Source organism: Streptomyces sp. BK340 (genome assembly GCF_007827595.1).
Lineage (GTDB): Bacteria > Actinomycetota > Actinomycetes > Streptomycetales > Streptomycetaceae > Streptomyces.
On the sequence record NZ_VISR01000012.1, the window covers coordinates 57672 to 114011 of the forward strand.

The 56340-nt window shown below is 72.1% G+C and carries 50 protein-coding genes, 3 pseudogenes and 1 riboswitch (2 of these 54 running past the window's edge); of the genes and pseudogenes, 24 read left to right on the plus strand and 29 right to left on the minus strand.

The window, feature by feature from the left end; translation table 11 throughout:
• Positions 1–583, minus strand: partial view of a class III lanthionine synthetase LanKC gene (gene lanKC / locus FB157_RS21705; RefSeq protein ID WP_145882170.1) — the beginning only. 2051 nt of this gene lie to the left of the window's left edge; the window shows 583 of its 2634 coding nt (coding positions 1–583); the start codon lies at positions 581–583; the stop codon falls past the left edge of the window.
• Positions 584–788: 205 nt separating this feature from the next.
• Between lanKC and FB157_RS21710 the strand changes: the two genes are divergently transcribed.
• The 3 genes from FB157_RS21710 (at position 789) to FB157_RS21720 (ending at position 5079) form a co-directional block, all read left to right on the plus strand.
• Positions 789–3236 (plus strand): SpoIIE family protein phosphatase, encoded by a 2448-nt coding sequence (locus FB157_RS21710; RefSeq protein ID WP_261386424.1) that lies wholly within the window; start codon positions 789–791, stop codon positions 3234–3236.
• 80 nt (positions 3237–3316) lie between these two features.
• Positions 3317–3589, plus strand: coding sequence for a hypothetical protein (locus tag FB157_RS21715; RefSeq protein WP_145882172.1), 273 nt, complete (start codon positions 3317–3319; stop codon positions 3587–3589).
• On the plus strand, positions 3586–5079 hold the full coding sequence (locus tag FB157_RS21720; protein ID WP_145882174.1) for a ubiquinol-cytochrome c reductase cytochrome b subunit: 1494 nt from the start codon (positions 3586–3588) through the stop codon (positions 5077–5079). Before FB157_RS21715 ends, FB157_RS21720 begins: the two co-directional genes overlap by 4 nt.
• Here FB157_RS21720 and FB157_RS21725 read toward each other — a convergent pair.
• Both FB157_RS21725 and ctaD (FB157_RS21730) read right to left on the minus strand, forming a co-directional pair.
• Positions 5015–5398 carry a cytochrome c oxidase subunit 4 gene (locus tag FB157_RS21725; RefSeq protein ID WP_145882176.1) on the minus strand — a complete coding sequence of 128 codons (384 nt, stop codon included), beginning with the start codon at positions 5396–5398 and terminating at the stop codon, positions 5015–5017. The two genes, FB157_RS21720 and FB157_RS21725, sit on opposite strands and share 65 nt — an antisense overlap.
• Entirely contained in the window at positions 5395–7068 is a 1674-nt protein-coding gene (gene ctaD, locus FB157_RS21730) for a cytochrome c oxidase subunit I (RefSeq protein WP_186581628.1), read from the minus strand. Before ctaD (FB157_RS21730) ends, FB157_RS21725 begins: the two co-directional genes overlap by 4 nt.
• 141 nt (positions 7069–7209) lie before the next feature.
• On the opposite strand from ctaD (FB157_RS21730), the pseudogene FB157_RS21735 reads away from it, so the two are divergent.
• Positions 7210–7503, plus strand: a pseudogene (locus FB157_RS21735) (sugar phosphate nucleotidyltransferase); the annotation flags it as partial.
• Here FB157_RS21735 and FB157_RS21740 read toward each other — a convergent pair.
• The 4 genes and pseudogenes from FB157_RS21740 to FB157_RS21755 all read right to left on the minus strand — a co-directional run.
• Positions 7503–7856 (minus strand): annotated as a pseudogene (locus tag FB157_RS21740) (dTDP-4-dehydrorhamnose 3,5-epimerase family protein); the annotation flags it as partial. The pseudogenes FB157_RS21735 and FB157_RS21740 sit on opposite strands and share 1 nt — an antisense overlap.
• 4 nt (positions 7857–7860) lie before the next feature.
• Positions 7861–9816: a glycosyltransferase family A protein gene (locus FB157_RS21745; RefSeq protein ID WP_145882181.1), complete on the minus strand. Its 1956-nt coding sequence runs from the start codon at positions 9814–9816 to the stop codon at positions 7861–7863.
• A 126-nt stretch (positions 9817–9942) separates the two neighbouring features.
• Entirely contained in the window at positions 9943–10527 is a 585-nt protein-coding gene (locus FB157_RS21750; RefSeq protein ID WP_145882183.1) for a hydrolase, read from the minus strand.
• A gap of 36 nt (positions 10528–10563) precedes the next feature.
• Positions 10564–11001, minus strand: a complete 438-nt coding sequence (locus FB157_RS21755; protein ID WP_145882184.1) for a MarR family winged helix-turn-helix transcriptional regulator — start codon at positions 10999–11001, stop codon at positions 10564–10566.
• Positions 11002–11102: 101 nt separating this feature from the next.
• On the opposite strand from FB157_RS21755, the gene FB157_RS21760 reads away from it, so the two are divergent.
• Both FB157_RS21760 and FB157_RS21765 read left to right on the plus strand, forming a co-directional pair.
• On the plus strand, positions 11103–11630 hold the full coding sequence (locus tag FB157_RS21760) for a metallophosphoesterase (RefSeq protein WP_145882186.1): 528 nt from the start codon (positions 11103–11105) through the stop codon (positions 11628–11630).
• On the plus strand, positions 11627–12220 hold the full coding sequence (locus FB157_RS21765) for a GNAT family N-acetyltransferase (protein WP_145882188.1): 594 nt from the start codon (positions 11627–11629) through the stop codon (positions 12218–12220). Before FB157_RS21760 ends, FB157_RS21765 begins: the two co-directional genes overlap by 4 nt.
• Before the next feature lie 26 nt (positions 12221–12246).
• On the opposite strand, the gene FB157_RS21770 is transcribed toward FB157_RS21765, so the two are convergent.
• Genes FB157_RS21770 through FB157_RS21800 form a run of 7 tightly spaced genes read right to left on the minus strand, consistent with a single transcriptional unit; the run spans position 12247 to position 20045 of the window.
• Positions 12247–12882 (minus strand): SRPBCC family protein, encoded by a 636-nt coding sequence (locus FB157_RS21770; protein WP_145882190.1) that lies wholly within the window; start codon positions 12880–12882, stop codon positions 12247–12249.
• A gap of 16 nt (positions 12883–12898) precedes the next feature.
• Positions 12899–14005, minus strand: coding sequence for an XdhC/CoxI family protein (locus tag FB157_RS21775; RefSeq protein WP_145882192.1), 1107 nt, complete (start codon positions 14003–14005; stop codon positions 12899–12901).
• Positions 13998–15323 (minus strand): VWA domain-containing protein, encoded by a 1326-nt coding sequence (locus FB157_RS21780; protein ID WP_186581629.1) that lies wholly within the window; start codon positions 15321–15323, stop codon positions 13998–14000. The genes FB157_RS21775 and FB157_RS21780 overlap by 8 nt, the downstream gene beginning before the upstream one ends.
• Positions 15324–15328: 5 nt before the next feature.
• On the minus strand, positions 15329–16204 hold the full coding sequence (locus tag FB157_RS21785; RefSeq protein WP_261386425.1) for a MoxR family ATPase: 876 nt from the start codon (positions 16202–16204) through the stop codon (positions 15329–15331).
• Between the two features lie 15 nt (positions 16205–16219).
• Positions 16220–17074, minus strand: coding sequence for a xanthine dehydrogenase family protein subunit M (locus FB157_RS21790; RefSeq protein WP_145882194.1), 855 nt, complete (start codon positions 17072–17074; stop codon positions 16220–16222).
• Positions 17071–19566 carry a xanthine dehydrogenase family protein molybdopterin-binding subunit gene (locus FB157_RS21795; protein ID WP_145882196.1) on the minus strand — a complete coding sequence of 832 codons (2496 nt, stop codon included), beginning with the start codon at positions 19564–19566 and terminating at the stop codon, positions 17071–17073. Before FB157_RS21795 ends, FB157_RS21790 begins: the two co-directional genes overlap by 4 nt.
• Positions 19563–20045 carry a (2Fe-2S)-binding protein gene (locus FB157_RS21800; protein ID WP_145882198.1) on the minus strand — a complete coding sequence of 161 codons (483 nt, stop codon included), beginning with the start codon at positions 20043–20045 and terminating at the stop codon, positions 19563–19565. Before FB157_RS21800 ends, FB157_RS21795 begins: the two co-directional genes overlap by 4 nt.
• 250 nt (positions 20046–20295) lie before the next feature.
• Between FB157_RS21800 and FB157_RS21805 the strand changes: the two genes are divergently transcribed.
• Together FB157_RS21805 and FB157_RS21810 are read left to right on the plus strand one after the other, a co-directional pair.
• Entirely contained in the window at positions 20296–22326 is a 2031-nt protein-coding gene (locus FB157_RS21805) for a translation factor GTPase family protein (protein ID WP_145882200.1), read from the plus strand.
• An 82-nt stretch (positions 22327–22408) separates the two neighbouring features.
• A pseudogene (locus FB157_RS21810) lies at positions 22409–24273 on the plus strand (cellulase family glycosylhydrolase).
• Positions 24274–24329: 56 nt separating this feature from the next.
• On the opposite strand, the gene FB157_RS21815 reads toward FB157_RS21810, so the two are convergent.
• Complete coding sequence (locus FB157_RS21815; RefSeq protein ID WP_145882202.1) at positions 24330–25583, minus strand: YncE family protein; 1254 nt, start codon at positions 25581–25583, stop codon at positions 24330–24332.
• Between the two features lie 138 nt (positions 25584–25721).
• Here FB157_RS21815 and FB157_RS21820 point away from each other — a divergent pair, with 138 nt between their 5' ends.
• A complete protein-coding gene (locus FB157_RS21820; RefSeq protein ID WP_145882204.1) occupies positions 25722–26384 on the plus strand; it encodes a TetR/AcrR family transcriptional regulator in 663 nt (220 codons plus the stop codon).
• Between the two features lie 141 nt (positions 26385–26525).
• Positions 26526–27551 (plus strand): alcohol dehydrogenase, encoded by a 1026-nt coding sequence (locus tag FB157_RS21825; RefSeq protein WP_145882206.1) that lies wholly within the window; start codon positions 26526–26528, stop codon positions 27549–27551.
• Positions 27552–27554: 3 nt separating this feature from the next.
• Here the strand turns inward: FB157_RS21825 and FB157_RS21830 are convergent, their stop codons facing one another.
• The gene (locus FB157_RS21830; RefSeq protein ID WP_145882421.1) at positions 27555–28784 is read right to left on the minus strand and encodes a glycosyltransferase; all 1230 of its coding nucleotides are present in this window, start codon (positions 28782–28784) and stop codon (positions 27555–27557) included.
• Between the two features lie 13 nt (positions 28785–28797).
• Between FB157_RS21830 and FB157_RS21835 the strand changes: the two genes are divergently transcribed.
• Positions 28798–29190, plus strand: a complete 393-nt coding sequence (locus FB157_RS21835) for an RICIN domain-containing protein (protein WP_145882208.1) — start codon at positions 28798–28800, stop codon at positions 29188–29190.
• A gap of 30 nt (positions 29191–29220) precedes the next feature.
• On the opposite strand, the gene FB157_RS21840 is transcribed toward FB157_RS21835, so the two are convergent.
• From FB157_RS21840 to ctaD (FB157_RS21850), 3 genes are all read right to left on the minus strand, one after another.
• Entirely contained in the window at positions 29221–31683 is a 2463-nt protein-coding gene (locus FB157_RS21840) for a SpoIIE family protein phosphatase (protein ID WP_145882210.1), read from the minus strand.
• 228 nt (positions 31684–31911) lie between these two features.
• The gene (locus tag FB157_RS21845; protein WP_145882212.1) at positions 31912–32244 is read right to left on the minus strand and encodes a hypothetical protein; all 333 of its coding nucleotides are present in this window, start codon (positions 32242–32244) and stop codon (positions 31912–31914) included.
• Positions 32241–33866, minus strand: coding sequence for a cytochrome c oxidase subunit I (gene ctaD, locus FB157_RS21850; RefSeq protein WP_145882214.1), 1626 nt, complete (start codon positions 33864–33866; stop codon positions 32241–32243). The genes FB157_RS21845 and ctaD (FB157_RS21850) overlap by 4 nt, the downstream gene beginning before the upstream one ends.
• 106 nt (positions 33867–33972) lie before the next feature.
• Between ctaD (FB157_RS21850) and FB157_RS21855 the strand changes: the two genes are divergently transcribed.
• Positions 33973–34536 carry an RNA polymerase sigma factor gene (locus FB157_RS21855; protein WP_145882216.1) on the plus strand — a complete coding sequence of 188 codons (564 nt, stop codon included), beginning with the start codon at positions 33973–33975 and terminating at the stop codon, positions 34534–34536.
• On the plus strand, positions 34529–35551 hold the full coding sequence (locus FB157_RS21860) for a CU044_5270 family protein (RefSeq protein WP_145882218.1): 1023 nt from the start codon (positions 34529–34531) through the stop codon (positions 35549–35551). The genes FB157_RS21855 and FB157_RS21860 overlap by 8 nt, the downstream gene beginning before the upstream one ends.
• Here FB157_RS21860 and FB157_RS21865 read toward each other — a convergent pair whose 3' ends face one another.
• Both FB157_RS21865 and FB157_RS21870 read right to left on the minus strand, forming a co-directional pair.
• Positions 35552–36400 (minus strand): bifunctional 5,10-methylenetetrahydrofolate dehydrogenase/5,10-methenyltetrahydrofolate cyclohydrolase, encoded by an 849-nt coding sequence (locus FB157_RS21865; protein ID WP_145882220.1) that lies wholly within the window; start codon positions 36398–36400, stop codon positions 35552–35554.
• Positions 36401–36423: 23 nt separating this feature from the next.
• Positions 36424–36504, minus strand: a riboswitch (ZMP/ZTP riboswitch).
• Between the two features lie 27 nt (positions 36505–36531).
• Positions 36532–37371, minus strand: coding sequence for a hypothetical protein (locus FB157_RS21870; RefSeq protein WP_145882221.1), 840 nt, complete (start codon positions 37369–37371; stop codon positions 36532–36534).
• 60 nt (positions 37372–37431) lie between these two features.
• On the opposite strand from FB157_RS21870, the gene FB157_RS21875 reads away from it, so the two are divergent.
• Positions 37432–37977: a MarR family winged helix-turn-helix transcriptional regulator gene (locus tag FB157_RS21875; RefSeq protein ID WP_145882223.1), complete on the plus strand. Its 546-nt coding sequence runs from the start codon at positions 37432–37434 to the stop codon at positions 37975–37977.
• A 24-nt stretch (positions 37978–38001) separates the two neighbouring features.
• Here FB157_RS21875 and FB157_RS21880 read toward each other — a convergent pair whose 3' ends face one another.
• The gene (locus FB157_RS21880) at positions 38002–38367 is read right to left on the minus strand and encodes a nuclear transport factor 2 family protein (protein WP_145882225.1); all 366 of its coding nucleotides are present in this window, start codon (positions 38365–38367) and stop codon (positions 38002–38004) included.
• Between the two features lie 171 nt (positions 38368–38538).
• On the opposite strand from FB157_RS21880, the gene FB157_RS21885 reads away from it, so the two are divergent.
• The 4 genes from FB157_RS21885 to FB157_RS21900 all read left to right on the plus strand — a co-directional run bounded on the left by FB157_RS21885 (position 38539) and on the right by FB157_RS21900 (position 41739).
• On the plus strand, positions 38539–38844 hold the full coding sequence (locus FB157_RS21885) for a hypothetical protein (RefSeq protein ID WP_145882227.1): 306 nt from the start codon (positions 38539–38541) through the stop codon (positions 38842–38844).
• A gap of 171 nt (positions 38845–39015) precedes the next feature.
• A complete protein-coding gene (locus FB157_RS21890) occupies positions 39016–40101 on the plus strand; it encodes an S-(hydroxymethyl)mycothiol dehydrogenase (protein ID WP_145882229.1) in 1086 nt (361 codons plus the stop codon).
• Positions 40101–40730, plus strand: a complete 630-nt coding sequence (locus FB157_RS21895) for an MBL fold metallo-hydrolase (RefSeq protein WP_145882231.1) — start codon at positions 40101–40103, stop codon at positions 40728–40730. Before FB157_RS21890 ends, FB157_RS21895 begins: the two co-directional genes overlap by 1 nt.
• 94 nt (positions 40731–40824) lie before the next feature.
• The gene (locus FB157_RS21900) at positions 40825–41739 is read left to right on the plus strand and encodes an SDR family oxidoreductase (RefSeq protein WP_145882233.1); all 915 of its coding nucleotides are present in this window, start codon (positions 40825–40827) and stop codon (positions 41737–41739) included.
• Positions 41740–41858: 119 nt separating this feature from the next.
• Here the strand turns inward: FB157_RS21900 and FB157_RS21910 are convergent, their stop codons facing one another.
• The gene (locus tag FB157_RS21910; protein WP_145882234.1) at positions 41859–43250 is read right to left on the minus strand and encodes an aminotransferase class I/II-fold pyridoxal phosphate-dependent enzyme; all 1392 of its coding nucleotides are present in this window, start codon (positions 43248–43250) and stop codon (positions 41859–41861) included.
• Positions 43251–43312: 62 nt separating this feature from the next.
• Between FB157_RS21910 and FB157_RS21915 the strand changes: the two genes are divergently transcribed.
• Both FB157_RS21915 and FB157_RS21920 read left to right on the plus strand, forming a co-directional pair.
• Positions 43313–44710, plus strand: coding sequence for a PLP-dependent aminotransferase family protein (locus tag FB157_RS21915; RefSeq protein WP_145882236.1), 1398 nt, complete (start codon positions 43313–43315; stop codon positions 44708–44710).
• Positions 44711–44884: 174 nt separating this feature from the next.
• A complete protein-coding gene (locus FB157_RS21920) occupies positions 44885–45580 on the plus strand; it encodes a L,D-transpeptidase (protein WP_145882238.1) in 696 nt (231 codons plus the stop codon).
• Positions 45581–45607: 27 nt separating this feature from the next.
• On the opposite strand, the gene FB157_RS21925 is transcribed toward FB157_RS21920, so the two are convergent.
• Positions 45608–46810, minus strand: a complete 1203-nt coding sequence (locus FB157_RS21925; RefSeq protein ID WP_145882240.1) for a Gfo/Idh/MocA family protein — start codon at positions 46808–46810, stop codon at positions 45608–45610.
• A gap of 127 nt (positions 46811–46937) precedes the next feature.
• Here FB157_RS21925 and FB157_RS21930 point away from each other — a divergent pair, with 127 nt between their 5' ends.
• Together FB157_RS21930 and FB157_RS21935 are read left to right on the plus strand one after the other, a co-directional pair.
• Positions 46938–48086, plus strand: a complete 1149-nt coding sequence (locus tag FB157_RS21930; protein WP_145882242.1) for an ROK family transcriptional regulator — start codon at positions 46938–46940, stop codon at positions 48084–48086.
• Between the two features lie 111 nt (positions 48087–48197).
• On the plus strand, positions 48198–48353 hold the full coding sequence (locus FB157_RS21935; RefSeq protein WP_186581637.1) for a hypothetical protein: 156 nt from the start codon (positions 48198–48200) through the stop codon (positions 48351–48353).
• Between the two features lie 28 nt (positions 48354–48381).
• Here the strand turns inward: FB157_RS21935 and FB157_RS21940 are convergent, their stop codons facing one another.
• Together FB157_RS21940 and FB157_RS21945 are read right to left on the minus strand one after the other, a co-directional pair.
• Positions 48382–49764 carry a S1 family peptidase gene (locus tag FB157_RS21940; RefSeq protein WP_145882246.1) on the minus strand — a complete coding sequence of 461 codons (1383 nt, stop codon included), beginning with the start codon at positions 49762–49764 and terminating at the stop codon, positions 48382–48384.
• 159 nt (positions 49765–49923) lie between these two features.
• Complete coding sequence (locus FB157_RS21945; protein WP_145882248.1) at positions 49924–50754, minus strand: SAM-dependent methyltransferase; 831 nt, start codon at positions 50752–50754, stop codon at positions 49924–49926.
• A 248-nt stretch (positions 50755–51002) separates the two neighbouring features.
• Between FB157_RS21945 and FB157_RS21950 the strand changes: the two genes are divergently transcribed.
• Together FB157_RS21950 and FB157_RS21955 are read left to right on the plus strand one after the other, a co-directional pair.
• Entirely contained in the window at positions 51003–52181 is a 1179-nt protein-coding gene (locus tag FB157_RS21950) for a MalY/PatB family protein (protein WP_145882250.1), read from the plus strand.
• Positions 52182–52213: 32 nt separating this feature from the next.
• Positions 52214–52600, plus strand: a complete 387-nt coding sequence (locus FB157_RS21955) for a PPOX class F420-dependent oxidoreductase (RefSeq protein ID WP_145882251.1) — start codon at positions 52214–52216, stop codon at positions 52598–52600.
• A gap of 54 nt (positions 52601–52654) precedes the next feature.
• On the opposite strand, the gene FB157_RS21960 is transcribed toward FB157_RS21955, so the two are convergent.
• The 3 genes from FB157_RS21960 to FB157_RS21970 form a co-directional block, all read right to left on the minus strand.
• The gene (locus FB157_RS21960; RefSeq protein ID WP_145882253.1) at positions 52655–55420 is read right to left on the minus strand and encodes a S9 family peptidase; all 2766 of its coding nucleotides are present in this window, start codon (positions 55418–55420) and stop codon (positions 52655–52657) included.
• A gap of 212 nt (positions 55421–55632) precedes the next feature.
• A complete protein-coding gene (locus FB157_RS21965; RefSeq protein WP_145882255.1) occupies positions 55633–56043 on the minus strand; it encodes a DUF4440 domain-containing protein in 411 nt (136 codons plus the stop codon).
• A 49-nt stretch (positions 56044–56092) separates the two neighbouring features.
• Positions 56093–56340, minus strand: the 3' portion of a protein-coding gene (locus FB157_RS21970) for a Zn-ribbon domain-containing OB-fold protein (protein WP_145882257.1). Its footprint extends 172 nt past the window's final position; the window shows 248 of its 420 coding nt (coding positions 173–420); the start codon falls outside the window, past its right edge — the gene reads right to left on this strand; it ends in the stop codon at positions 56093–56095.

Sequence of the window (56340 nt, forward strand, 5' to 3'; positions counted from 1 at the left end):
CCTCGCCGTCGGTCACGGCCAGGACCAGCGAACCGCGTTCGTCGACGACGAACCGGCGTGCGAAGGCGCCGTAGCGGACGTAGAGCGGACCGTCGTGCCAGCGCAGGTCGGTCAGGATGTACGGCCCCTCGCAGCCCTCCAGCAGCGCGCCCAGCTCGCGCAGCACCTCGTGCAGCCGTTCCTCGTCGGCGGGGTAGACCGTGACGAACTTGCCGCTGGTGTCGCGGCCCGCGTACTTCGCGTTGCGCAGGTGCAGCAGATGCGGGGACGGCACGAACTTGAACGGGATGCGGCGCGGCACGCAGTAGTCCCACACGATCCCGGCGATCCGCTCCGCGTCGGCCGCCGTCGCCGAGGAGTGGATCTTCCAGCCCTGGGCCGGCGACGGGAGCGGCTCGCCGTCCCCGCCGAGCGGGGTCAGCGTCAGCCAGTCGCCGGTGCGCCCCGCGTGCCAGCCGTCGGGCACCGCGCGACGCGCCGTCGGGAACTGCGGCGCGGACTCGCTCCCGGCCGCCGAGAGCCGGTCGGGCGTGTCGTAGAAGTGCCCGTCGGCCAGCGCGTACACCTCGTACCGCTTGTCCATGCGTCTCCCGCTCCCTCTTCCGGCTGACCCGGTAGACACTCGCAGCAGGCGGATGGTCGCGGACAGTCACGACTGTCACGAGATCACCGTGCGGAACGCACGGGTAAAGATGTGTTCGGCGGCTTTCGAGCCGCGCCTTTCGCTGACGGCACGCGAAGCGTTCACAGGGGCTGCGCAGGCGGCTCATACGCGCTGTAATGGCCAAGTGGCCAGTGAGGGTGCTGCGGTGCGCAGAACGAGAGCCGAGCGTGCCGAAATCGCCCTTGAAACACTCATCGCCGTGCCCGCCTCTCCCGACCGGCTGCGCCGGGTCCTCGAACAGGCACTCGTGTTCGCCGGGGCGACGTTCGTGGGCGTCTACGCGCCCGGCGACGATCCCTCCCTGCTGTGTCTGACCGAGTCGGCGGGGCTGCCCCACACGCTGTACGGCCTGCGCGACGGCTATCCGGCCACGGGCGGCTCACCGGTCGCCGAGGCCCACCGCACCGGGCGGTCCCGATGGCTCGGCCCGGACGAGCTGGCCGACGGCGCCGAGGCACGCCGCACTCCGTCGACCGAGTTCTCCGTCGGTGTGCTGCCCCTCGGTCCGGCCGGCAGCGGCTGTCTGCTCGCCGTCAGCGAGCACCCCGGCGGCTTCGGCAGCGACGACCGCGCCTGCCTGGAGCTGATCGCCCGCGCGGTCGCCGTGCCCGGGCCGGCCGGCCCGGGCGCCGACAGCGGCGAGCTGCCCGGCGACGCGTTCAACCTGGCCATGGACACCGGCCGGGTCGAGGTCGGCGACGAGATCCTGCGCCTCTTCGGGATCGGCCGGGACACCTTCGACGGCAAGGTGGAGACACTGCTCGCCCTCACCGTGCCCGAGGACCTGCCCGCGCTGATGTCGGTGGTCGAGGCCGACCACATGTCGATCGGCGACCGCGAGCTGGAGTTCCGCGCCCTGCAGCCCTCCGGACCGCCCAGGTGGCTGCGGCTGAGTGGCCGGCTGCTGCCCGGCGGCGAGGGGCGCCCGGCCCGGCTCGTCGGCACCGTCGCGGACGCCTCCACCGTGCGCTCCGGCGTCACCGACGTGGCCCGCGTGCAGCGGCTGGCCGCCGCCCTCGCCATGGCCGGCACCGTCAAGGACGTCGGCAAGGCCGTCGTCGCCGCCCTGCGCAAACCCCTCAAGGCCGACCGCATCGCCCTCGCCGAGCTGGAGAACGAGCGCCTCGTCGTCACCGTCCTCGACCCGCCCGAACCGGAGGCCTGGCCCGAGCTGTGGCGCTCCGAGTGGCGCACCGAATGGCCCGACGCGCCGGTGCGCGCCATGCCCACCCTCGCTGCCGCCCTGCGCGAGGGCCGTGTCCGGATCTGGCCCGCAGGCTCCCCGTTGGAGCCCGCCCTCGCCGGCGTCGGCCCCGGCGGCCTGGCGGTGCTGCCGCTGCCCGCGGGCGGCCGCATGGCCGGCGCCTGCCTGGTCGGCTGGGACCAGCCGCACGAGTTCGCCCCCGACGAGCGCGCCCTGCTCACCGCCTCCGCCGGCCTCGCCGGGCAGGCCCTGCTGCGCGCCCACGCCTTCGACGCCGAACACGAACTCGTCGGCATGCTCCAGCGCACCCTGCTGCCCCGCCGGCTGCCCCGGCTGCCCGGCGCGGTCGCCGTCGCCCGGTACCTGCCCACCACCGCGGGGCTCGAGGTCGGCGGCGACTGGTACGACGTGATCCCGCTCGCCGACAACCACGTGGCCTTCGTCATCGGCGACGTCCAGGGCCACAACGCGGGCGCCGCCACCCTGATGGGCCAGATGCGCACCGCCCTGCGCGCCTACGCCGCCGAGGGCCACGCCCCGGACGTGGTCGTCTCGCACGCCAACCGGCTGCTGCTGGACATGGAGACCGACCTCTTCGCCACCTGCTGCTACGTGGACGTCGACATGGAGCAGGGCACCGCCTGGTGCGTGCGCGCCGGTCATCTGCCGCCGGTGCTGCGCCACCCGGACGGCTCCACCGAGATCGTCGAGGCCGAGGGCGGCCCGCCGCTCGGTGTGCTCAACCAGGCCGAGTTCCCGATCACCCCGCTGCGCCTCCAGCCCGGCACGGTCCTCGCGCTCACCACCGACGGCCTGGTGGAGTCCGCCGAGACCGACATGGACGTGGGTCTGGAGCGGCTGACGGGCGAACTCGCCGCCGCCGACCCCGGCCACCTCGGACTGGTCGCCGACGCCCTGCTCACCGGCGCCCACCGCGGTGACGACGTCGCCCTGCTGCTGATGCGCTACGACGGCATGGCCGTACGTCCGCTGCGCGAGACCTGGACCGTGTGGCGGGTCCCCGAAGCGGTCCGGCACGCCCGCCGCTTCACCCGGCGCACCCTGCGCACCTGGGGGGTCGCGGCCGACACCATGGACACGGCCCTCCTGGTCGTCTCCGAGCTGGTCACCAACGCGCTGGTGCACACCGACGGCCAGGTCCGTCTCGACCTCAGCCTGGTCAACCACCGGCTGCGGCTGGCCGTCGCCGACGCCTCGCCACGCAGCCCCCTCAAGAACACCAACGTCGGCTGGGAGGCCACCGGCGGCCGCGGCATCCTGCTCGTGGAGGCGGTGTCCGAGGCCTGGGGGACGGTGCCGGTCAGCGGCGGCAAACAGGTGTGGGCCGACATCGTGCCCGAGACCTGACGGCCACTCGGGTACCGGTAGGGGCCGCTACCGGCAGGTCGGAGGAGCCCGCGGGCCCGTCGTGCCTAGGGTCTCCTGTCGTGGCACACACCTTCGAAGAACTGGTGGAGAAGCAGCGCGCGGCCGACGCGGCGCACCGCACGGTCGAGGAACTGCGCGACACCTACGGTCCGCCCGCCGAGCGCGGGATGACGGGCGCTCAGTCCGACACCTACGAGACGGCCCTGCGCGCCTGGCGGGAGCTGGCGCGGGACGTGCAGACCGCGGTGAGCGACTACGCCAGGGAGGCGGACCGGCCGCGTGCGGAGGTGGAGGCCGACGTGGAGCGGGCGGCGGCAGCGGAGGACACATGAGCCGAGCCGGCCGCCGCGCCGAACGGCTCGCGGACGCGGCGGACGCCCGGCTTCCGCTGCTGGAGGGCGGGCAGCTGCTGCGCAAGGCGTTCCCCGAGCACTGGTCGTTCCTGCTCGGCGAGATCGCCCTCTACAGCCTCCTGGTGCTGATCCTGACCGGGGTGTGGCTGACCTTCTTCTTCCAGCCGGAGATGCGCGAGGTCGTCTACCACGGCTCCTACGAGCCGCTGCAGGGCGTGCTGATGTCGGCGGCCTTCGACTCCACCCTGCGCATCAGCTTCGACGTGCGCGGCGGACTGCTGATCCGGCAGGCCCACCACTGGGCCGCGCTCGTGTTCGTCGCCGCGATCGGCCTGCACATGCTGCGGATCTTCTTCACCGGCGCCTTCCGCCGGCCCCGCGAGCTGAACTGGGCGATCGGACTCACCCTGTTCGTCCTGGCGCTCGCCGAGGGCTTCGCCGGCTACTCGCTCCCCGACGACCTGCTCTCCGGCACCGGCCTGCGCATCGCGGAGGGCATCATGCTGTCCCTCCCGGTGGTCGGGACGTACGTGGCCTTCTTCGTCTTCGGCGGCCAGTACCCGGGGCACGACATCATCACCCGGCTCTACCCGGTGCACGTCCTGCTGCTCCCGGGCGCGCTCATCGGCCTGGTGACGGTGCACCTGACCCTGGTGTTCCACCTGAAGCACACCCAGTGGCGCGGCCCCCGCCGCAGCAACCGCAATGCCGTCGGAAAGCCGCTCGTCCCGCACTTCACCGCCCTCACCGTGGGTCTGTCCATGACCGTCTCCGGCGTGGTCGTGCTGCTGTCCGGCCTCGCCCAGATCAACCCGATCTGGAACTACGGCCCGTACCGCCCCGACGTGGTCTCCACCGGCTCACAGCCCGACTGGTACGTCGGCTTCCTGGAGGGCGCCCTGCGGCTGGTGCCGCCGTGGGAGACCGACTTCGCCGGACACACCCTCATGTGGAACGTGCTGCTCCCGGCCGTCGTCCTGCCCGGGCTGCTGTTCACCGTGCTGTACGCCTACCCGTTCGTGGAGCAGCGTCTGACGGGGGAGTGGCACTACGAGCAGCACCTGTGCGACCGGCCGCGCGAGCGCCCCCTGCGCACCGGCCTCGGCGTGGCGGGCACCGTCTTCTACGCCGTTCTGCTGCTGGCCGGCGGCAACGACATCATCGCCCAGACCTTCCGTATCTCCGTCAACGCCCTGACCTGGGTGCTGCGCGTCGCCCTCGTGGTCGCGCCGGTCCTCGCCCTCCTGGTGACCCGGTGGCTGTGCCGGGCGCTGACGGAGGCCGAGTCCGCGCGCCTGGCCGAGGGCGTGTCCACCGGTGAGATCCGTCAGAGCGTGACCGGCGGCTACGAGAGCGGCCACGAGCCCGTCGAGCGGTTCCGGCCCGGCGCGCCGCGCAGGCCGCTCACCGGTGCGCGTACTGGAACACCATCCCGAAAACCCCGCGCGCCAGAACCCCCAGACCGATGAGGAACAGCCAGAGCCCGAAGACCACGCCGGTCGCCGCCACCGCGAACCCGAGCGCGGTGACGACCGGCCACGGGCTCTCGTGCGGGAAGAACGCCACCGGCCCGGCCCCGTCCACCACCTCCGCGTCCTTGCGGTCCTGCGCCCGGCGGCCCCGGCGCCGGTACTGGATCAGGTAGAAGAAGGCGTCCAGCGCCGCCATCCCGCACGCGACGACCAGCACGGTCGTGCCCGTGTCGTCGTCGGACCACACCCCGTACAGGACGGCGGACCCGCCGAAGAACAGGGCCACGCCACCGAACAGCATCGCCTCGGCCTTCATCGCAGGCCCTCCCGCTCGGTGTCCTCGGCCGTCCGCCCGACCTCCGGATGATGCAGGTCGAAGGCCGGCGACTCCGACCGCACCCGGGGCAGTGCCAGGAAGTTGTGGCGCGGCGGCGGGCAGGAGGTCGCCCACTCCAGGCCCCGTCCCCACCCCCACGGGTCGTCCTCGGTGACCTTCTCGGCCGTCGTGGAGGTGTGCCAGACGTTGTAGAGGAACGGCAGCGTGGAGAGGCCGAGCAGGAACGCGCCCACCGACGACAGGGTGTTGAGCAGCGTGAAGCCGTCCGAGGGCAGATAGTCCGCGTACCGGCGGGGCATCCCCTCCTCGCCGAGCCAGTGCTGCACGAAGAAGGTCAGCTGGAACGAGGGGAACAGCAGCCAGAAGTGCAGCTTCCCGAGCCGCTCGTCCAGCATCTTCCCGGTGAACTTCGGCCACCAGAAGTAGAAGCCGGCGAACATCGCGAACACCACCGTCCCGAACAGCACGTAGTGCAGATGCGCGACGATGAAGTACGAGTCGGTGAGGTGGAAGTCCAGTGGCGGCGAGGCGATCAGCACCCCGCTCAGCCCGCCCAGCAGGAAGGTCACCAGGAACCCCAGCGACCACAGCATCGGCGTCTCGAACGACACCGACCCGTGGACCATCGTTCCGATCCACGCGAAGAACTTGATGCCCGTGGGTACCGCGATCAGGAACGACATGATGGCGAAGAACGGCAGCAACACCGCGCCGGTCGCGAACATGTGATGCGCCCACACCACGGCCGACAGCATGGTGATCGAGATCGTCGCCCCGATCATCGGCAGATAGCCGAACAGCGGCTTGCGGGAGAACACCGGAATGATCTCGGAGATGATCCCGAAGAACGGCAGCGCCACGATGTAGACCTCCGGATGCCCGAAGAACCAGAACAGGTGCTGCCACAGCACAGCGCCCCCGTTCGCCGCGTCGAAGACGTGCGAGCCGAACTTCCGGTCCGACTCCAGCACCAGCAGGTCCGCCGTCAGCACCGGGAACGCGGGCAGCACCAGGATCGAGGTGAACAGCACGTTCCAGGTGAACATCGGCATCCGGAACATGGTCATGCCCGGCGCGCGCAGGCACACGATCGTCGCGACGAAGTTGACGGCGCCCAGCGTCGTGGACACACCGGTCACCACCAGTCCCATCGTCCACAGGTCGCCGCCCGCGCCGGGGGAGAAGTAGGCGCTGTTCAGCGGCGCGTACGCGAACCAGCCGAACGCGGCCGCACCGCCCGGTACCAGGAACCCGGAGACCACCATCAGCCCGCCGAACAGGTACATCCAGTACGACAGCGCGTTCAGCCGGGGGAAGGCCACGTCGGGTGCGCCGATCTGCAGCGGCATCACCGCGTTGGTGAATCCGGCGAACATCGGCGTCGCGAACAGCAGCATCATGATCGTGCCGTGGATGGTGAAGAACTCGTTGTAGCCCTGCTGGGTCAGGAACTGCAGACCCGGCCGGGCCAGTTCGGCGCGCATCGCGAGGGCCAGCAGCCCGGCGAGGAGAAAGAAACAGAACGCCGTGACCATGTAGAGCCGGCCGATCACCTTGTGGTCGGTCGTGCGGACCCAGCGCAGCAGGGTCCGGCCGGGCCGTGGGGCGGGGGCCGTGTACCGCGCGACGATCTCTCTTGTGTCGGACATTTCGGGTAGTTCCGTCATCGTCGGTGACGCTATCGCATGGACGCCACATGAACCGCCGACGGCACCAGAGCCACACCGTCGTGACGAACCGGTAGGACAAACGAAGGTCCGATCCGGACGATCGCCGTTGGGGTGGGGCCAATGAAGGCTCTGGTCCTCTCCGGCGGAGCCGGTACCCGACTGCGCCCCATCACGCACACCTCGGCGAAACAGTTGGTGCCGGTGGCCAACAAGCCCGTGCTGTTCTACGGCCTCGAATCCCTCGCGGAAGCGGGGATCACCCAGGTCGGGATGATCGTCGGAGACACTGCGGCAGAGATCGAGGAGGCGGTCGGCGACGGGTCGAAATTCGGCCTCGACGTCACCTACATCCCCCAGGAGCGCCCCCTCGGACTCGCCCACGCGGTGCTGATCGCCCGGGACTTCCTGGACGAGGCGTGCCCGAGGCCCTCCGCGAGGAACACGGCGTGCCGGTTGCCGTCGTCGAGACGTACGGCCTCCCACTGCCCGAAGGTGGGCGAGCCGACACGGATGTCCACCACGACGTCCAGGACGGCACCGCGCACACAGGTGATGTACTTGGCCTGCCCGGGCGGTACGTCGGCGAAGTGGACGCCGCGCAGCACGCCCCGCCGGGACACCGAGCAGTTGGCCTGGGCGAGCGCGAGGTCGTAACCGGTGGCCTCCCGGAACTCCTCGCCCCGGTACCACTCGTGGAAGCTGCCCCGCTCGTCCGGGAACGCCTCGGGCTCCAGCACCCAGGTGTCCGCTATGCCCAGCTGCCGCACTCCGTCACACCTTCCCGGTCGTCTTCTTCAGCACCGCTCCCAGCACGCGCCGTGCCGCGCGCAGCAGCCGCTGCGGGAGGCCGGGCGGTGCCGTGGGCGTCACCTCCACGGCACCGGGCCTGCGGCCCACCTTCAGCAGCAACGGCAGGCCGAGCGCGCGCTCCTGCCCGCCGTCCCGGGGCAGCACGAGTGCCGCCCGCCACCCGGCGTTCCTCAGGAGCGGCACCGGCAGCCGCACCTCCAGCAGCGACCGCGCGCCGTTCGCGGGGGTCAGCACGGAGGCCCGGTCGACGCTGCGGTGCGACGCGCCGTCCTCGAGCCGCACCAGGACCTCGGTGGTGTCCGGGACGTACAACGGCAGCGCGACAGTCAGCACCTCGGTGTCCGAGACGGCCGCGTCCGCCGGGGTGAGCCGGTGCAGGCCCAGTGACCTGACGGCCCGGTCGACGTCCAGGGAGAGGTCGCGGTACTGCCTCGTCCAGTACGGCAGCACGAGCCGGCCGGCGGCGACCATACCGGCGGGCGGCAGCGCGAGTCCCCGCGCCGGGGCGGGGCCCAGCCGGCACTCCTTGGTCCAGCCGCCGAGGCCGACCCGTACGTAGGCGTCCCACAGCCCGCTGTGCAGCGGGGCGCCGCCCGCCGCCGTGGCGGGGTCGACGGTGGCCGTGCCGCGCAGCACCAGCCGGGTGCGGCCGTCCCCGGCCGCCACGCGTTCCCGGGTGACCGCCACGGGCTGGAAGAAGGAGGCGGCGGTCTCCCGGTCGCGCAGGATCAGGTCGGCGGTCGCCTGCTCGAAGCCGTCGGCGGCGGCCGTGGCCAGCCAGGACACCGCCTCGGCGAGGTCGGCGGGCGTACCGTCCGCCGGGGGCCGCGGCCCGTCGGGGCGCACGGCCAGCGGGCCGTCGGCGTCGGTGAACTCGGCGCTGAACCGCACCCGCAGGGTCCCGTCCTGCCACTCGACGCCCGTCGGGGCGGCCTCGGGACGGACGCCCGACTCCCACTCGGCGTAGGCGACCAGGTCGTCGTACCGGTCGTCCCGGATCAGCGCGGAGACGATCCGCCCGCCCGGCCGCAGCCCGGCGGCGACGCCGGGGCCGAAGCGCTCCAGGACCAGCGCGTGCATCTCCCGGAACAGCTCGCGCCGGTAGTCGTCCGGCAGGGCCAGCAGCCGGGGCCCGCTCATCCGCTCGACCAGCTCCACCCGGAGCCAGCGGCGCAGCAGCTTGTCGCGCAGCGGGCCCGGCTCGGTGTACCGCTCGACGACGTCGAGGGCCTCGCGGAGGTTCTTGAAATAGCCGGCCGGCTCGAAGCGCTGGATGCCGGCGTTGGTGGCGTCCTCGCGTTTGACGTGGTAGTAGCAGACGTAGTCGCTCAGCACCGAGACGTTGTCGGCGCGCAGATAGGCCTCGGTGATGAAGACATGGTCCTCCAGGCGCCGCCGGCCCTCGGGAAACCTGAGCCCCGTGCGCTCCAGGAAGGAGCGCCGGAGCATCTTGTGCGGGGTGAGGCTGTCGATCAGCGGGGCGTTGTCCACCGTGGCGTACGGGTGGTTGCGGCGGAACAGCTCCACCGGCACCGGGCGGCCCTTCCCGGCCATCTTGCCGACGATCACGTCGGCCTTGTGGGCGACCCCGTACTCGTACATCCGCTCCAGGGCCTCGTCGCCGAGGTGGTCGTCGGTGTCGACGAACATCACGAATTCGCCCCGGGATGCCTCGATGCCCACGTTGCGGGGCTTGCCGGACCAGCCGGAGTTCTCCTGGTGGACGACCCTGATGTGCGGGTGCTCGGCGGCGAGCGCGTCCAGCCGGGCCGCAGTGGCGTCGGTGGAGCCGTCGTCGACGAAGAGGACCTCGAACTCCTCGGGGGGCAGCGACTGTCGCAGCAGCGAGGCGACGCAGTCCTCGATGTACGGCCCGGGGTTGTACACGGGTACGACGACGCTGACCTTGACCGGCATCCGGCTTCCGAGCCCCCTTGGTTCGCTTTCCGTCGCCTGGGCGGCACGGTGCGCGTGGCCGAATGTTAACCCGGGCCCTTGTGCGGACGGACGTCCGTCCGCACAAGGGATTTCCCAACTGGCCGGTCAGGCGTGGGTCTTGGCGAGCAGCTCCAGGATCTCCGCCGTCGTACCGCTCTCGCCGAGCCGGGGGAAGATCCGCTCCACGCTGCCCCGGTGCGCCTCGGCGTCGCTGTCGGCCATGGCGTCGGTGGCGAGAGTGACGTGATAGCCGTGGGCGTAGGCGTCGCGGGCGGTGGACTCGACACCGATGCTGGTGGCGATGCCGGTCAGCACGATCTGCGTGACGCCGCGGCGGCGCAGCTGGACATCCAGGTCGGTGCCGTGCAGGGCGCTCCAGTTGTGCTTGGTGACGTGGATGTCGCCGGGGTGGCCGGACAGTTCGTCGACGATGACGTCCCAGCCCGCCGGGAAGGCGAGACCGCGTGCCTGGCGCTCGGTCCGGCCGGGGACGGCGTCCGCCCAGTCGGGTGCGAAGGAGACCCGGACCAGGACCACGGGCAGGTCGCGGGCCCGGAAGGCGTCGGCGAGCTCGGTCGTACGGGCCACCACGTCCGCTGCGGCGTGCGGCTGGGTGGGCATGCCCACGATGCCGCTCTGCAGGTCGATGACGACGAGGGCGGTGCGGGGGTCGAGGGTGCTGACGGACATGGGGCGATCAGGCCTTTCGGGGGATGGGTTTCGGTCTCACGGCTGCGAGAGCCGTTCCAGCAGTTCCAGCGCCGTCAGGACCGTCTGCCGCTCCTCCTCGGTGTAGCGGTCCTCGAAGGCGCGGGCCAGCCACTCCTCGCGCAGCTGCCTGTTGCCCTCGACCCGGGCCAGGCCGGCCTCGGTCAGGGTGACCAGCTGGCGGCGGCCGTCGTCGGGGTCCGGGGCGCGCCGGATCAGGTCGTGCTGCTCCAGGGCGGCCAGCGTGGCCGCCATCGACTGGGGCCGCACGCCCTCCGCGGCGGCCAGGGCGCTGGCCGTGGCCGCACCGTGCTTGCCGACGAGGGAGAGCGCCGACTCCTGTGACGGGGTCAGGTCGGAGTCCTGCGCGACCTCGCGGATACGGCGCCGCAGCCGGCTGAACACCACGCGCAGGTCGCGCGCGGTGCGGATGGCGGAGTCCGAGATGTGAGCCATGCCGTCAGCGTAGAACCCTCAGGAGAGACTGTCCAGCTGGAACTGTTCAGTCATGCCTGAATAGTATCGGGTGCGCCTTTCAGGCCGCATACGCTGATGGCGTGCGCCTCCTGCTGATGTCGGACACCCACCTCCCCAAGCGCGCCAAGCGGCTCCCGGACCAGCTGCTCGCCGAACTCCCGCACGCGGACGTCGTGTTCCACGCCGGGGACTGGGTCGACACCGCCACTCTCGACCTGCTGGAGAGCCGCAGCCGCCGGCTGGTCGGCGTCTACGGCAACAACGACGGCCCCGAGCTGCGGGCCAGGCTCCCCGAGGTGGCGTACGCCGAACTGGGCGGCCTGCGCTTCGGCGTGGTGCACGAGACCGGTCCCGCGCAGGGGCGCGAGGCCCGCTGTTCCGCCCGCTTCCCCGACCTGGACGTGCTGGTCTTCGGGCACAGCCACATCCCCTGGGACACCGTCGGCCCCGGCGGGCTGCGGCTGCTCAATCCCGGCTCCCCGACCGACCGCCGCCGCCAGCCGCACTGCACCTACCTCACGGCGACCCTCGCCGACGGCACGCTCACCGACGTCACTCTGCGACGGCTGCCCCCGCGGCAGCCGGCCTGTGGCACGATGCGTCGATGATCTCCGACTACGACATACCCGACGTCGTACCCGCGGGCAGCATGGCCGAGCGCGACCAGCCCGTCCTCGGACTCCCGGGCGGACTGGAGCTCCGGCCCTGGCGGACCGGGGACGCCGACGCCGACGCGCTGCTCACCGCCGGGTCGGACCCGGCGATCCGGCTGTGGAACCTGTTCTCCGTCCGCACCCGTGACGAGGCCCGGGCCCGGATCGAGCGCATGCACGAACGGTGGCGCGCCGAGACCGGCGCCGTATGGGCGATCGCCCGGCCCGGCGGCCCGCCCCAGGGGCTCGCCGGGTTCCACGACATCAGTCTGGCGGGCGGCAACGCCGAGATCATGTACTGGGTGCTGCCCGAGTCGCGCGGCGGCGGCATAGTCGTCGAGGCGGCCCGGCGGCTGAGCCGGTGGGCGCTGGACGACCTGGGCCTGCACCGGCTGCGGCTGTGCCACGCGGTCGGCAACCCGGCGTCCTGCCGCGTCGCGGAGAAGGCCGGCTACGCCTTCGAGGGCACGATGCGCTCGTCCCTGCTGCACGCCGACGGCTGGCACGACGAGCATCTGCACGCACTGGTGGCCGAGGGCGCCTGATCCCCGCGGGGGAGGCGGGCCGACGACTACCGGTGCAGGGCCCGCCTGCACCGCCGCGCCCCCGCGGCGACCATCACCAGCACGGCGAGCACCACGGCCGCCTCCGCGGCCCGCTTGGCCACCGGTACCGCGGCCGCTCGCAGAAGGTCGAGCGGCTCGGCCGCCTCCTCCTCGGCGGACGGCTCCGGTTGCTCGTCGATGCCGGTGATCTGCGGGGGGCGCTCGGTCAGCCGCTCGGCGAGGCATGCCGCGAACTGGCCCACCAGACGGTCCCCCACCTCCGACAGGAGGCCGCGGCCGAACTGCGCGGGGCGCCCGGTCACCGTCAGATCGGTCCGCACCGACACCGCCGTAGCGCCGTCGCGTCCGCTCAGCGCGCCGGTGACCGTCGCCCGGGCCGTGCCCTGCCCCCGGGTCTCCCGGCCGCTCGCCACGAGCACCATCCGGTGCGCCGCCTCGTCCTGCTCCTCGAAGACCGCGGTGCCCCGGTAGGTCAGGGTGACCGGGCCGACCTTGACCTTCACCGAGCCGGTCACGGTCGTGCCGTCGTACTCCTCCACCACGGCGCCCGGCAGACATGGCGCGACGCGTTCGATGTCGAGGAGCGCGCGCCAGGCGTCGTCGACCGCGACCGGGACGGTGAACTCGTGGTGCAGCTCCATGACTTCCTCCTCGCACTCAGGCTGTGGCACGTGGGTGGATGGCCCCCGCGGTCGTGGTCAGGGGCGAGCCGCTGCCGCCCCAGCGCAGGGCGACGATCTCGGCGGCGACGGACACGGCGACCTCCTCGGGCGTACGGGCGCCGAGGTCGAGCCCGAGCGGCGAGCGCAGCCGGGACAGCTCGGCCTCGGTGAGACCGGCCTCGGTCAGCCGGGCGCGCCGTTCGTCGTGGGTACGGCGGCTGCCCATCGCCCCGATGTAGGCGGCCGGCCGGCGCAGCGCCTCCTCCAGCAGCGGCACGTCGAACTTCGGGTCGTGGGTGAGGACGCAGATCACCGTGCGCTCGTCGGTCTCGGTACTCGCGAGGTAGCGGTGCGGCCATTCGACGACGACCTCCACGCCCGCCGGGAAGCGCTTGGGCGTGGCGAAGACCGGGCGGGCGTCGCACACGGTGACCCGGTAGCCGAGGAAGTCGCCGATGCGGGCCACCGAGGCCGCGTAGTCGATCGCGCCGAAGACCAGCATGCGCGGCGGTGGTGCGAACGACTGCAGGAACACGGTGACGGCGTCCTCGCGGCGCTCGCCGTGCGGCCCGTAGTGCCTGAGCGCCGAGGCGCCGAGGGCGAGTTCGCCGCGCGCGTCGGCGGTGACCGCGACGTCGAGCCCGGCCGTGCCGAGCGTGCCGGCCTCGGTGCCCGGCCAGACGGCCAGCGTGGCCCCGCGCGGGGCGGGCCCGTCGACCACCGTGGCGACGGTCACGGGCTCACCCGCGGCGACGGACGTGGCGACCGCCCCGAACGCCGGGTCGGTCGCGGACGTCACGGGCCGTACCAGCAGGGTGATCTCGCCGCCGCAGGTGAGCCCGACCGCGAACGCGTCCTCGTCGCTGTACCCGAAGGTCTCCAGCCGGGCCTCGCCGCTCGCCACCACCTCCTGCGCGAGCTCGAACACAGCCCCTTCCACGCAGCCCCCGGACACGCTTCCCACGACCTCGTCGTCCGCGCCCACCGCCATGGCGGCGCCGGGTCCGCGCGGCGCGCTGCGGCTGACCGCGACGACCGTCGCCAGACCGAACGGGATCCGGGCCGCGTACCAGCGCTCCAGCGCCGGCAGAATCTCACGCACGCTCCGCTCCTCTCACCCGGACCACCGGGACCCTCTCGGCCTCCGCCCCGCGCACCACCGCGGCCAGCCGCTCCAGCGCCGCCAGGCTGTGCCCCTCGACGAAGTCGTCCACGCTGGGCAGGGCCGCCGCCATCCCGGCCGCGAGGGGCGCGTAACCCGGGCGTGCCTTGCGCGGGTTCGCCCAGACCACCCGGTGCGCCAGTCCGTGCAGACGGCGCATCTGTGTGCCGAGCAGTTCCGGGTCGTCGCGCTCCCAGCCGTCCGAGAGCAGGACGACGACCGCGCCGCGCGCCATGCCGCGCTGTCCCCAGCGGTTGAGGAACTCGCGCAGCAGCTCGCCCAGCCGGGTGCCGCCGCGCCAGTCGGGGACGGCCTGCGCCAGCGCGGCCATCGCCAGGTCCGGGTCGCGGTGCGAGAGTTCCCGGGTCACCCGGGTCAGCCGGGTGCCGATCGTGAACACCTCCGTGCGGCCCCCGCGCACAGCCGCGTGCGCGAACCTGAGGAGCGCATCGGCGTACGGCGCCATCGACCCGCTCACGTCGACGAGCAGCACGATCCGGCGGGGCCGCTGCACGCGCGCGTGCCGCCGCAGACGGGCCGGCTCACCGCCCCGCCGCAGCAGCTCCCGTACGGTGCGGCGCGGGTCGACGGCCCCGCGCCGGGCCGGCCGCCGCCGCGCGGAGCGACGGGTCTGCCCGGACAGTGCGAACGCTGCCAGCAGCCGGTTGAGCTGGGCGCGCTCGGCCGCGTCCAGCTCGCCGACGTCGCGGTGCCGCAGCACCTCGGTGGCACTGGCGAGCGCCGCCGTCGGCGGCCCGGAAGGCTCGCTCTCGTCCGGGGCACGGCCGCCGGCGGGCGCGTCCCGCACGACGAGCCGCAGCCGGGGCGGGGGAGCGTGCCGCACCGCCTGCCGGGCGGGCTCGTCCGAGGGCCCGAAGTAGGCGGCGAACACCCGCTCGTAGCGCTCCAGGTCGTCGTGGCCGCCGCACAGTGTCGCCCGCCCCGCCCCGTACACGTCGGCCCGCACGTCGGGCCGCAGCACGTCCACGGCACGCAGGAAGGCGTACGCCCGCTCGGTGCTCGCGTCGACCCCGGCGGCCCGCAGCGCCCGCACGAACCCGAGCAGCACGGCATCCGCCCCTACCGCGCCGCCCGGCACATCCGCCGGTCGGCCCGAGGGCCGGTCTCCGGCACCGGAGGGTCCGCTCGTGCGGTACGTCGGCGGACCGGCGAGGGCCACGTCTTCCGGCCCGTCCCAAGGCCGGTCTCCGCCCCCGGTCCCCGAAGCCCCCTTCCGCCCGCGTCCCGGTCCGGCCATGGCGATCACGTCCCCCGTGCCGCCAGGACCGCCGTGAGATCGAGCGTCCGCGCCCGGTCCACGTCCTCCCGGTACTTCAGCGCCGAGCCCAGCGTCGCCACGGCCAGTTCCGCGTCCACCTCGTTCGCGCCCAGCGCGTCGAGGGCCTCGGCCCAGTCGATCGTCTCGGCCACCCCGGGCGGCTTGAGCAGGTCCGCGCCCCGCAGCGCCTGGACCAGCGCGGTGACCTGCTCGGCCAGCCGTGCCGACACCTGCGGCAACCGGGTGCGCACGATGGCCAGTTCGCGGGCGAAGGAGGGATGGTCGAACCAGTGGTAGAGGCACCGCCGTTTCAGAGCGTCGTGCACCTCCCGGGTCCGGTTCGAGGTCAGCACGACCACCGGCGGCTCCTCGGCCCGCAGGGTGCCCAGCTCCGGGATCGTGACGGAGTACTCGGAGAGCAGCTCCAGCAGGAACGCCTCGAACTCGTCGTCGGCCCGGTCGATCTCGTCGACCAGCAGCACCGACGGCTGCGTCTGCAACGCCAGCAGCAGCGGCCGGGCGATGAGGAAGCGCCGGTCGTACAGCTCGCTCTCCAGGCGGTCGGCGTCCTGCACGCCGGCCGCCTCGGCGGCCCTCAGGTGCAGCAGCTGGCGCGGGAAGTCCCAGTCGTACAGGGCCTGGGAGGCGTCGATGCCCTCGTGGCACTGCAGGCGGATCAGCGGCGCGCCGAGCGCCTCGGCCAGGGCGGTCGCGAGCGCGGTCTTGCCCACGCCCGCGTCGCCCTCGCAGAAGAGCGGCCGGTGCAGCCTCAGTGCCAGGAAGCAGGTGACGCCCAGCCCTTCGTCGACGAGGTACCCCGTCTCCTCCAGGCGGGCCCGCACCTGCTCCGGGTCGTCCATCCGGGTGATCGGCGCTCACCCCATTCCGCCGGCGGTCAGCACCGCCCGCCTGGTCAGCACTCGCGCGAGGTGCTCCCGGTACTCGGGCGAGGCCGACAGGTCCTGCGCCGGCCGGGTGCCCTCGGCAGCCGCCCCGGCGGCCCGTGCCACGGCCTCGGGACCGTCGGCACCGGACAGCGCCTCCTCGGCCGCCGTGGCCCGCAGCGGGGTGGCGCCCATGTTGGTCAGTCCGATGCGCGCCTCGGCGATCCGTCCGTCGTCGCGCCGTACGAGCGCGGCGACGCCGACGATGGCCCAGGACTGAGCCACCGCGTGGAACTTCTCGTAGTGGAAGCTCCAGCCGTCCGCCTTCGGGATCCGCACCTCCACCAGCAGCTCGTCGGGCGCGAGCGCCGACTGGAGATAGTCGACGAAGAACTCCCGGGCCGGCATCGTGCGCCGGCCGCCCGGCCCGGCGACGACCATTTCGGCGTCCAGGGCCAGGGCCACGGCGGGCAGGTCGCCTGCCGGGTCGGCGTGCGCGAGCGAGCCGCCGAGGGTGCCCCGGTGCCGTACGGCCGGATCGGCCACCGTGGCCGTCGCCTCGGCCAGCAGACCGGCGTACCGGCGCACCAGCGGGTCGTGGACCACCTCGTGGTGCGTGGTCATCGAGCCGATGACCAGGGCGTCACCGTCTTCGCGGACCCCGCGCAGTTCGGGGATCCGGCCGACGTCCACGACCAGCTCCGGAAAGGCGAGCCGCAGCCGCAGCAAGGGCAGCAGGCTCTGCCCGCCGGCCAGCACCTTCGCCTCGTCGCCCGCGTCGGCGAGCGCGTGCACCGCCTCGTCGACGCTGGTCGGACGGGTGTACTCGAACGCGGGAGGAATCATGCCGAACCTTCCGTCCCCGGCTGACCCGACCGACCGGGCTCGCCGTACTGACCGATGTCCCCTGCCTGAGCCGCCTGCCCGGACTGCCCGGACTGCGCGGGACCTGTCCCCGCGACCTCCTCGGCAGCACCGGAGCGGGCCGACCGAATGGTCTGCCACACCCGGTGGGGCGAACACGGCATCCGTACGTCCCGCACACCCAGCGGCCGCAGTGCGTCCACCACGGCGTTCACGACCGCTGGCGTCGACGCGATCGTCCCGGCCTCGCCGACCCCCTTGACCCCCATGGCGTTCGAGGACGCCGGGGTCTCCGTCCGGTCGGTCACGAACTCCGGCAGGTCCGCCGCCGACGGCACGAGGTAGTCGGCCATGGTGCCGGAGACGAGGTTGCCCTCGTCGTCGTACACGGCCTCCTCGTACAGCGCCTGCGCGATGCCCTGCGCGAGGCCGCCGTGCACCTGTCCCTCGACGATCATCGGGTTGACGACCCGGCCGACGTCGTCGACGCAGACGTACGACCTGATCCGCGTCTGCCCGGTCTCCGTGTCGATCTCGACCGCGCACAGGTGGGTGCCGTGCGGGTAGGAGAAGTTCTCCGGGTCGACCAGGGTCTCGGCGTTGATGGACGGCTCGACGCCGTCGGGCAGGTCGTGCGAGGTGAACGTCTCGAAGGCGATCTCCTGGATGGTCTTCTGCGCCTCCGGGGAGCCCTTCACCGAGAAGACGCCGTTCGTGAATTCCAGGTCCTGCTCGCTCGCCTCCAGCAGATGCGCGGCGACCTTCCGTGCCTTGTCGACCACCTTCGTGGCCGCCCGGTGCACGGCCTCGCCGCCGACCGCCAGCGACCGCGAGCCGTAGGTGTCCATGCCCTGCGGGGCCGCCAGGGTGTCGCCGTGCACCACCTCGACGTCGTCGAACGGCACGCCCAGCACATCGGCGGCGATCTGGCTCCAGCAGGTTTCGTGGCCCTGCCCGTGCGGGCTGGTGCCGGTGACCACCTCGACCTTGCCGGTGGGCAGCATGCGGATGCTGGCCGCCTCCCAGCCGCCGGCCCCGTACCGCAGGTCGCGCAGCACCCGGCTCGGCGCGAGCCCGCACATCTCGGTGTACGTCGACACGCCGATGCCGAGGCGTACGGGGTCGCCGCGCTCGTTGCGCTGCCGCTGCTCGGCGCGCAGCTCGTCGTACCCGAACAGGGCCAGCGCCTTCTCGGTCGCCGCCTCGTAGTTGCCGCTGTCGTAGGTCAGCCCGGCGACCGAGGTGTACGGGAACTCCTCGTGCCGGATCCAGTTGCGGCGCCGCACCTCCACCGGGTCCAGGCCGAGTTCGGCGGCCAGCTCGTCCATGATCCGCTCGATGGCGAACGTCGCCTCCGGGCGTCCGGCGCCGCGGTAGGCGTCGGTGGGCGTGCGGGTCGTGAAGACGCCGGTGCAGTTGAACTCGTAGGCGTCCATCTTGTAGATCGCCGGGTACATGAAGGCGCCGAGGATCGGGATGCCCGGGGTGACGAGCATCAGATAGGCGCCCATGTCGGCCAGCAGGTCGACCTTCAGGCCGAGGAGCCTGCCGTCCCTGGTGGCGGCGATCTCCACGTCCTGGATCATGCCGCGGCCGTGATGGGTCGCGAGGTAGCCCTCGGAGCGGGACTCGGTCCACTTCACCGGACGGCCGAGCTTGCGCGCGACGGCGAGCGCGAGGGCCTCCTCGCCGTACACCTGGAGCTTGGAGCCGAAGCCGCCGCCCACGTCCGGGGCGACCACGCGCAGCTTCTGCTCGGGGATGCCGGTGACCACGGCGAGCATGATCCGCAGGATGTGCGGGATCTGGGTCGCCGAATAGACGGTGTACTCGCCGGAGGCGGCCAGCGGGGTGACGACGACCGCACGCGGCTCCATGGCGTTGGGGATGAGCCGCTGCTGGTGGTAGCGGCGCTTGAGCGTGACGTCTGCGCGCTGCCGCACCGACTCGAAGCTCTCGCCGGTGGCGAGCGGCCAGGTGTAGCAGTGGTTGGTGCCCTTGTCGGAGTGGACCAGCGGGGCGCCGTCCGCCAGGGCGGCCTCCAGGTCCAGGACCGGGGGCAGCGGGTCGTAGTCGACCTCGACGGCCTCCAGCGCGTCTGCGGCCGCGTACCGGTCGCGGGCCACCACGACCGCCACCGGGTCACCGGCATAGCGGACCTCGTCGACGGCGACCGGCAGGTGGTCGGGGTGCACGATGTCCTCGGTCACCGGCCAGGCGCAGGGCAGGGAGCCCATCCCGTCGGCGAGGTCGGCGCCGCTGAACGCCGCGACGACACCGGGGCGTTCCAGGGCGGGGGAGACGTCGACGCGGGTGACGCGGGCGTGCGCCATCGGGCTGCGCAGCACGGCCAGGTGCAGCAGCCCGGCGACCTGGATGTTGTCGGTCCAGTTGGTCTGGCCCGTGACCAGGTGGGCGTCCTCCTTGCGCAGCCGGGGCCGGCCCACCTCGTGTTCTACGGCCTGGCCGGTCATGCCGTGGCCTCCTCGGGGAGCTGCTGCCCGGAGGCGGCGAGCACCGCGCGGACGATGTTCTGGTAGCCGGTGCACCGGCACAGGTTGCCCTCCAGGGCCTGCCGGACCTCGTCCGCCGTGGGCTGCGGGTTCTCGCGCAGCAGATCGCGTGCCGCCATGATCATCCCCGGGGTGCAGTAGCCGCACTGCAGAGCGTGCCGCTCGTGGAAGGCGTGCTGCAGCGCGGTCCACTCGCCGTCCTCGGCCAGCCCCTGGACGGTCGTCACCGTGCCGCCGTCCGCCTGCACGGCCAGCACCGAGCAGCTCTTGACGGTCGCCCCGTCCAGGTCGACCGTGCACGTGCCGCAGTTCGAGGTGTCGCAGCCGATCGGGGTGCCGGTCAGGCCGAGGCGGTCGCGCAGGTAGTGGGCCAGGAGCAGACGGGGTTCGACGTCGTCCTCGTACGTCGTGCCGTCCACGTTCACCTTGATGTGGGTCATGTGCCCTCCAGGCCGTGCGGGCAGGAGCGAGAATCAGCCAGATCGACGTGATGTACGTCACTCTATGGCTGCGCCCTGGAGGCGGCGAGTGCTGCGGCGGGGGTTTGTTGAACATTAATCCAGTGCTGTCCAGTGGCCGCCCTGCTGCACTTCCCCTGACCCGGCGGCACACGGAGAGGACCAGCGATGCGCACTGCGTGCATGTCCACCCAGGAAGGAATCCCACCCATGCCGAAGGACATCACGCTCAGTGCACCTGCTCAATCTCGGAATTCTCGCGCACGTAGACGCCGGTAAGACCAGCCTGACCGAACGGCTGCTGCACGCGGCCGGAGTCACCGACGAGGTCGGCAGCGTCGACGCCGGCAGCACCCGGACGGACACCCTCGCGCTGGAGCGGCAGCGCGGGATCACCATCAAGTCGGCGGTCGTGTCGTTCCCGCTGGACTCGGTGACCGTCAACCTCATCGACACCCCCGGTCACCCGGACTTCATCGCCGAGGTCGAGCGGGTGCTCGGCGTGCTGGACGGCGCCGTCCTGGTCGTCTCGGCCGTCGAGGGCGTCCAGGCGCAGACCAGGGTGCTGATGCGGACCCTGCGCCGGCTGCGCATCCCCACCCTCGTCTTCGTCAACAAGATCGACCGGCGGGGGGCCCGCGAGGAGGCGGTCCTGCACGACCTGGCCCGCAGGCTGGCCGTACCGCTCGTGCCCATGGGGACGGCCGCCGCGCTCGGCACCCGCGAGGCCCGCTTCGTCCCCTGCCTGCTCCCGTCCGCCCTGGACACGCTCGCCGACCACGACGACGACCTGCTCCGCGCCTACGTGGCGGGCGATGTCCCCGACACCCGCCTCCACGCCGCACTCGCCACCCAGACCCGGCAGTGCCTGGTCCACCCGGTCTACTTCGGCTCCGCCATCACCGGCGCCGGTGTACCCGAGCTGATCGCCGGCATCGAACGCCTGCTGCCGACCGCCTCCGGCGACCCGGACGGCCCCCTGTCCGGCACGGTGTTCAAGGTCGAACGGGGCCCGGCGGGGGAGAAGATCGCCTATGCGCGGATCTTCTCCGGCGCGCTGCACGTGCGCGAGCGGGTCCTTTTCGGGGACGGTCGCGAGGCGGGCGGGGCCGGCCGGAAGGAGGGCGGGCAAGGCAGGGAGGGCAAGGGTGCTCGGGAGGAGGGGCGGATCACCGCACTCACCGTCTTCGACAACGGCACCGATCTGCGGCAGGACCGTGCCGGCGCCGGGCGGATCGCCAAGGTGTGGGGACTCGGCGGCGTCCGGATCGGTGACGCGATCGGTGCGCCGGGCCGGGCGTACGAGCACCACTTCGCGCCGCCCACCCTGGAGACCGTCGTCGTGCCGGGGGCCGGTACGGACCGGCGCTCCCTGCACCTCGCGCTCACCCAGCTGGCCGAACAGGACCCGCTCATCGGCGTCCGCCACGACGAGCTGCGGGGCGAGACCTCGGTCTCCCTCTACGGCGAGGTGCAGAAGGAGGTCGTCCAGGCCACCCTCGCCGACGAGTACGGCCTGGACGTCACCTTCCGGGAGACCACCACCCTGTGCATCGAGCGGCCGGCCGGCGCCGGGCAGGCCGTGGAGTTCAACAAGAAGGACCCCAACCCCTTCCTGGCCACCGTCGGCCTGCGTGTCGACCCCGCCCCGCCCGGCTCCGGCGTGCGGTTCCGGCTGGAGGTGGAGCTGGGCTCCATGCCGTTCGCCTTCTTCAAGGCGGTCGAGGACACCGTCCGCGAGACGCTCGGCCAGGGCCTGCACGGCTGGCGGATCCCCGACTGCACCGTCACCATGACGCACTCCGGCTACTCGCCCCGGCAGAGCCATGCCCACCAGGGTTTCGACAAGAGCATGTCGAGCACCGGCTACGACTTCCGCTGCCTGACCCCGCTCGTCCTGACCGAGGCGCTGCGCCGGGCGGGCACCCGGGTGTACGAGCCGATGCACCGCTTCCGCATCGAGGCCCCGGCGGACACGCTGGGTGCCCTGCTGCCGATGCTGGCCCGGCTGGGCGCGGTGGCGGAGAGCACCGAGGCGCACGGGCAGGAAGGTGTGCTGGAGGGGGTCGTGCCCGCTGCCCGGGTCCATGAACTGGGGCAGCGGCTGCCGGGGCTGACCCGGGGCGAGGGCGAGCTGGAGTCCGCCTTCGACCACTACGCACCGGTCACCCGCGGCCCGCTGCCCGAGCGCCCGCGCACCGACCACAACCCGCTCGACCGGAAGGAGTACCTGCTGAACGTCACGCGCCGGGTGGGTGACTGAGGAAGCAGTACTGACTGATAGTCAACTTACTTCTGAGTCAGTAGTATTGACGCTCTCCAGGCATCCCCGGACTGTGGTGTACATGTCCATCATCAGGGTGCGTCTGCTTCCTGTACTGGTCGTCCTCTGCGGACTCCTGACGGTGGCGGGCGCCCCGCCCGCCACCGCCGCCACCCCTGCCGCCCCCCCGATTCCCTCTGGTTCGACGGCTCCCCGCTCGCCGTCCGGAACGGCCGCTTCACCGACGGCCAGGGACGCGAGGTGGTGCTGCGCGGCTACAACGTCTCCGGCGAGACCAAACTGGAGGAGAACGGCGGCCTGCCCTTCGCCTCGGTCGCCGACGCCCGCAGGTCGGCGACCGCGCTGCGCGTTCTCGGTGGCGGCGACGCAGTCCGCTTCCTGCTCTCCTGGGCGCACGCCGAACCCGCGCGCGGCCAGGTGGACACCGCCTACCTGGCAGCGGTGACCGAGCAGATGCGTGCCTTCCTGGACGCGGGCATCCGGGTCTACCCCGACTTCCACCAGGACCTCTACTCCCGCCACCTCTTCAACACCGGCAGCTGGTACACGGGTGACGGCGCCCCCGAGTGGGCGGTGGACGCCGGGAGTTATCCCAGGGAGTCCTGCGGGATCTGCCTCTTCTGGGGGCAGAACATCACCCAGAACGCGGCCGTGCAGAAGGCGCAGTACGACTTCTGGCACAACAGCCACGGTCTGCAGGACGCCTTCCTCGCCACGGCTCAGACCGCCATGGCCTACCTCCAGCAGCACCTCAGCGACGGCGAGTTCGCGGGCGTCGTCGGCTTCGACCCGTACAACGAGCCGTACGCGGGCAGCTACGACTCCGGGCAGACCTCCCGCACCTGGGAACGCGACCTGCTCCGGCCGTTCTACGTGAGGTTCCGGGCCCGCATGGACGCCGCCGGCTGGCAGGACAAACCCGCCTTCGTCGAGCCCAACCTCTTCTGGAACGCGAACATCTCCACCCAGAAGCAGGAGGGCGGGCTGCTGGACGCGGGCACGCTCGGCCCGCGTTATGTCTTCAACACCCACTTCTACGACCAGAAGGCCATCTCCGGCATCCTGATGTGGGGCAAGGCGGCCGACGGCCAGTACACCGCCGACTTCGGCACCGTCCGCGACCGCGCCTCGGCCGCCGGGACCGCGGCCGTGGTCAGCGAGTTCGGGCACCCGCTGTCCGGCACGGTGTCCGACAAGGCGCCCACCGTACTCAAGGCGATGTACCAGGCGCTCGATTCACGCCTCCCCGGCGCGAGTTGGTGGACGAACCCGGCCGCCTCCGGACCGGTGCTGTCCGGCTCGCAGTGGCAGTGGGACCTCTACAACGGCCGTCACCACGAGCTGATGAACGGCAACCCCGGCAAGGTCCTCACCTCCGGCGACGCCTGGAACGACGAGGATCTGTCCGCCGTGAGGCTCGACGACTCCGGGAACGCGACCCTCCGTCAGGACGCCCGGCTGCTCGACCGTGTCTACCCGAGCGCCACCGCAGGCTCGACGCTCGCCTTCACCTACGAGGACCGTTCCCGGGACGGTTCGACCACCCTGACCTGGAACCCGGTGCCGAGTTCGCTGCCGAACGTGGCGCGGCTGGTGGGCTCGGGCCAGTACGGGCTGCTGGTGTGGCGCTCCGGCGACGGCACCGCACCCACCGAACTGCACCTGCCGGCGTCGTTCCCCGCCTCGGCGACCGCCGTCGTCTCCGACCTGGGCACGGTCTACGCACCGCCCGCGTACTCCGCCGGGACCCCGGTCGGCGCGGCCCCCGAGCCGGGCGGCACCGGCAGCCGCCGACTGCTGCTCACCGACACGGACTCCGGCGTCCTGCACTACGCCCTGGTGACCAACGGGGCCACGGCGCCCTCGGTGGACCTGCTGAACGCCGCCGGCTCCGAACTGGCCTCCTGGGCCAAGGCGCACTTCTGACAGCGGCACGGCCTCCGGGGTGAGTGGGGGCACCCCGGAGGCCGTACGGCGGCGGCTCAACCTCCGCTCGGACCCGTCCAGTCGGCCTGCACATGCCCCAGCCGGACGCGCTGCGGATGGTCGCCCACCGGGATCGACGTCACCTTCTGGCCGGTGGCGAAGTCGATGGCCGTGACCTGGTCGGCGCCGCTCTCGGAGACGATGCAGTCCTTGCCGTCACCGCTGACCGTGGCCCAGTACGGCTTGGAGGCCGGGACCAGCGTGCCCTCCTGGAGGGTGGCCCGGTCGACCACCGTGGCATAGTCGTCCATGGTGCCCGCGACGCACAGCTTGGTGCCCGCGGGGTTCATCGAGATGCCGTGGTGGCGCGAGTCGTTGACCCAGGTGGTGCGGTCCTCGCTGGTCGCCGGGTTCTTCGGCAGCGTCTTGACCCGGGTGATCTTGTCGGCGGCCACGTCGTACTCCAGGAATCCGTTGAAGAACGACACCTGGAAGTAGAGCTTCGACTCGTCGGGGGAGAAGACGGCCGGACGCACGGCGTCGGAGAAGTCCTTCAGTCCGATCGCGTCCAGCAGCTGACGCATGTCGATGACCTTGACCTGCTTGTACGTGGTCGCGTCCACGACCGTGATGTGCCGGTCGCCCTTGGTCCAGTCCCAGGCCGGGTCGTCCAGAGCGGTGTTGACGTCCCCGATGGCCATGTTCCAGATGTACTTGCCGTCCTTGGTGAAGATGTTCTCGTGCGGCTTGTCGCCGGTCGCGAACGACCCCAGCTGCTTGCCCGTGGCGATGTCCAGCACGTGCACGGTGTTCGCGGTGGAGGCGGAGACGGCCACCCGGGTGCCGTCCGGCGAGACGGCCATGTGGTCCGCTCGGTAGCCGGACACCGGGAAACGCCAGTTGATCTTCCCGGTGGCCAGGTCGATGGAGACGACGTCGGCGAAGCTGGGGCGGGAGACCACGACCGACCTGCCGTCGGGCGTGGAGTACATGTCGTCGGCGAACTGGTCGTGGCCCTCGCCGACGCTGTTGCGGATCGCCATGAAGTAGATCCACTTGATGGGGTCCGCGTTGATCTCCGCCATCCGCCGGTCCTTGTCCGGGACGACGTTGATCCGGCCGACCTTCGCGAAGTCGCCGGAGGACTTGATGACATCGGCGGTGCCGTCCCAGTTGTTGCCCACGAACAGCACCTCGCGCAGATCCGCGGCGTCGGACGAGGCTGCGGAGGCGGCGGTCGCCGGTCCGGCGACGGTCAGCACGAGGGCGGCGGCCACGGAGCAAAGGTGCCTGGTTCTGGAGGCAGGCATGACTGCTCTCTTTCCTCGGGGAAATCTGAACACGGGCGGATTCACAGTGAACTTACTGAAAAGTAAGGACGGGGCGCCCTTCTCGACAAGATGTGTGCACGACAAGATTGGGCACCGGTGGATGACGGAGGGGGCAGCGTGACGGGGAGGCTCAAGGCACCGACGGGCCGCTACGGCGGCAGGTCCGCCGAGGAACGGAAGGCCGACCGGCGCCGCCGGTTCCTGGAGGCGGCACTGCAGACGTTCGGTGACAGCCCGGGCTACCGTGCCACGACGGTCGCCGCGCTGAGCCAGGCCGCGGGCCTGTCCACCCGCCAGTTCTACGAGGAGTTCCGCACCCTGGAGGACGTCCTCGCCGCGCTGCACCTGGAGGTCAACGGCTGGGCGGAAGGGGCGGTGCTGGACGCGCTCGCGGCGGCAGAGGGGCTGCCGCTGGCCGAGCGGGTCGCCGTGCTGTTCCACGCCTACGCCCGCGACGTCACCTCCGACCCGCGCCGCATCCGGATCGCCTTCGTGGAGATCATCGGCGTCAGCGCCCGCCTGGAGGAGCAGCGGCTGGCCCGCCGGGCCCGCTGGGTCGACCTGATCCGCTCGGAGGCGGATGCGGCGGTGGCCCGCGGGGAGGCGGCACCGCGTGACTACCGCCTCGCGGCCACGGCCTTCATCGGCAGCGTCAACGGTCTGCTGCACGACTGGAGTGCCGGCTGGGTGGACGCGAGCCTGGACGAGGTCGTCGACGAACTGGTCCGCCAACTGCTGGGGATCCTGCGCCCGGACGGCTGGCTCCCCGAGTCCGCCTGACCCGGATCGGACCGACCGGGACACGTTTCCCCAGGTCACCGTGGGTGGGACGGCGGGGCTCGCGGGGTTCGACGCGCGCGATCGGCCCGGAGCTGGTCTGCTGGACCGGGGGGCTTACGTACCCGTTCTCCGGAGTGACGCATGAGTACCTACCGAGTCGCACAGGTGACCGCCCCGGGCGGCACGTTCGAGCTGGCCGAGCGGGAGGTGCCGCAGCCCGGGCCCGGCGAGGTGCGGATCGCCGTGGAGGCCTGCGGGATCTGCCACAGCGATGCCATCTTCTGGAGCGCGGGACTACCGGGCGTGACGTTCCCGGAAGTACCCGGGCACGAGATCGCCGGGCAGATCGAGGAGCTGGGCCCGGGGGCCCATGAGCGCGGCTGGCGGGTGGGCGACCGGGTGGCCGTCGGCTGGTTCGGCGGCAGTTGCGGCCACTGCGTGCCCTGCCGCGAGGGCGACTTCGTCGTGTGCCAGAACCTGAAGGTCCCGGGATGGGCGTACGACGGCGGCTTCGGCGAGAAGGTGATCGCGCCCGTCGACGCCCTGGCCCGGGTCCCCGAAGGGCTGTCCGCGAACGACGCCGGGCCCATGGCCTGCGCGGGCGTGACCACGTACAACGGGCTGCGGCGCAGCTCCGCCCGGCCGGGGGACCTGGTGGCCGTGCTCGGCCTCGGTGGCCTCGGGCACCTCGGGGTGCAGTACGCGGTCGCGATGGGCTTCGAGACCGTGGCGATCGCCCGCGGCCCCGACAAGGCCGACTTCGCCAAACAGCTCGGCGCCCACCACTACGTCGACAGCACCTCCGCCACCCCGGTCGCCGAGGCGCTGCAGTCCCTCGGCGGCGCCAAGGTCGTCCTCGCCACCGCCGGGAACTCCGAGGCCATCACCTCCACCGTGGACGGCCTTGCCCACCGCGGTGAGCTGGTGGTCATCGGAGCGGACGTCGAGCCGCTGGGCATCACCCCGGTCCAGCTGCTGATGAGCGGACGGATCGTCCGCGGCCACCCGTCCGGCACCGCGCAGGACGTCGAGGACACCATGGCCTTCAGCGCCCTGCACGGCATTCGCCCGATGACCGAGCCCGTGCCGCTGGACCGCGCGGACGAGGCCTTCCAGAAGATGCTGGCCGGCGCCGCCCGCTTCCGGATGGTGCTGACCGGCGGCTGAGGATCAGCCGCCCAGCGCGTTCACCGCCTCCAGCACCGGCGCCACCCCGTCCTCGGCGCGGATCCGCTCCCCGAGCGCCCGGGCCCGCTCGGCGTACGACCCCTCGCGTGTCGCGCGCAGCAGCGCCGTGGACAGGGTGCCGACGGTCAGCCGGCGCAGCGGCACGGCGGCCGGGGCGACACCCAGCGACACCAGCCGGGCGGACCAGAATCCCTCGTCGAACTGGATCGGGACCGGCACGGCCGGCACCCCGGCGCGCAGGCCCGCCGCGGTGGTGCCCGCCCCGGCGTGGTGGACCACGGCGGCCGTCCGCGGGAACAGCGCCGAGTGCGGTACCTCATCGACGGTCAGCATGTCGTCGCCGTCCGCCGCGAGGCCGCCCCAGCCGCGCTGGATCACCCCGCGCAGCCCGGCCCGCCGCAGCGCCGCCACGACCTGCGCGCTCAGCCGGCCGGCGTCCGGCACGGTGGCGCTGCCCAGCCCGACGAACACCGGCGGCGGTCCGGCGTCGAGGAACTCCCGCAGCCTGTGCGGAAGTCCGGTCCCGGAGTCGTACGGCCACCAGTAGCCGCACACGCCAAGGCCCGGCCGCCAGTCCCGGGGCCTTGGCACCACCAGCGGGCTGAAACCGTGGTGCACCGGCCACAGCCGCCGCTCCCGGGCGCGCCGGGCGGAGCCGGCGCCGACCGGGGGCAGCCCGAGGCGGGCGCGGACCGTGGGCACGGTCGCCGCGAAGACGCGCTCCACGGCGAGGTTCACCCCGTGTCCGGCGAGGCGGTTGACCGGCGCCCCGAACGTGCCGCCACCGAGCACCGGAGGGGCGAACTCCTCGGTGGGGGCGAGCGGTTGCAGATAGAGGCCCATGCTGGGCAGTCGCAGCCCCTCGGCGACGGCATGCCCGAGCGGCGCCAGCGAGGCCGACAGCAGCAGCACATCGCTCTGCCGTCCCGCCGCCACCAGGTCGTCGGTCATCCGCCCGACCAGCCGCCGGGCCAGGTCGACCACCCGCACCAGCTTTCCGGCGCCGCTGGTGCTGCGATGCAGCCCCCGGCCCCGCGGTGACTCCAGCTCGGCGCGCGGATCGACCGGCAGCGCGTGGAAGCGCACCCCCGACCCCGCCACCAGCGGCTCGAAGCAGCCGTGTGTGACCAGGGTGACCTGGTGCCCGGCACGGCCGAGCCGGTACCCGAGACCGGTGTAGGGGGCCACGTCGCCCCGGGATCCCGCCGTCATGATGGCAACCCGCATGGCGGCCAGTATGACGGCGCCGCGCTGCGCGGCGGCCCAACGGCCCGGCCTCGCCTGCACCAACACGTCGTCCACCGCCGTCACCGGCACGCTCCAGGTCAACGGGCAGACCGCCACCACCGTCTCCTTCCCGCCCACCGGGTCCACCCGGGGCACGGTCTCGGTCCAGGTCCACGTCACCAAGGGATCCACCAACTCCCTGACCGTGACCGGCGGTCCCGCCCTGGGCACGCTCACGGTGGAACCCGTCCCCGCCGCCGACGGCACCCTGCTTGCCGGCAAGCAGTCCGGCCGCTGCGCCGACATCCACGACAACACGATCACCGACGGCACCCAGGCCGAACTCTGGGACTGCGACGGCGGTGACAACCAGAAGTGGTCCGGGACCTGAAGTCCTGGACCTGGGTGCTCGAAGCCGCTCTCAGTCGCCAGGGGGCGTGCGGAGGGACTGTTCCGCCCAGATGGACTTGCCGCGCGCGTGATAGCGGGTGCCCCAGAGATCGGCCGTCTGGGAGACCAGGAACAGTCCCCTGCCTCCCTCGTCCGTGTCCAGGGCCCGCCGCACATGAGGGGAGGTGCTGCTGTGGTCGGACACCTCGCAGATCAGGTTGCGGTCGCGTATCAGCCGCAGCCGGATGGGGGGCAGGCCGTAGCGGACGGCGTTGGTGACCAGTTCGCTCACCAGCAGTTCGGTGGTGAATTGCATCTCCTCGAGGCCCCAGTCCCGCAGCGTCCGTCCGGCCAGCTCCCGGGCCTTCCGGACGACCTCGAACTCCGCCGGCAGGTCCCAGGTGACATGGCGTTCCGATTCGAGCCCGCGGACCCGCGCCACGAGCAGTGCCATGTCCTGCTGCGCGGGGCAGGGAACCATCCGCCGCAGCACCTCGTCACAGAACTCACCGAGCCCTTGGCGAGTACTCGCGGCCGGGGACGGCCGGGCGGCACGGGCCGCGGACAGAACGTCACGGAGCCGTTCGAGGCCCGTGCCGGCATCACCCGCATCGAGGTTGGCCAGGCCCATGGTGTCCAGGACGAGCAGGTCCCCATCGGCGAGTGTCAGTCCACCGCACTCGTAGGGCGCACCGCCGGTGCCCAGCGGAGGGCCTACCGGCATCTCGATCACAGTGGCCTCGCCGAGTTCCGGCAGCAGGGCGGGGGACGGGTGCCCGGCACTGGCCAACTCACAGTGCCGCGAGAGGGGGTCGAAGACAGCGTAGGTGCAGGTCGTTCCGACGGCGTCGTTGCCGGCGCCCTGCTCGTGGTGGAACCGCTTGATCTGTTCATTGAGTTCGGTGAGCAGTTCGTCCGGCGAGAGATCCAGGTCGGCCAGCGTCCGTACGGCGGTCCGCAGCGCGCTCATGGTCACCGCGGACCGCAGCCCCTGGCCCACGGCATTCGCGACCACCAGGCCCACGCGTGCGCTGGACAACCGGATGACGTCGAACCAGGCGCCTCCCAGTACGGTGTGGCCGTTCGCCGGCAGGTAGCGCGAGGCCGTCTCGACACACCGCAGTGCCGGGAGGCGCCGCGGCAGCAGACTGCGCTGCAGGGCCAGGGCCCTGGACCGTTCATGGGTGTAGCGGCTGGCGTTGTCGATGCACACCCCGGCGCGCGCGGCGAACTCCTTGGCCAGCAGAATGTCATCGGCCTCGAACGGCTGGAGTCTTTGGTATCTGGCGAACGTCACCGTGCCCAGTGCCTCTCCCCTGGCGTACATCGGCACCAGCAACCAGGAGTGGACGCGTCGACTGCGGTGCAGAGCGGCCCGAGCCGGGTCACTGATGAACTCCTCGAAGAGTTCGTCGCCTGTCAGCAGCACATGGTTGCCGTCCGCCAGTGCCTTGGTGGCCGAGGACTCGGGGGCGGAGGCGATCAGGTCGATCTCTCCCCGGGCGACCCTGGTGTCCAGCGGTCCGCCGGCGCGTACCGTGTGCGCCGCCCGGCGCAGTGGCGCCCCCTCGCCCAGGAGGCCGACATCGGCGTTCCTGCCACCGAGAACCGGGTCGAGCAGATCTACGTAGGCGTAGTCGGCGAACTGCGGCACGGCCACGTCCGTCAGCTCCTGCGCGGTCTGCATGACGTCCAGGCTGCTTCCGATCCTGGCACTCGCCTCGTTGATCAGGTCCAGTCGCTCACGCGCCCGGGTCTCCTCGGTCACGTTGATCACCAAGTGCACCAGGCCGACCACGTCACCGGAGCCGCTGCGCAGCGGGACGATGGTCTCCGACCAGACGGATTCCCCGCCCGGGCCTTCCGGGATGCCACCTCGCACCTCGACGCCGATGCTTGCCCGGCCGGTGTCGAGCACCCGCCGCTGCCGCTCCTCCAGAGCGTCGACGTCCAGCAGGCCAGAAGGTGCCGCTTCCCGCATGGTGCGGCCGACGACTTCGTCGGCGAAGCCTCCCGAACGACTCCGGGACTCGTTCTGCCCGAGGAATCGCAGATCGCTGTCGAAGACATCGATGATGTACGGCGATTCGGTGAACAGTCCCCGCAGCAGAGCGCGGCGGAGGTCGTTCCGGCGGGCGTCCTCGAGGGGCTCGGCCTGGATGAGCCACTGCGCACCGGCTGGTGTGACCAAGCCGTGTGCCCAGATCCTCGCCTCGACTCGGGAGCCGCTGCTGTGGCGCAGACGAGCGGGCGAGAAGACGATCGGCCGGCCGTCGGGCCGGCGATCGAGGAGCTCGGCGGCCTCCGTCCCGGGCTCGACAAGATCGGCCCAGCGAAGCTCCCAGAGCTCGGACGAGGAGTATCCGAGAAGGTGCTGCGCAGCGGGGCCCCAGCCGAGGAGCGAACCGTGTTCGCCGACGACGACGCAGACGTCACCTGCGGGTTCCGGCGCGTCACTCGACGTGCCCAGGAGCGCGGTGTCCCGCATTCCCATGAGTCCAGGCTACCCGGACACCCACACGGGGCCCCGGAGATCCACTGAACCCGTCGACGCATGTACCTTCCGCCGTCGGCGGAGAGCTGGGCGTCTCAGCGGACGACGATTCGGGTGCAGCCGCCCTCGACCTCCTCCGGCTGATGAACCTCGCCCCCGCCGCCCATGGACCGAGAGACCGCCCGGCCCGGGACCGGACAGCCCCTCGACAAGATCTTCATGAGCCTTCTAGGCGGCGAGCACCAGCAGACTCGCCGCCGCCAGCAGGGCGCAGCCCAGCACGCACCAGGCCACCAGCCGCTGCCGCAGCGCCCGGTACCTGGCTTCGTACGTGTGCCGCAGCTCCTCGGCGCGTTCGGCGGTGCGCCGCCACGAGGTGCGGGTCAGGGCCAGGTACTCCGTCTCGAAGAGCCGCTCCAGGTCGTCCCGTTGGGTGTCGGTGAGCCAGCCGAGCCGGGCGGCCGCACGGGCCGCGGCCGTACGGCCCTCCTCTTGTGCGGCGGCGAGCAGCAGATGGCCCTCGATCTCCTGGACGAGCGCCCGTTCCTCTCCCGTGCTCATCGCGCGGTCAGCTCCCGCTCCTGCTGTCCCACCTGCGGATGGTGCAGGTCGAACGCCGGCGACTCGCTGCGGATCTGCGGGAGGGAGAGGAAGTTGTGCCGGGGCGGCGGGCAGGAGGTCGCCCACTCGAGCGAACGGCCGTAGCCCCAGGGGTCGTCGGTGTCGACCTTCTCGCCGTACTTGGCCGTCTTCCAGACGTTGTAGAAGAACGGCAGCATCGACGAGCCGAGCAGGAACGAGAAGACCGTCGAGACCGTGTTGAGCGTGGTGAGCCCCTCGACCGCCAGATAGTCGGGGATCCGGCGCTGCATGCCGTTCACGCCCAGCCAGTGCTGCACGAGGAACGTGCCGTGGAAGCCGATGAACAGCGTCCAGAAGGTGATCTTGCCGAGGCGCTCGTCCAGCATCCTGCCGGTCCACTTCGGCCACCAGAAGTGGAAGCCCGCGAACATCGCGAAGACCACCGTGCCGAAGATGACGTAGTGGAAGTGGGCCACGACGAAATAGGTGTCGGAGGTCGGGAAGTCCAGCGGCGGCGAGGCCAGCATCACCCCGGTCAGGCCACCGAACACGAACGTCACCAGGAAGCCCGTCACCCACAGCATCGGAGTCTCGAAGGAGAGGCTGCCGCGCCACATCGTGCCGATCCAGTTGAAGAACTTCACACCGGTCGGAACGGCGATCAGGAACGTCATGAAGGAGAAGAACGGCAGCAGCACACCGCCGGTGACGTACATGTGGTGGGCCCACACGGTCACGGACAGACCGGCGATCGCGATGGTGGCCGCGACCAGACCCATGTAGCCGAACATCGGCTTGCGGGAGAAGACCGGGATGACCTCGGAGACGATGCCGAAGAACGGCAGCGCGATGATGTACACCTCCGGGTGGCCGAAGAACCAGAAGAGGTGCTGCCAGAGCAGGGCTCCGCCGTTTGCCGCGTCGAACACATGTGCACCGAATTTACGGTCCGCCTCCAGGGCGAACAGCGCGGCCGCGAGGACCGGGAAGGCGAGCAGGACGAGCACACCGGTCAGCAGCACGTTCCACACGAAGATCGGCATGCGGAACATGGTCATGCCCGGGGCACGCATGCAGATGATCGTGGTGATGAAGTTGACCGCGCCGAGGATGGTGCCGAAGCCGGAGAAGGCCAGACCCATGATCCACATGTCGGCGCCGATGCCCGGGCTGCGGACCGCGTCCGACAGCGGGGAGTAGGCGAACCAGCCGAAGTCGGCCGCACCCTGCGGGGTGAGGAAGCCGCCCACGGCGATGGTCGAGCCGAACAGGTAGAGCCAGTAGGCGAACATGTTCAGCCGCGGGAACGCCACGTCCGGCGCGCCGATCTGCAGCGGCATGATCCAGTTCGCGAAACCGGCGAACAGCGGCGTCGCGAACATCAGCAGCATGATCGTGCCGTGCATCGTGAACGCCTGGTTGAACTGCTCGTTCGACATGATCTGCAGGCCCGGACGGGCCAGCTCGGCGCGCATCAGCAGCGCCATCACACCACCGATCAGGAAGAACGCGAACGCCGTGACCAAGTAGAGCGTTCCGATCGTCTTGTGATCGGTGGTCGTCAGCCACTGCACGGCCCTGATGTCTCTGATCCTCTTCACGCCCCGCCTGTGTCCGCGCCCGGCCCGTCGGTCACACTCGGACGGCGCGACGAGCATCACGCAAGGAGGGTGTGACGATCCGGGGGGTGCCGGACACGAACCGAACATGAGCAACGACGAGATCTTCGCCGCTGCCTATCGCGAGCACTACTGGGCGGTCAGCCGCTATGTCGCCAGGCGACTGCAGGGGCGGGCCGACGAGGTGGAGGAAGTGGTGGCGGAGGTGTTCACGGTGGCCTGGCGCCGCCGGTCCGACCTGCCCGAGGCGCCGCTGCCCTGGCTGTACGGCGTGGCACGCAACTGCCTGGCCAACGCGGTACGCGGCTACGGACGGCGGCGCCGGCTGGTGGACCGGCTGGGCAACGACGAGGCGGCGCACGGCCGGCACATCGTGGACAGCCCCGACGCGGAGGCCCCCGGCGCCTGGGTGCACGAGGCGCTGGCCCGGCTCTCCCCGGCGGACCGGGAGGTGCTCCGCCTCGCGGCATGGGAGGAACTCGACGCCGAGCAGATCGCGGTGGCCCTGGACTGCGGCAGACGGGCGGCGGTCATGCGCCTGCACCGGGCCCGGCGCCGGCTGAGAGCCGAGATCGACCGGATGCGGCCCACCGCGGCAGCCCTGCCCGCCCCCGCCGACGCGACCCTCTGCGAGGAGCACCGACATGGCTGACGAACTCGAACTCCTGCGCCGCGCCAACCCGGTGCCGGCCGACGGCCCCCACTTCGGCGACGGGCCGCTGGACCACCGCGCCGAGCGGCAGCTGGAGCGGCTGCTGCACGAGGACCGCCCAAGGCGCCGTCTCCGGCTGCTTCCTGCACTCCCCGTCCGTACCCCGCGGGCCCGGCTGGCCTGGGGCCTCGCCGCCACCGCCGTCGTCCTGGTGGTCGCGGGCAACGCCGTGCTGGGCGGGCCGAGCACACCCCGGGCCGTCGCCGCGCCGCGCCCGCTGTCCGTCCGCCTCCACTCCACGCCGGTACCCCTGAAGGAGATGGTCGCCCTGGCCGACGCGGCCGCGTCGGGCGGCTCCCCGCGCCTGCGCAGGGGCACACACGTGCAGTCGTGGAGCCTCGGCATGAGCGACGGCAAGCACCCCGTCACGGTCCCCGAGGAGCGGGTGGTGCGCTGGCGGGCGGACGACAGCCACACCGAACTCGTCGTCGCGACCGATCCGCGCAGGCCGGGCCGCCCGGTCCTCACGGACGCGGGCGACGACCCGCACGAGGTGGCGGACGGCCATGTGATCAGCCGGACCACGTACCCGCCGGCCTGGAACGACGCCCCGCCCGAGGGAACCCCGCCGCACACCGCGGCAGGGCTGCGGGCCTACCTCACCGAGATCGTCCGTCCCGAGGTGAACCGCAGCGAGGCCCCGCCCAGCACCCCCGAACTGTTCGAAGCCGTCGGGGAACTGCTCGACCACTGGACCCTGGGTGCCCGCGAGTCGGCGGCCCTCGTCCGGCTGTTCGCCGAGGCCGAGGGGCTGCGGCCGGCCGGCGAGGTGACCGACCGCCTGGGCCGCCCCGGCCACGCGTACGTGTACGACACCGGGGGCGTCCGCCGCATGCTGATCCTGGAGCCGCGCACCGGCGCCGTCCTCGGCATGGAGACCACCTTCACCCGGGCCCAGCCCGAGTACCGGGTCAAGGCCGGGGACGTCATGGAGTACCGCGCCTGGATGCGCTGATCACACCCCGAGCTGCCGGGCGGCGGCGTCCGCGGTCTGCTCCAGCAGCGTGGCGATCGTCATCGGACCGACACCGCCCGGCACCGGCGTGATCAGTGAGGCCCGCTCCACGGCGGAGTCGAAGTCGACGTCGCCGACGTTCCCCGCGTTGTAGCCCGCGTCGACGACGACCGCGCCCGGCTTGATGTCCTGGCCCCGGATGAGACGCGGCCGGCCCACGGCGGCGACCACGATGTCCGCATCGCGGACCGCGGCCGACAGGTCCCGGGTGCGCGAGTGGCAGTACGTCACGGTCGCGTCGCGGGCCAGGAGCAGCATGCCCACCGGCTTGCCGAGGATCGCGCTGCGGCCCACCACCACGGCCCGCTTCCCGGCCGGGTCGACGCCGTACTCGTCCAGCAGCCGGACGATGCCGCCGGGCGTGCAGGAGACGAAGCCCGGCAGGCCGAAGCTCATCGTGGCGAACGAGGCGAAGGTGACGCCGTCGACGTCCTTCTCCGGCGCGATCGCCTCGAACGCGGCCCGCTCGTCGATGTGGTCGCCCACCGGGTGCTGGAGCAGGATGCCGTGCACGGCCGGATCGGCCGACAACTCCCGCAGCGTGCCGACGAGTTCGGCGGTGGTCGTGGCGGCGGGCAGCGCCACGTGCCGGGACTCGATACCGGCCTTGCGGCAGCGGTTCTGCTTCATGCGGACGTAGGTGACGGACGCCGGGTCCTCGCCGACCAGCACCGTGGCCAGACAGGGCGCGCTGCCCGTCCGTTCGGTGAGATCGGCGGCCTTCTTCGCGGTCTCCTCGACGATGCGGCGGGCGAGGGCGGTGCCGTCCATGAGCCGGGCCTGTGTCATCTGCACTCCTGAGCTGGGTTGACCTTCATCGCCCAGGCGCGCGGCATGCTCCACGGGCCGCTCCCCGGTGGTGATCCACCTCAGCGCCAGTCACGGCCCGCCCACAGCCTAACCGAGAGTGCGGGCTGCGCTCAGTCCGCGTCCGTGGGCCCCGGTGCCGTGGGATCCGCCCCGGCGAGGAAGGCGTCCGCCTGCGCGGCCAGCCGGTCCGCGCCGATCGCCCCGGCCCAGCGGACGATCTCCGTCGCCAGCGCGACGGCGCCCGCCTCGTCGCCAGCGTCCCGGGCCAGCACGGCCAGCAGCAACTGCTGGGAGAGGGTGCCCGGCACCGTACCGGCCCGGGCGCCCAGCGCGGTGGCCCGCCGCCAGCGTTCCCCGGCCCGCTCGCCGTCACCGGCATCGTGGTCGTGGTCGCCGAGATGCCGCAGCGCCTCGCGGGCCAGCAGACCGTCCGCGCCGGCTTCCCCGGCGCGCAGCGCGGCCGTGTAGTGCCCGGCGGCGGTCGCCCGCTCGGCGAAGTGGTTCTCCGTGATCAGCCCCCGGTACATCGCCGCCCAGCCCCGCCGCACCTCGTCCGGGGCGCTGTCGTGCAGCTCCCGCGCCCGGTCGAGGAGCGCGGCGAGCGCCTGCGGGTCCTTGCCGTCCGGGCCGATGCGCAGGGTGCCGTCGACCAGGAGCAGCCGGCCGTAAGTGTGCCTGAGCCGGAGGAAGCCGGTGTCCCAGTCGCCGTCCGGGAACTCCTTCTCCGCCGCCTCCAGCCGCTCGGCCGCGGTGTCCGTCCCCGCGAACCAGTCACGGTCCAGAGCGACTTCGGCCGCGGCCCGGGTGATCCGCGCGCGAGCGGCGGGGTCGTCGGTGGCGGCCGCGCCGAGCAGTCGCGCGGCCTGCTCCCAGCGGGCAGTGACACTCAACTCACGTACTGCGAGGAGGAGTTCATCGATATCGACGAATGCGTGCGGTGCAGAGGTCATGCCGGGCAAGGTAATTGGGCAAAAAATGATCCACAAGAAAACCACTGCGGGAGGCAGACAGTGCAGGACTCGGTGGACCGGCACGTGGCCGTCTGGGCGCGCGAGCTGGACTGGCTGGACCCGGTCAAGGAGGCGATCGTCGCGCGGCTGGCGATCCTCGGCCGGCACACCGCACAGGCCCGCCGGGACGTGCTGGACTCCGACGGCCTCAAGTACTGGCAGTACAAGGTGCTGTTGATGCTGCGCAGGTCCGGGCCGCCGTACGAGTCGAGTCCCTCGCAGCTCGCCGAACGGCTCGGGCTGACCCGGGGAGCGCTGTCGGCGCGGCTCGGGGCCGTCGAGGAGGCCGGGCTGATCACCCGTACCCACGAGACCGGTGACCGCCGGAGGGTGCGGGTACGGCTCACCGAGGCCGGGCACGCCGCGTTCGAGGCGCATGCGGCAGCGGAGGACGCGGGTGAGGGTGCGCTGCTCGCAGCGCTGACCGAAGAAGAGCGGCGGTCACTCGCAGACCTGCTGCGGAAGCTGGTCCTGGCAGCCGAGAGCGGCCACGCGCCCGGCCCAACGTCGCCCGGGCCGAGAAGGTCCAGGTCAGCCGGGAGGTGACCTGGACCCTGGCGACCTTCCTGCCTACTCGTCCCACGCCTGGATCAGAATCTGTTCGGCGATCTTCCCGTCACGTAGAGTGATCATGGACTCGGCGAGGACACGCGTGCCGTCCTCGTACTCGCAGGACTCGGAGAAGGCGGCGCGGTCGCCCTGGATGACGCAGTGGTCCAGCTTGTGCGTCATGTCGCGGCTGTAGACGTCGTCGAGCAGCTCGGCTATCTCGCGCCGGCCGTGCAGGACCTTGGGATGACTGGGCTGGGAGTTGCGGTCGATGATGCGGATCTCGGCGTCGTCCGCGTAGAGGGCGAGCAGGGAGTTCCCTGTGTTCCCTTCTATGCCCCGGCGCAGTGTCTCGGTGTCGAAGGCGGAGCCTGTCGCAGCGCCCATGGTGACCTCCTTAAGGCACCCATGGCCCGGCGGCAACAGGCCGCACGGGCCCCACCTCCGAGACTCCTCCGCACCGGCGGCAACGGCAAGCGCAGCCGAGGCGGTCCGCCTGACGGGTGAGCGGCGGCCCGGGGCCGTGTCCGGGCGGGGCCCGCCGCCGTTGCTGAGGGCATGATCTCAACACGACGTATCGTCGCCGCCGTCGGTCTGGCCGTCGGTGTCACGGGCCTCGCCGCGCCGCTGGCGAACGCGGCCGACGCGAGCGCATCGAACTCCGGGCAGATCAACCCGATGACCATGGTGGACTCGCTCGCCGTCAGTGAACTCCCCGCGGAGCACCAGGGACAGATCCCGCGGGTCTCGGACCAGCTCCGCCCACTGAACCAGGTGAGCGAACTGCAGAAGCTGAACGAACTGCACCAGCTCACCGACCTCGTCGCGCCCGTGACCGGTCTGCTGCCCGCCGTCCAGGCCTGAGCGCCCCACGCAGCCGAGGGCCGTCCCGGCCGGGACGGCCCTCACCGCTGCCCGCCCCGGCGAAGCGGCGGCGGCCGAAAGATCCACTTCCGCCGCCGTGGTCCATGCGGTCGACGGGCCCGCGCGCGTAGGGTCGGCTCCGAAGGCACATCGAGGAAAAGGGGCCAGGCCATGGCGCAGGAAGTACGCGGCGTGATCGCACCGGGGAAGGACGAGCCCGTACGGGTCGAGACGATCGTGGTCCCGGACCCGGGGCCCGGCGAAGCCGTCGTACGCGTCCAGGCCTGCGGTGTCTGTCACACCGATCTGCACTACAAACAGGGCGGCATCTCGGACGACTTCCCCTTCCTGCTCGGCCACGAGGCCGCCGGTGTGGTGGAGTCGGTCGGCGAGGGAGTCACCGACGTGGCACCCGGTGACTTCGTGATCCTGAACTGGCGTGCCGTCTGCGGCAATTGCCGGGCCTGTCTGCGCGGCCGCCCCTGGTACTGCTTCAACACCCACAACGCGACGCAGAAGATGACCCTGACCGACGGCACGGAGCTGTCGCCGGCGCTCGGCATCGGCGCCTTCGCGGAGAAGACGCTGGTGGCGGCCGGACAGTGCACCAAGGTCGACCCGGCCGTCTCCCCGGCCGTTGCCGGGCTGCTCGGCTGCGGCGTGATGGCCGGCATCGGCGCCGCCATCAACACCGGTGGCGTCGGCCGGGGCGACTCGGTCGCCGTCATCGGCTGCGGCGGCGTCGGTGACGCGGCCATCGCCGGGTCGAACCTCGCGGGCGCGGCCCGGATCATCGCCGTGGACATCGACGACCGCAAGCTGGAGCAGGCCCGTACGCTGGGCGCCACCCACACGGTCAACTCCAAGGAGACGGATCCGGTCGAGGCCATCCGCGAGCTGACCGGCGGATTCGGCGCCGACGTCGTCATCGAGGCGGTCGGCCGGCCCGAGACGTACAAGCAGGCCTTCTACGCCCGCGACCTGGCCGGCACCGTCGTCCTCGTCGGCGTCCCCACCCCCGAGATGAAGCTGGAACTGCCGCTGCTGGACGTCTTCGGGCGCGGCGGCGCGCTCAAGTCCAGCTGGTACGGCGACTGCCTGCCCTCCCGGGACTTCCCGATGCTGATCGACCTCCACCTCCAGGGCCGTCTGCCGCTGGACGCGTTCGTCACCGAGACCATCCAGCTCGACGAGGTGGAGAAGGCGTTCGAGCGGATGCACCAGGGCGACGTGCTGCGCTCGGTGGTGGTGCTGTGATGACCGCCCGCATCGAACGTCTCGTCACCGCGGGCCGGTTCACCCTCGACGGCGGCACCTGGGACGTGGAGAACAACGTGTGGATCGTCGGCGACGATCACGAGGTGGTCGTCATCGACGCCGCCCACGACGCCGAGGCCATCGCCCGCGCCGTCGGCGACCGCCGGCTCACCGCCATCCTGTGCACCCACGCCCACAACGACCACATCGACGCGGCCCCCGCTCTCGCCGACCTCACCGGCGCCACCATCTGGCTCCACCCGGACGACCTGCCGCTGTGGAAGCTCACCCACCCCCTCCGGGACCCCGACCGCCATCTCGCCGACGGCCAGGTCATCGAGGCCGCCGGCGCCGACCTGACCGTCCTGCACACCCCGGGCCACGCCCCCGGCGCCGTCTGCCTGTACGACCCCGGGCTCGGTGTCGTCTTCAGCGGCGACACTCTCTTCCAGGGCGGCCCCGGCGCCACGGGACGCTCGTACTCCCACTTCCCGACGATCATCGAGTCCATCCGCGACCGGCTCCTCACGCTGCCGCCGGAGACCAAGGTCCTCACCGGACACGGCGACTCCACCACGATCGGCGCCGAAGCACCCCACCTGGAGGAGTGGATCGGACGCGGGCACTGACAAAACCGCACCGCTGAGAAAAGGCGACAGGAGATGTCCGGCTTTGCCGTGAGAGTGGTCGACGATGAGAGTCGAACCGCACGGGAGGTCGGACATGTCGGGGCCGCTGGAAGGCAGGGTGGCGCTGGTCGCAGGGGCGACCCGGGGCGCGGGGCGGGGCATCGCCGTGGAACTCGGCGCGGCCGGGGCCACCGTCTACGTCACCGGACGCAGCACCCGCGCCCGGCGCTCCGAGTACGACCGCCCCGAGACCGTCGAGGACACCGCCGACCTCGTCTCGGCGGCGGGCGGACACGGCATCGCCGTCCCCGTCGATCACCTGGACAAGTCCGCGGTACGGGCCCTCGTGGACCGTGTCGCGGACGAACAGGGCCGCCTGGATCTCCTGGTCAACGACATCTGGGGCGGCGAGAAGCTCTTCGAGTGGGACACACCGGTGTGGGAGCACGACCTCGACAACGGGCTCCGGCTGCTCCGGCTCGCCGTCGAAACGCACGCCGTCACCAGCCACTTCGCGCTGCCGCTCCTGCTGCGTCACCCGGGCGGCCTGGTCGTGGAGGTCACCGACGGCACCGCCGAGTACAACCGCGACACCTACCGCGTGAACCTCTTCTACGACCTCGCCAAGGCCTCCGTGCTGCGCATGGCCTTCGCGCTCGGCCACGAACTCGGCCCGCGCGGCGCCACCGCCCTCGCGCTGACACCCGGCTGGATGCGCTCGGAGATCATGCTCGACGCCTTCGGCGTACGCGAGGACAACTGGCGCGACGCCCTCGACCGCGAACCGCACTTCGCCGTGTCCGAGACCCCCCGCTTCGTCGGCCGCGCCGTCGCCGCGCTGGCCGGCGACCCCGAGGTGGCCCGCTTCAACGGGCAGTCCCTCTCCAGTGGCGGCCTCGCCCGGGAGTACGGGTTCACCGACCTCGACGGCAGCCGTCCCGACGCCTGGCGGTACCTGGTCGAGGTGCAGGACCCGGGCAAGCCGGCGGACGTGACCGGATACCGGTGAACCGCGCCTCCTCGCCTGCCGCGACGCCGCCCGGACCACCGGCACCACGCTGGTGGCCGACGGCGGCCCCACCGCCGTACAGAGCGGGTTCCGCACGGCTGTCGAACAGTCCTGAGCCGTCAGCCGGTAGCCGCCGCGAGCACGTGCAGGACCCGGTCGACGTCGGCCTCCGAGGTGCGCCAGTTGCTGAACGCGGCCCGCAGCGCGGGCACCCCGCCGTACACGGTCGGCGTCACGAAGGCCTCCCCGGACTCGGCGACCGCCCGCGCCAGCGCGGCCACCCGCTCCTGCGCCGGCTTCTCCCCGGCGAGCGTGAAGCAGACGACGTTGAGCCGGACCGGGGCCGGCAGACGCAGGCCCGGCAGGGCGTCGACACCCTCGCCCAGCCGACGGGCGAGGGCGATGTTCCGCTCGACGATCTCGCGGTGCCCGGCACGGCCGTAGGCCACCAGGGAGAACCAGGCCGGCAGGGCGCGCAGCCGCCGGGAGTTCTCCGGGGTGAGATGCAGGAAGTCAGGCTCACCGGTGGGCAGGCCCAGGTACGGCGAGGCGTTGTGGAAGACCGCCACCTGGAGGTCGCGGCGGCGGGTGAACTGGACGGCCGCGTCGTAGGGCACGTTGAGCCACTTGTGCAGGTCCACGCAGACCGAGTCGGCCGCGTCCAGCCCGTCGACCAGAGCCGCGTACTCGGGGGAGAGGGCGGCGAAGCCGCCGAACGCGGCGTCCACGTGCAGCCAGAAGTCGTGGCGCTCCTTCAGCGCGGCGATCGCCCGCAGGTCGTCGAAGTCGACGGTGTCCACGGTCCCCGCGTTCGCGACGACGATCGCGGGCCGCCCGCCGAGCTCCGCCAGCGCAGTCTCCAGCGCGGCCACGTCCACGGCCTCCCGGCCGCCCGGCAGCAGCGGGACCCGCCGCAGCCGGTCCCGGCCGATGCCCAGCACCGACAGGGCCTTCACCACGCTGGAGTGCGGACTGCCGGAGAGCACGTCGACCGGGCCGAGCGCGGCGGCGCCCGCCCGGGAGACGTCCACCCCGAGCCGCTCGCCGAGCCACTCGCGGGCGATCGCGAGACCGACGGTGTTGGACACCGTCGCCCCGGTCACGAACGCCCCGCTGTGCGCCTCGCCCAGCCCGAACAGCTCGCGCAGCCACGCCACGGTCTCCCGTTCCAGCTCCGCCGCCCAGGAGCCGACCGCCCCGGACACGTTCTGGTCGAACGCGGACGTCAGCCAGTCGCCGGCGACCGACGCGGGGGTCGCGCCGCCGGTGACGAAGCCCAGGTAGCGGGGCCCGGCCGAGCCGGAGAAGCCCGGCGCCCACCGCTCGGCGAACCGCGCGAGGGCGCCCGCGCCGCCCGCGCCGTCGTCCGGGAGGGGCGCACGCCCGGGCGGCCGGCCGGGTGCGGCGACCGGCCGCTCGGCCAGGCCCGCCACCTCGCCGGCGGCGAAGTCACGGGCGGACTGCAGGAGTTCGGGGAGCCGGGAGAGATCGCCGGCGAGTGTGGGGTGCATGAGCCGCAGCGTAGGCTCGACGCGCGCCCGTATGACTGGTCCACTTGAGCGAAACTGGACCAGTGGACACAGGTTTCGTCGCCGCGCTCGGTGACTGGAGTGCCCGGCCCGGCCCCCGCGCCCGATCCCTCGCCACGGCGGTGCGCGAGGCGGTCGTCGACGGGCGGCTCCCGGCCGGCTCCCGGCTGCCCTCGGAGCGGGAACTCGCCCGCATCCTGCACCTGAGCCGCGGCACGGTGGTTGCCGCGCTGACCCTGCTGCGCGACGACGGCTGGCTGGCCACCCGGCAGGGCAGCGGCAGCGTGGTCCGCCTGCCCGCCCGGCTCACGGAACGCACCACGCCCTGGTCCCAGGACCGGGGCGGCGCCCCGGGCGCCGACCTCGACCTCACCCTCGCCGTCACCGCCGCACCCCATGAGGCTTTCCGCACCGCCCTCGCCCATGCCGCCGAACGCGGCGCGGCCCTGCTCGTCGACTCCGGCGTCACCGGCGCCGGCCTGCCCCGCCTGCGCGAACTGCTCGCCGACCGCTACACCCGGGCCGGCCTCGCCACCCGCCCCGAGCAGATCCTCGTCACCGCGGGCGCCCAGGCGGCCCTCACCCTGCTCCTCGACCACCTCCACACCGACCGCCGCTCGCCCGTCGTGGTGGAGAACCCCACCTACCCCGGCGCCCTCGCGGTCCTGCGCGCCCGCCGCGCCCGTCTGCTGGCCGTCCCCGTCACGGCACCCGGCGGCTGGGACATCGCCCGCCTCACGGACGCCGTACGCCGCCACGGTCCCCGACTCGCCTACCTGATGCCCGACTTCCACAACCCGACCGGCGCGCACATGGACGCGGCGACGCGCCGTACGACCGCCGCACTCGCCGACCGGTACGGGATGACCGTCCTCGCCGACGAGACGATGCGCGACCTGGACCTGAGGACACCGCCCGGCACCGAACCCCACCTCGCCGGGGCCCGGGTGATCCAGATCGGCTCGGCGAGCAAGACCCTGTGGAGCGGCCTCAGGATCGGCTGGATCAGGGCGGCCGCGGAGCTCGTACGACAGCTGCGGCTGAACCCGCTCCAGGCCCAGCTCTCCCCGCCCCCGCTGGAGCAGCTCATCGCCGCCGAACTCCTCGGCGTACCGCTCCCGGACCTCCTCGCCGACCGCCGCGACCGGCTGCGCGCCCAGCGCGACCACCTCGCCGGCCTGCTCACCGCGACCGGATGGACGTACACCGTCCCGGACGGCGGCCTGACCCTGTGGGTGCGTCTCGGCGCGGGCACGAGCGCCACCGAACTCGCGGCGCGGGCCGCCGCACGCGGGCTCGCCGTGACCCCCGGCCCGCACTTCGCCGCCGACCGCACCACCCTCACCCGCCATCTGCGCCTGCCGTTCACGGCGACGAAGGAGACGCTGACGCGGGCGGTGGGCCTCCTGCGCGCGTGCTCGGGGAGTCCCGAAACTGCCTGACCCGGTCCCCGCGTGACGACGAAGCGGCGACGAAGTTCACCGTTCCGTCACAGCGTGGCCGGAACTACAACCGTCGGCTCGGCCGGCGGGTCTAGTAGGCCGAGAGCGCGGGAATCCGAAGGGGACCACCCGGGGAATCCCCGGGAACACAGGGGAGAAGGGGAAGGGGTCGGCATGGGGGACATACGCAGACGAGGTGTCGTCGCGCTCGGCGTCACCGCACTGGTGGCGCCGCTCACGCTCGCCTTCACCGCGGCACCGGCCCAGGCCGCGAGCTGCACCACGCAGACGGGGCCCTACCAGAAGCAGGTGGAGAAGTTCCTCGGCCGCCCGGTCGACGGAAAGCAGTCCACCACCGACTGCAGGGCCATCCAGGCCTTCCAGAACAAGCACGGCATCACGCCCGCCATCGGCTACGCCGGGCCCGTCACCTGGGGCGTGATGGACCTGATGAACAAGCAGAAGGCCGTCGGGAACAACCCGAACAAGGACGGCAAGTGCCCGGTGAACAAGGGCCGTATCGCCTGCGTGAACCTGTCGCTCCAGCTGAGCTGGATCCAGGACGGCGACAAGCTGGTCTACGGGCCCGTGCCGGTGCGCACCGGACGTGACAAGTACGAGACCCGTACCGGCCTGAAGAAGATCTACTGGCGGGACATCGACCACGTCTCGGACATCTACGACGTGCCGATGCCCTACAGCCAGTTCTTCGACGGCGGTCAGGCCTTCCACTCCGTCAACCTCAGCATGTGGAACCCGCCGGGCTCCCACGGCTGCGTCAACATGACCACGAAGGACGCCAAGAAGTACTGGTCGCTGCTGAGGACGGGCGACGACGTCTTCGTGTACGGCCGCAAGCCGGGCACCTGAGCCGGCCCGGGCGCCCGCTCACCGGCCTCAGTTGTCCGGCGCGTCCCCGAAGTCGGGGATCTCCAGCCGGACTCCGCCCTGCCGCGCGGACTCGTGCGCGACGATGCCCGGCAGGGTGTAGCGGGCGGCCACCCACGCGTTCACCGACGGAAGTGTGCGGGTGCCGACCGCGGTGACGAAGTCGTCCACCAGGAAGTGGTGGCTGCCCTCGTGCCCGTTGTGCAGCTGGTCGAACTCCCGCGGCAGCCGGGCGCGGTCGTGCACCGGCGCCGACCCGGAGGTGAAGGCGGCCCGCAGCTCCGGCGCGATGTGCTGCAGCGACGGATCGTCGGGCGACAGGGTCGGCTTGGGCTCCAGCAGTTCGCTGATGTCCTTCACGCCGTTCTTGTCCTGCCACAGCGCCACCGTCGCCAGCTGCTCCATGCTCGCCTCCGTCCCGAAGAACCGGAAACGGGACTCGCGGATGTGCGAGGGGTAGCCGACCCGCCGGAACTCGTTGGTACGGAACGAGCCGCCGCCCGCCACCTCGAACAGCGCGGTCGCGTTGGAGACGTCGTTGTCGAACTGGCTGACCGAACGGTCGAAGACGCCGTCACCGCGTTCGTCCCGTACGCCGATCGCCGAGACGCTCACGGCGTGCGTCCGCCAGGCGCCCAGCACCCCGCCGACCGAGTGCGTCGGGTACAGCAGCGGGGGATAGCTGGCGGTCGCCTCCCAGTTCTCCCCGCCGCTGTACCGGTAGGCGTCGTAGAAGCCGAGGTCCATGTCGTGGACGTAGTCGCCCTCGGCGTAGAACAGCCGGCCGAAGGCGCCCTCGGCGATCTGGTTGCGGGCGTGCACGGTCGCCGGGTTGTACTGGCTGGTCTCGCCCATCATGTACGTCAGACCGGTCGCCCTGACCGTGTCGATGATCGCCGCGATCTCCTCCGTGGTGATCGCCATCGGCACCGCCGAGTACACGTGCTTGCCCGCGTTCAGGCCCTGCAGGACCAGCGGGCCGTGCGTCCAGCGCTGTGTGAAGATCGCGACCGCGTCGACCGCCGGCGACTCCAGCATGGCCTCGTACGACGGGAACGTGCCCGCGAGCCCGTGTGCGGCGGCCAGCTGCTCGGCCCGCTCGGGCAGCAGGTCGGTGATGTGGACCTCGCCGACGCCGGGATGGGCCTGGAACAGCGAGGCGAACTGACCGGAGAACTGGCCGGCCCCGACGATGCCGAGGGAGAAAGTCATGCTGATTACTTTTGCTTCAGAACAATCAGAGCGTCAAGAGGGCGACCGGAGCTTACTTCTGCGGAGGGGATCCCAGTAAGGTGACGTGGTTGCTTCAACCTCAAAAGAAACGGAAGGGTCGGACTTCATGAGCAGCTGGCTGCCGCTGAGCCCGGGGGAACGCTCCGTGGCGATCGAGGTCCTGGTGCACGGCCCGCTGTCCCGCACCGAGCTGGCCCGCAGGCTGGATCTCTCGCAGGGCAGCCTCACCCGGCTGACCAAGCCGCTGATCGAGTCCGGCCTGCTGGTGGAGGTGCCGGAGGCGGGTACCCCGGCCCAGGCGCGCCAGGGCCGGCCCTCGCAGCCGCTCGACGTCGTCGCCGAGTCCCGCACCTTCCTCGGTTTCAAGATCACCGAGGATATGGTCCACGGCGTCGTCACCACGCTGCGCAGCGAGGTCATCGCCCGCCTCGACCGGCCGCTGACCAGCCACGATCCCGTTGCCGTCGCCGACCTGCTCGCGGAGATGGCCGCAGAACCGGCCGTACGCCATCTCGCCCTCGCGGGCATCGGCATCGGTGTGGGCGGGCTGGTGCGTGAACGTGCGGTGGTGGGTGAGTCGCCCTTCCTGGGATGGCGGAACGTTCCGCTCGCCGAGCTGGTCCGGGAGCGCACCGGGCTGCCGGTGGTCGTGGAGAACGACGTGGCCGCCCTCGTCGAGGCCGAGACCTGGTTCGGCGCCGGACGCGGCCTCGACCGCTTCGTCGTCCTCACCATCGGCGCGGGCTTCGGCTACGGGCTGGTCCTCGGCGGCAAGCGGGTGCCCTACGCCGAGGAGGACCGCGGCTTCGGCCGGCATCTGATCATCGATCCCAGCGGCCCGCTCACCCCGGACGGGGCGCGCGGCAGTGCCGTGTCCCTGCTCGGCATCCCCAGCATCCGCTACCAGATCCGCGCCGCCACCGGCCGCGACGCCACCTACGAGGAGATCCTCGCCGCCGCGGCCGCAGGAGAGCCCATGGCCTCCCGGGTGATCGGCGAAGCCGCCCGGGCCCTGGGCGTGCTGATCGCGCAGATCGCCAACTTCGCGATGCCGCAGAAGATCCTGCTAGCCGGGGAAGGTGTGGGCCTCATGGATGCGGCGGGGGACACCGTGCGCGAGACCATCGCCGCACACCGGCACCCGCAGGCCGCTCCGGTCGGCCTGGAGACCAAGACCTCCGACTTCCACGACTGGGCGCGTGGAGCAGCGGTGTTGGCGATCCAGGTGCTCGTGCTCGGCGCGGACCGGGCGTGAACTCCCGCCGCCGCTTGACATATTGACGTGATGAGTAACACGGTCCGAAATGTCCGTATCGAGTGCACTTACTCACAGCGCCTTCACGTCGTCCGGCATATGCTTCACAGCATGTCCACCACTGTTGAAGCCGTCTCCGAGCGATCGGCCGACGAGGTCAACGAGGAGATCAGGGCCTTGTGGCGCCGGTCGGGCGGGACACTGACCACCGAGCAGCGCGCGGAGTACCAGCGCCTCGTGATGGAGTGGGCCGCGGCGACTCCGTAGCCGCACCAGACGCCCGAAACCTCTCTCGTCAGCCCCACGTCGCCGAGTAGTACCGCTGGTACGCCTTGCGGTCCTGCTCGGCGCGAATGTAGCGGGTCGCGACCAGCGCGATCAGACTCCCCGCGATGACCAGCAGCCCGGGACCGACGTTCCGGGTGTCCGTCAGGCGCGCCAGCAGCGTCTCGCCCTGCGCGGCGGCGCCCGTGACCGGCGCCGCGGAACCGGGGGAGGCCGCGCTCGGCGCGACCGCTCCCTGGCCGGCCGGGGCGGACTGCGCGGGCGCCGCGCCCTGGGCGCCGCCCGCGTTCTGAGCGGACACGAGGAGCCGTACGTTCAGCGCCGCCATCGCCTTGGTGATCGGCTGGAAGAACGTCGTCCCGCCGGTCTTGCAGTCCCCGTTGCCGCCCGAGGTGACGCCCAGCGCGACGCCCTCGGAGAACAGCGGGCCGCCGCTGTCGCCCGGTTCGGCGCACACGTTGGTCTCGATCAGTCCGGTGACCGTGCCCTCGGGATAGTTCACGGTCGAGTTCAGCCCGGTCACCTGGCCGTCGTGCAGCCCGCTGGTGCTGCCGCTGCGGAACACCCGCTGCCCGACCGTCGGATCGGCCGCACCGGTGATCCGCACCCCCTTGCCGCCGCCGATCGCGATCACGTCGGCACCCTCGCCGGCCTTTCCGGAGTTGTACTGGACGAGCGAGAAGTCGTTGCCGGGGAAGTTGCTGCTGACCGTCTTGCCCAGCTGCTGGTTGCCCTGGTTGTCGGCGAACCAGATCGAACCGGCGGGCCCGCAGTGGCCGGCGGTCAGGATGAAGTCGCTCTGCCCATTGCTCACGTTGAAGCCCGCCGAGCAGCGGCCGCCCGTCGACAGGATCGGCTGCGCCCCGTTCAGGCGCGTGGTGAACCTGCCGTTCGTGCGCTCCATCTGCACGAAAGTGCCGATCCTCGCGGCGACTTGGCTCATCCGGGACCAGTCGTCGGCCGACACCGTACGGTCGGCCTGCACCACGATCCGGTTGGTCCGGTAGTCCATCGACCAGGCGGTGCCCGCCACACGGGGCGCCGAACGCAGCGTGACGGTGGCCGACTTGAGCTCGTTCATGCTGTGCGACACGACCTTCGCCCGGGCCCCCGCACGGCGTACCGTCTGCGCCGCCTGCGCGTCGGTCACCGCGACGACGGGCCGCCCGTCGTCGCCGATCCAGCTGCCCGCCGTCCGTGCCGATCCGAGCTTCGCGACCAGTGCCGCGCCCGTGCCACCGGCCGTCCCGGCCGAGCTGAGCGTCCTGGCGGACGCCGGGGGAGTCTCGCTCGCCATGGCCGCCTGGGCGACCATCGCACCTCCCAGGAGGAGTCCGCCGACCGCCGCCAGGCGTGTCACTCGCCGGACGACCCGTCGTCGTGCGTGCCTCATGCATGGCTCCCGAACCCGAACGCGCGATGCCCCTACCGGCACCACGGGGCCCTCCGGTCGTCGAGCGCCCGACCCTCAGTACGTGCCCCGGCCCGGTGGTGTTCACCGGCGGCGGTGATCTTCTCGAGCCGCACCCGCCGCCGGCTCACGCGGGTGCCGTCAGGCCTTGCGCGCCACCCCGCCGAACATGGCCACCTCCTCCGGCTCGGGGCCCTCGCCGTCCTCCGGGCGCCAGCGCGAGCAGGACACCACGCCGGGCTCCAGCAGCTCGAGACCGTCGAAGAAGCGGGTGACGTCCTCGGGCCTGCGCTGGGTCAGCTTCGGAGTGCCGTGCTCGTTCCAGAACTTGACGGCCTCGTCCACGTCCGGCATCGACGGGCTGGTGATGGTGTGCGACAGCACCAGATGGCTGCCCGAGGGCAGCCGGTCCGTCAACTGCCGTACCAGGCCGTACGGATCCTCGTCGTCGCCGATGAAGATGACCACGCCGAGCAGTATCAGCGCCACGGGCCGGCTGAAGTCCAGCGTCTTCGATGCGTGTTCGAGGATGGCGTCGACGTTGCGCAGGTCCTCGTCCAGATAGTCGGTCCGGCCCTCGGGCGTGCTGGTGAGCAGGGCGCGGGCGTGCGCGAGGACGAGCGGGTCGTTGTCGACGTACACGATCCGGGCGTCCGGCGCGACGCGCTGGGCGACCTCGTGCGTGTTGTCGGCGGTGGGCAGCCCGGTACCGATGTCCAGGAACTGGCGGATGCCGAGCTCGCCGGCCAGGTGGCGCACGGCCCGGCCCAGGAACAGCCGGTCGGCGCGCGCGTACTCCCCGATGCCCGGGTGGAGCCGGCGGATCTGGTCGCCGGCCGCGCGGTCGACCTCGTAGTTGTCCTTGCCACCGAGCCAGTAGTTCCATATCCGGGCCGTGTGCGGCTGGCCGGTGTTGATACGGGCGCGCAGCGACACGGCCACGTCGTTGGTGGCTGCCGGGTTGTCGGTCACGTGGGTTCAGCTCCTGGATGCCTGAAGAGAGGTGCGCCGTTCAAGACGCAATCTAGACGCCCGAGTTGATCTGTGCCGCATGTCCCGGGCTTTCCACGCCGGGACCCTGGGGACCGGCCGGCGGGGAGCCCGGCGACCCGCACCCGTGCGGCCGGCCGGGACTCGCCGCCGCGCCCCGGCGAGGCTCTCCTGCCGGTGCCCGGCTCGCCCCGTTTCCGGTCACGCCGCAGCCGCCTATCTTGAGCCCCATGACCAGCATCCCGCACGACACACCCGGCGAACCCGACCCGCTGCGCGTCCTCGGCCTGGATCAGCTGCGATGTCGTACGAGCATGAAGTGGCGCGCCTACCCCGAGGACGTGCTGCCGCTGTGGGTGGCCGAGATGGACGTACCCCTCGCCGAGCCGGTCGTCCGGGCCGTCACCGACGCACTCGCCCTCGGGGACACCGGCTACCCCGCGGGCACCGCCTATGCCCAAGCGCTGGCCGGGTTCGCCGCCAGGCGCTGGAACTGGCAGGGGGTCGCCGTGGAGCACACCGCGATCGTTCCGGACGTGATGCTCGGGGTGGTCGAGATGCTCGGACTGGTCACCGGTCCCGGGGATCCGGTGATCGTGAACGCGCCCGTGTATCCGCCGTTCTACCAGTTCGTGAGCCATATGGACCGCCGTGTGGTCGAGGCCCGGCTCGGCGCCGACCTGCGCATCGACCTCGATCGGCTGGCGCAGACGTTCCGGGAGGCGAGCGCGGGCGGCGGCCGGGCCGCCTACCTGCTGTGCAGCCCGCACAACCCCACCGGTACCGTGCACACCGCCGCCGAACTCGCCGCCGTGGCCGACCTCGCCGAGCGGTACGGCGTCCGTGTCGTCGCGGACGAGATCCACGCCCCGCTCGTAGCCCCCGGTGTCACCTACGTGCCGTACCTGAGCGTGCCCGGCGCCGAGCGCGGCCTGTCGCTGATGTCGGCGTCCAAGGGCTGGAACCTGGCCGGACTCAAGGCCGCGCTGGCCGTTGCCGGACCCGGCGCCGCCGCCGACCTCGCCCGGCTGCCCGAGGAGGTCAGCCACGGCCCCAGCCACCTCGGCGTCATCGCCCACACCGCCGCCCTGAACGAGGGCACCGCATGGCTGGACGCCCTGCTGGCCGGTCTCGACGCCAACCGGCGCCTGCTCACCGGTCTGCTCGCCGAGCACCTGCCCGCGGTCCGTCCGTGCCCCGCCGAGGCCACCTACCTGGCCTGGCTCGACTGCCGTGCCCTCGGCCTCGGCGACGACCCCGCCGAGGTGTTCCTCGACCGCGGCCGGGTCGCCCTCAGCCCCGGCGTGCTCTTCGGCTCCGGCGGCGCCGGGCACGTGCGCCTGAACCTGGCGACCTCCCCGGAGATCCTCACGGAGGGGGTGCGCCGGATGGCGGCGGCCCTGACCTGAACCGTCGGCGTGCGGCCTCCTAGACTGCCGAAATGGACGACACGCAGCTGGACCGGCTCGGCTCCGGCAAGTACCTGCTGGTCATCAGCTACCGCAAGGACGGCACGCCCGTCGCGACCCCGGTGTGGGTGATCCGGGACGGGGACGCCCTGGGCGTGTGGACGGCGGCCGACAGCTGGAAGGTCAAGCGCATCCGCCGGCGTGCCGACGTCCTCGTCGGCCCCTGCGACCTGCGCGGCAATCCCACCGGTGACCAGGTCCCGGCCACCGCCGAGATCGCCGGCACGGCCACCACCGCCCGCTACCGCACCCTCATCGCCCGCAAGTACGGCGTCGTCGGCCGGCTCACCCTGCTGGGCAGCCGGCTGCGGCGCGGGCTGGAGGGCACCGTCGGGATCCGGGTGACGCCGAAGCCCTGAGGAGGCAGCTGCTTCCCCAGGGCTTCGGGCGGCTACGACGAGGGCTTCGAGCGGCTACGACGCGTCGAGCACCGAGCCGTTCAACTCCAGCCCGCCGGGCAGCGGTTTGCCCGTCTGGTCGTCGATCTGCTGGAACCGCACCGACTCCGCGGACTCCCGCACCCGGTCCTTGACCGTGGGCACGGTGATGTCCGCACTGGTCCTGCCCGCCGGGATGTCCACCCACAGGTAGAGACCGCCGGGCAGCTTGGACAGCGGCCGCTCCGGGTCCGGCGAGACACCGGTGTGGTCCCGCAGCCAGCTCGCGGACACGTCCTTGGTGGACAGCTCGGCCCCGTCGGGCTTCACCGCGAGGAAGAACGCGCTCATGTCCACGTCGACGGCCTCGGACAGCGAGACCCGCCACTTCAGGGTCTGCCCCTCGGTCACCTTGTCGGCGACGGGGGTGACGGTCATCCTGGGCGCCGGGTCGTCGTCGTGCACGGTGATCCCGCCACGGTACGAGCCGACGACCGCGCCGCGGACCGCCTTGACGCCGACGTCGTACTGCACGTCCCGGCCGTAGCGCGTGTTGCCCTTCACCTCGACCGGCACATCGATGTCGTGACCGCCGGGACGCACCGTGACCAGCCGGTTCGTGACCTTGCCGGTGGCCGGGTCGAAGACGTACACCCGGACCTGTCCGCTGCCCTGCCCCGACACCTCCACCGGAACCCGGTAGGTGCGGGTGCCGGAGTCACCCTCTTCCACGGTCGTGCGGCCGACGTCCACGCGCGGCAGACCGGCCGCCTGCACCGCCGGCAGACCGGGCCGCCAGCCCCACGCGTCCATCAGCCAGGCCCGGCCGGAGCCCGAACGGGGGGTCAGTTCGAGGGACTTGATCCGATGCAGGTCCAGCCCGGCGCGGGTGGCCGCCGTCAGCGGCACCCGGATCTCCCGCGCCCAGTACGACGCGGTGCTTGCGCTGCCCGGCAGCCCGTCGGCCTTCACCTTGCCGAGGACCGCCTTGTGGCCGGCAGCGTCGGTGACGGACACGTCCAGGCGCGTGCCCCGGGAGTTCGGCGGCACGAACAGCCGCAGCGCGACCGCCTTGTCACCGGCCATCGAGACCGGGTCCTTCACCGCCACCCGTGCCGGAGTGCCCGCGTGGGTCCAGCGCAGCGCGATCGCGTGCCGGCCCGGCTCACGGTCGGTCTCCCACTGCACGAAGTGCGGAGAGCTCCCCTTGGCACCCTGGCCCAGGCAGGCCTTGGCCGGGGAGGGATCCACCGCCGCACACAGCTTGGCACCCGTCACGGACACTCCGCCGTCCGGCAGGAACGCGGCGTCACGGCGTCCGCCCACCGCGTGGCTGAGGACCCGCGCCGGGTCCGCCGAGGGGGCCCGCTTGCCGGAACCGTCCAGCAGCGGCCGCACCTTGTCGTCACCGGCGAGGAACAGCCGCGCGGCGGCCGCGATGTAGGTCGAACCGGCCCGGTGCTGCTGGTCGGCGGTCAGCCGGGTCGCGGCACGCTTGGCGCACACCGGGTCGGGGTGCTGCGGGTCGTCCGAGAAGTCGTCCTGGGCGGGCGCGGTGGCCTGCCCAGGCGTCCACTCGGAGTTGAAGAAGTTGTGGTTGGCGCCGATGACGTACACCGCACTGTGCAGCGCGGCACCGCGGCTCACCCCTCGCGTGCCGTCGACGTACACCTCGCCCTGGAGGTCGGAGACGTCACCGTCGCAGCCCGGCAGGACCGACACGGACGGTACGTCGGGCACCGGGTTCTGGCCGAATACGGTGGGGCCGATGAGGACCAGACCGCGGATCGTCCAGCGCACCGGCCCGTGGTAGCCGTCCTGGGCGGCGGGCGGCGGGTACAGGCTGTCCATCGCGGCCCGGTCGACGCCCTCGCCGCCGCGCGAGTGCCCGACCAGCAGGACGCGGGACAGGTCGGCGCGGGGCGCGTCCTTCACGATCTGCGGAGCCGTCTCGGGGTGCGCGGCCCAGTCGGCCCACTGGGCCAGGTGCATCCGGACCAGGGACGAACGCGCCTGCGCGCCGCCGTCCTCGACGTCCCCGTCCTGGCCGTTGATGCCGTTCGCGGAGATCGACACGGTCACATAGCCCTGGGAGGCCAGCAGCTTCTGGTCGCGCAGGTAACCGCGGTGGCTCGGCACCGCCTTCGTCCCGGCCGGGCAGGGCCAGTCACCGGTGATGTCCTGGCCCTTGTAGCACGTGAAGTGGCGGCCGTGCAGGAACAGGGCGAGCGGACGCGGGCCACGGGCGCCGGTGGGGGCGACGACCACCGCGCGCATCTCCACCGGGGCGGAGAAGCCCGGCAGCCGGACCGACTTCAGGCTGTACTCACCGGTCTTGGTGCCGTACGAACCGGGCTTGCCCGGGTCCACGGAGTTGGCCGGCAGCGGCGCCGGCGGCTGGACCGCGGAGCCGGTCGGGGCCGCTGCCCTGCCGTCCAGCCGCCGTCCGCCGGACCAGACCTGCAGCCCGCCCAGCTCGCCGGCGTGCCGTCCGGCGAGCGGCAGCCGGAAGGTGCGTCCGTCCTCGGCCGGCCGCGGAATCCCCAGCAGACGTCCGCCCGCACGGAACTCGACCCGCGCGTCCCCCATGGGCACCGGCCGGTCGGACCGCCACACCAGCTGCTGCGACGCCGACCGGCCGCCGGTGATCCCCCATCCCGGCGGCAGCTTCCCGTCGGCCGCCGCGGTCAACGCCGCCGACTGTGATGGTGGTTGACCCTGTGCGACTGCCGCCCCTGGGGATGCACCCGCCACCGCGAGCAGCGCGGCGGCGGTGACCCATATGCGCCGGGCACGGACCACAGTTCCTCCTCTGACCCCGTCCTGCGGGCGTCCCGGCGGTCCCGGGCGCCCCTCGTCCCGGGAGGACGGGAAGGAGACACTGTGGGTTGCCTGTAAAGGGCAAGTGTTGGATCACATCGCGCGGCCGGCGGTCCGGCGCACGGCAAGGCGGGGTCAGTGGTCGGGGGGAACGGCAACTTCCGCCCGCTGTCCGTGACTTGGCAGCGGAGCGGCTACCCGGCCGGGGGCGGCACCGGGGTGGCCTGGTGGTAGTACATCCGCCAGCCCGACCGTTCGTCCCGCCGGCGCCACAGCGAACTGCGGCGCGCGTGACGCCCGTCGAGGACGGTCTCGTACGTCAGATGCACCAGACCCGGCGCCAGCAGGACCCCGTTCATCTCCGCGGGCTCGTAACGGGGACCCTCGTCCGTACTGCCCGCCATGTCCGGCAGCGCGGCCAGGATGTCCTGCAGGGTCCAACGCCTGCCGGAGGCGCCGACCTCGGCGAACTCCGGGTCGAGCCACTGCCGGGTCAGGTCCCGTGAGGAGCGCACGCGGGGATCCAGGAGCGCGAGTTCACCCTCGATCGCCGCGTTCACCTGCTCCGATTCCGATTCGGAGGTCGGTTCCGATACCGATGCCATGTCCATGGGGGCATCTTCGCGCAGGCCGCGGGAAAGCGGCCCGGCGGCCTCAGGTCCAGGCTCGGTACGGCTCGTCGATCAGCTGGAAGACCGGCTCGCCCCGGACCGGGTCCTTGGCCGTGGACAGTCGTACCCGGTCCCCGCTGTGGATGCCGACGGGCGGGCCCATGACCCGGCCCCGCACGACGAACCCCTCGGCCATCTCGATCAGCGACACATTGCGCGCCGCGGGAGTGTTGCGGTGCACCACCGTGGAGTGGCGCACCGTCCCGGCGCCCTCGCTGCGCTCCGTACGCA

Bases quoted from the DNA above. Each gene is read 5' to 3' on its own strand.
- FB157_RS21720 (WP_145882174.1), top strand. From the start codon at position 3,586: ATGAGCCGAGCCGGCCGCCGCGCCGAACGGCTCGCGGACGCGGCGGAC.
- FB157_RS21725 (WP_145882176.1), bottom strand. From the start codon at position 5,398: ATGAAGGCCGAGGCGATGCTGTTCGGTGGCGTGGCCCTGTTCTTCGGC.
- ctaD (WP_186581628.1), bottom strand. From the start codon at position 7,068: ATGTCCGACACAAGAGAGATCGTCGCGCGGTACACGGCCCCCGCCCCA.
- FB157_RS21745 (WP_145882181.1), bottom strand. From the start codon at position 9,816: ATGCCGGTCAAGGTCAGCGTCGTCGTACCCGTGTACAACCCCGGGCCG.
- FB157_RS21750 (WP_145882183.1), bottom strand. From the start codon at position 10,527: ATGTCCGTCAGCACCCTCGACCCCCGCACCGCCCTCGTCGTCATCGAC.
- FB157_RS21755 (WP_145882184.1), bottom strand. From the start codon at position 11,001: ATGGCTCACATCTCGGACTCCGCCATCCGCACCGCGCGCGACCTGCGC.
- FB157_RS21765 (WP_145882188.1), top strand. From the start codon at position 11,627: ATGATCTCCGACTACGACATACCCGACGTCGTACCCGCGGGCAGCATG.
- FB157_RS21770 (WP_145882190.1), bottom strand. From the start codon at position 12,882: ATGGAGCTGCACCACGAGTTCACCGTCCCGGTCGCGGTCGACGACGCC.
- FB157_RS21780 (WP_186581629.1), bottom strand. From the start codon at position 15,323: ATGGCCGGACCGGGACGCGGGCGGAAGGGGGCTTCGGGGACCGGGGGC.
- FB157_RS21785 (WP_261386425.1), bottom strand. From the start codon at position 16,204: ATGGACGACCCGGAGCAGGTGCGGGCCCGCCTGGAGGAGACGGGGTAC.
- FB157_RS21790 (WP_145882194.1), bottom strand. From the start codon at position 17,074: ATGATTCCTCCCGCGTTCGAGTACACCCGTCCGACCAGCGTCGACGAG.
- FB157_RS21795 (WP_145882196.1), bottom strand. From the start codon at position 19,566: ATGACCGGCCAGGCCGTAGAACACGAGGTGGGCCGGCCCCGGCTGCGC.
- FB157_RS21800 (WP_145882198.1), bottom strand. From the start codon at position 20,045: ATGACCCACATCAAGGTGAACGTGGACGGCACGACGTACGAGGACGAC.
- FB157_RS21815 (WP_145882202.1), bottom strand. From the start codon at position 25,583: ATGCCTGCCTCCAGAACCAGGCACCTTTGCTCCGTGGCCGCCGCCCTC.
- FB157_RS21825 (WP_145882206.1), top strand. From the start codon at position 26,526: ATGAGTACCTACCGAGTCGCACAGGTGACCGCCCCGGGCGGCACGTTC.
- FB157_RS21830 (WP_145882421.1), bottom strand. From the start codon at position 28,784: ATGACGGCGGGATCCCGGGGCGACGTGGCCCCCTACACCGGTCTCGGG.
- FB157_RS21835 (WP_145882208.1), top strand. From the start codon at position 28,798: ATGGCGGCCAGTATGACGGCGCCGCGCTGCGCGGCGGCCCAACGGCCC.
- FB157_RS21840 (WP_145882210.1), bottom strand. From the start codon at position 31,683: ATGGGAATGCGGGACACCGCGCTCCTGGGCACGTCGAGTGACGCGCCG.
- FB157_RS21845 (WP_145882212.1), bottom strand. From the start codon at position 32,244: ATGAGCACGGGAGAGGAACGGGCGCTCGTCCAGGAGATCGAGGGCCAT.
- FB157_RS21855 (WP_145882216.1), top strand. From the start codon at position 33,973: ATGAGCAACGACGAGATCTTCGCCGCTGCCTATCGCGAGCACTACTGG.
- FB157_RS21860 (WP_145882218.1), top strand. From the start codon at position 34,529: ATGGCTGACGAACTCGAACTCCTGCGCCGCGCCAACCCGGTGCCGGCC.
- FB157_RS21865 (WP_145882220.1), bottom strand. From the start codon at position 36,400: ATGACACAGGCCCGGCTCATGGACGGCACCGCCCTCGCCCGCCGCATC.
- FB157_RS21870 (WP_145882221.1), bottom strand. From the start codon at position 37,371: ATGACCTCTGCACCGCACGCATTCGTCGATATCGATGAACTCCTCCTC.
- FB157_RS21880 (WP_145882225.1), bottom strand. From the start codon at position 38,367: ATGGGCGCTGCGACAGGCTCCGCCTTCGACACCGAGACACTGCGCCGG.
- FB157_RS21885 (WP_145882227.1), top strand. From the start codon at position 38,539: ATGATCTCAACACGACGTATCGTCGCCGCCGTCGGTCTGGCCGTCGGT.
- FB157_RS21890 (WP_145882229.1), top strand. From the start codon at position 39,016: ATGGCGCAGGAAGTACGCGGCGTGATCGCACCGGGGAAGGACGAGCCC.
- FB157_RS21895 (WP_145882231.1), top strand. From the start codon at position 40,101: ATGACCGCCCGCATCGAACGTCTCGTCACCGCGGGCCGGTTCACCCTC.
- FB157_RS21900 (WP_145882233.1), top strand. From the start codon at position 40,825: ATGTCGGGGCCGCTGGAAGGCAGGGTGGCGCTGGTCGCAGGGGCGACC.
- FB157_RS21910 (WP_145882234.1), bottom strand. From the start codon at position 43,250: ATGCACCCCACACTCGCCGGCGATCTCTCCCGGCTCCCCGAACTCCTG.
- FB157_RS21920 (WP_145882238.1), top strand. From the start codon at position 44,885: ATGGGGGACATACGCAGACGAGGTGTCGTCGCGCTCGGCGTCACCGCA.
- FB157_RS21925 (WP_145882240.1), bottom strand. From the start codon at position 46,810: ATGACTTTCTCCCTCGGCATCGTCGGGGCCGGCCAGTTCTCCGGTCAG.
- FB157_RS21930 (WP_145882242.1), top strand. From the start codon at position 46,938: ATGAGCAGCTGGCTGCCGCTGAGCCCGGGGGAACGCTCCGTGGCGATC.
- FB157_RS21935 (WP_186581637.1), top strand. From the start codon at position 48,198: ATGTCCACCACTGTTGAAGCCGTCTCCGAGCGATCGGCCGACGAGGTC.
- FB157_RS21940 (WP_145882246.1), bottom strand. From the start codon at position 49,764: ATGAGGCACGCACGACGACGGGTCGTCCGGCGAGTGACACGCCTGGCG.
- FB157_RS21950 (WP_145882250.1), top strand. From the start codon at position 51,003: ATGACCAGCATCCCGCACGACACACCCGGCGAACCCGACCCGCTGCGC.
- FB157_RS21955 (WP_145882251.1), top strand. From the start codon at position 52,214: ATGGACGACACGCAGCTGGACCGGCTCGGCTCCGGCAAGTACCTGCTG.
- FB157_RS21965 (WP_145882255.1), bottom strand. From the start codon at position 56,043: ATGGCATCGGTATCGGAACCGACCTCCGAATCGGAATCGGAGCAGGTG.